This window comes from Palleronia aestuarii (assembly GCF_003253995.1).
GTDB classification, from domain to species: Bacteria; Pseudomonadota; Alphaproteobacteria; order Rhodobacterales; family Rhodobacteraceae; genus Palleronia; species Palleronia aestuarii.
Genome location: NZ_QKZL01000001.1, coordinates 388,050 through 435,885, shown reverse-complemented (window position 1 = coordinate 435,885; position 47,836 = coordinate 388,050). Strand labels below are relative to the sequence as shown.

General features: G+C 62.9%; 40 protein-coding genes, 1 tRNA gene and 2 pseudogenes (1 of these 43 running past the window's edge). 22 read left to right on the top strand and 21 right to left on the bottom strand.

Translation table 11 applies throughout. The annotated features are described in order from the left end of the window. The 8 genes and pseudogenes from LX81_RS02150 to LX81_RS02120 all read left to right on the top strand — a co-directional run. Positions 1 to 231 (top strand): annotated as a pseudogene (locus tag LX81_RS02150) (IS5/IS1182 family transposase); the annotation flags it as partial. 53 nt (positions 232 to 284) lie between these two features. Next, positions 285 to 875 (top strand): annotated as a pseudogene (locus LX81_RS02145) (GTA baseplate fiber-binding domain-containing protein); the annotation flags it as partial. 10 nt (positions 876 to 885) lie between these two features. After that, complete coding sequence (locus tag LX81_RS02140; RefSeq protein ID WP_111535622.1) at positions 886 to 1,962, top strand: DUF2793 domain-containing protein; 1,077 nt, start codon at positions 886 to 888, stop codon at positions 1,960 to 1,962. Between the two features lie 344 nt (positions 1,963 to 2,306). Further along, positions 2,307 to 5,135 carry a sigma factor-like helix-turn-helix DNA-binding protein gene (locus tag LX81_RS02135; protein ID WP_111535621.1) on the top strand — a complete coding sequence of 943 codons (2,829 nt, stop codon included), beginning with the start codon at positions 2,307 to 2,309 and terminating at the stop codon, positions 5,133 to 5,135. 2 nt (positions 5,136 to 5,137) lie between these two features. Then, positions 5,138 to 7,237 carry a DEAD/DEAH box helicase family protein gene (locus LX81_RS02130; RefSeq protein WP_111535620.1) on the top strand — a complete coding sequence of 700 codons (2,100 nt, stop codon included), beginning with the start codon at positions 5,138 to 5,140 and terminating at the stop codon, positions 7,235 to 7,237. A gap of 54 nt (positions 7,238 to 7,291) precedes the next feature. Then, a complete protein-coding gene (locus tag LX81_RS21815) occupies positions 7,292 to 7,483 on the top strand; it encodes a hypothetical protein (protein WP_146259379.1) in 192 nt (63 codons plus the stop codon). Further along, complete coding sequence (locus LX81_RS02125; RefSeq protein ID WP_111535619.1) at positions 7,480 to 9,531, top strand: AAA family ATPase; 2,052 nt, start codon at positions 7,480 to 7,482, stop codon at positions 9,529 to 9,531. Before LX81_RS21815 ends, LX81_RS02125 begins: the two co-directional genes overlap by 4 nt. Beyond that, entirely contained in the window at positions 9,521 to 9,952 is a 432-nt protein-coding gene (locus LX81_RS02120) for a DNA phosphorothioation-associated protein 4 (protein ID WP_111535618.1), read from the top strand. The genes LX81_RS02125 and LX81_RS02120 overlap by 11 nt, the downstream gene beginning before the upstream one ends. A 168-nt stretch (positions 9,953 to 10,120) precedes the next feature. Here LX81_RS02120 and LX81_RS02115 read toward each other — a convergent pair whose 3' ends face one another. From LX81_RS02115 to dndB, 5 genes are read right to left on the bottom strand one after another with little or no spacing between them, the layout of a single operon-like run. After that, positions 10,121 to 11,584, bottom strand: coding sequence for a DNA phosphorothioation-associated putative methyltransferase (locus LX81_RS02115; protein ID WP_111535617.1), 1,464 nt, complete (start codon positions 11,582 to 11,584; stop codon positions 10,121 to 10,123). 3 nt (positions 11,585 to 11,587) lie between these two features. After that, positions 11,588 to 11,974 (bottom strand): DNA sulfur modification protein DndE, encoded by a 387-nt coding sequence (gene dndE / locus LX81_RS02110; RefSeq protein WP_111535616.1) that lies wholly within the window; start codon positions 11,972 to 11,974, stop codon positions 11,588 to 11,590. Further along, positions 11,974 to 13,965 carry a DNA sulfur modification protein DndD gene (gene dndD, locus LX81_RS02105; RefSeq protein ID WP_111535615.1) on the bottom strand — a complete coding sequence of 664 codons (1,992 nt, stop codon included), beginning with the start codon at positions 13,963 to 13,965 and terminating at the stop codon, positions 11,974 to 11,976. Before dndD ends, dndE begins: the two co-directional genes overlap by 1 nt. Then, a complete protein-coding gene (gene dndC / locus LX81_RS02100; RefSeq protein ID WP_111535614.1) occupies positions 13,965 to 15,524 on the bottom strand; it encodes a DNA phosphorothioation system sulfurtransferase DndC in 1,560 nt (519 codons plus the stop codon). Before dndC ends, dndD begins: the two co-directional genes overlap by 1 nt. Beyond that, positions 15,511 to 16,611: a DNA sulfur modification protein DndB gene (gene dndB, locus LX81_RS02095; RefSeq protein ID WP_111535613.1), complete on the bottom strand. Its 1,101-nt coding sequence runs from the start codon at positions 16,609 to 16,611 to the stop codon at positions 15,511 to 15,513. Before dndB ends, dndC begins: the two co-directional genes overlap by 14 nt. Positions 16,612 to 16,735: 124 nt before the next feature. Here dndB and dndA point away from each other — a divergent pair, with 124 nt between their 5' ends. Further along, positions 16,736 to 17,866 carry a cysteine desulfurase DndA gene (dndA, locus tag LX81_RS02090; RefSeq protein ID WP_111535612.1) on the top strand — a complete coding sequence of 377 codons (1,131 nt, stop codon included), beginning with the start codon at positions 16,736 to 16,738 and terminating at the stop codon, positions 17,864 to 17,866. A gap of 288 nt (positions 17,867 to 18,154) precedes the next feature. Here dndA and LX81_RS02085 read toward each other — a convergent pair whose 3' ends face one another. The 3 genes from LX81_RS02085 to LX81_RS02075 form a co-directional block, all read right to left on the bottom strand. Further along, a complete protein-coding gene (locus LX81_RS02085; protein ID WP_211322687.1) occupies positions 18,155 to 19,420 on the bottom strand; it encodes a hypothetical protein in 1,266 nt (421 codons plus the stop codon). Next, complete coding sequence (locus LX81_RS02080; RefSeq protein ID WP_111535611.1) at positions 19,420 to 21,843, bottom strand: DEAD/DEAH box helicase; 2,424 nt, start codon at positions 21,841 to 21,843, stop codon at positions 19,420 to 19,422. The genes LX81_RS02085 and LX81_RS02080 overlap by 1 nt, the downstream gene beginning before the upstream one ends. A gap of 550 nt (positions 21,844 to 22,393) precedes the next feature. Beyond that, a complete protein-coding gene (locus LX81_RS02075) occupies positions 22,394 to 22,597 on the bottom strand; it encodes a helix-turn-helix transcriptional regulator (protein ID WP_111535610.1) in 204 nt (67 codons plus the stop codon). Positions 22,598 to 23,240: 643 nt separating this feature from the next. Here LX81_RS02075 and LX81_RS02070 point away from each other — a divergent pair. The 3 genes from LX81_RS02070 to LX81_RS02060 all read left to right on the top strand — a co-directional run bounded on the left by LX81_RS02070 (position 23,241) and on the right by LX81_RS02060 (position 26,311). Next, positions 23,241 to 24,311 carry a type III polyketide synthase gene (locus LX81_RS02070; RefSeq protein ID WP_111535609.1) on the top strand — a complete coding sequence of 357 codons (1,071 nt, stop codon included), beginning with the start codon at positions 23,241 to 23,243 and terminating at the stop codon, positions 24,309 to 24,311. Then, positions 24,308 to 25,009 (top strand): methyltransferase domain-containing protein, encoded by a 702-nt coding sequence (locus tag LX81_RS02065; RefSeq protein ID WP_111535608.1) that lies wholly within the window; start codon positions 24,308 to 24,310, stop codon positions 25,007 to 25,009. Before LX81_RS02070 ends, LX81_RS02065 begins: the two co-directional genes overlap by 4 nt. 204 nt (positions 25,010 to 25,213) lie before the next feature. Then, complete coding sequence (locus LX81_RS02060; protein ID WP_111535607.1) at positions 25,214 to 26,311, top strand: NAD(P)/FAD-dependent oxidoreductase; 1,098 nt, start codon at positions 25,214 to 25,216, stop codon at positions 26,309 to 26,311. Between the two features lie 205 nt (positions 26,312 to 26,516). On the opposite strand, the gene LX81_RS02055 is transcribed toward LX81_RS02060, so the two are convergent. Further along, complete coding sequence (locus LX81_RS02055; protein ID WP_111535606.1) at positions 26,517 to 27,704, bottom strand: AI-2E family transporter; 1,188 nt, start codon at positions 27,702 to 27,704, stop codon at positions 26,517 to 26,519. A gap of 425 nt (positions 27,705 to 28,129) precedes the next feature. On the opposite strand from LX81_RS02055, the gene LX81_RS02050 reads away from it, so the two are divergent. The 3 genes from LX81_RS02050 (at position 28,130) to LX81_RS02040 (ending at position 29,575) form a co-directional block, all read left to right on the top strand. Beyond that, a tRNA-Leu gene (locus tag LX81_RS02050) sits at positions 28,130 to 28,213 on the top strand. 280 nt (positions 28,214 to 28,493) lie between these two features. Further along, positions 28,494 to 29,072 carry a YqaA family protein gene (locus tag LX81_RS02045; RefSeq protein ID WP_111535605.1) on the top strand — a complete coding sequence of 193 codons (579 nt, stop codon included), beginning with the start codon at positions 28,494 to 28,496 and terminating at the stop codon, positions 29,070 to 29,072. Then, positions 29,069 to 29,575 (top strand): disulfide bond formation protein B, encoded by a 507-nt coding sequence (locus LX81_RS02040; RefSeq protein ID WP_111535604.1) that lies wholly within the window; start codon positions 29,069 to 29,071, stop codon positions 29,573 to 29,575. The genes LX81_RS02045 and LX81_RS02040 overlap by 4 nt, the downstream gene beginning before the upstream one ends. On the opposite strand, the gene hflX is transcribed toward LX81_RS02040, so the two are convergent. From hflX to dusB, 10 genes are all read right to left on the bottom strand, one after another. After that, entirely contained in the window at positions 29,572 to 30,828 is a 1,257-nt protein-coding gene (gene hflX / locus LX81_RS02035; RefSeq protein WP_111535603.1) for a GTPase HflX, read from the bottom strand. The two genes, LX81_RS02040 and hflX, sit on opposite strands and share 4 nt — an antisense overlap. 31 nt (positions 30,829 to 30,859) lie before the next feature. Next, entirely contained in the window at positions 30,860 to 31,099 is a 240-nt protein-coding gene (gene hfq, locus LX81_RS02030; protein ID WP_111535602.1) for an RNA chaperone Hfq, read from the bottom strand. A gap of 151 nt (positions 31,100 to 31,250) precedes the next feature. After that, a complete protein-coding gene (locus tag LX81_RS02025) occupies positions 31,251 to 32,756 on the bottom strand; it encodes a TrkH family potassium uptake protein (protein ID WP_111535601.1) in 1,506 nt (501 codons plus the stop codon). 3 nt (positions 32,757 to 32,759) lie between these two features. Further along, positions 32,760 to 34,136 carry a Trk system potassium transporter TrkA gene (trkA, locus tag LX81_RS02020; RefSeq protein ID WP_111535600.1) on the bottom strand — a complete coding sequence of 459 codons (1,377 nt, stop codon included), beginning with the start codon at positions 34,134 to 34,136 and terminating at the stop codon, positions 32,760 to 32,762. Between the two features lie 71 nt (positions 34,137 to 34,207). Next, complete coding sequence (locus LX81_RS02015) at positions 34,208 to 35,053, bottom strand: alpha/beta fold hydrolase (RefSeq protein WP_111535599.1); 846 nt, start codon at positions 35,051 to 35,053, stop codon at positions 34,208 to 34,210. Next, entirely contained in the window at positions 35,053 to 36,459 is a 1,407-nt protein-coding gene (ntrX, locus tag LX81_RS02010) for a nitrogen assimilation response regulator NtrX (protein WP_111535598.1), read from the bottom strand. The genes LX81_RS02015 and ntrX overlap by 1 nt, the downstream gene beginning before the upstream one ends. Then, the gene (locus LX81_RS02005) at positions 36,459 to 38,729 is read right to left on the bottom strand and encodes a sensor histidine kinase NtrY-like (protein ID WP_111535597.1); all 2,271 of its coding nucleotides are present in this window, start codon (positions 38,727 to 38,729) and stop codon (positions 36,459 to 36,461) included. Before LX81_RS02005 ends, ntrX begins: the two co-directional genes overlap by 1 nt. A 103-nt stretch (positions 38,730 to 38,832) precedes the next feature. Beyond that, positions 38,833 to 40,203, bottom strand: a complete 1,371-nt coding sequence (locus LX81_RS02000; RefSeq protein WP_111535596.1) for a response regulator — start codon at positions 40,201 to 40,203, stop codon at positions 38,833 to 38,835. Positions 40,204 to 40,206: 3 nt separating this feature from the next. Beyond that, positions 40,207 to 41,289: a two-component system sensor histidine kinase NtrB gene (locus LX81_RS01995; RefSeq protein ID WP_111535595.1), complete on the bottom strand. Its 1,083-nt coding sequence runs from the start codon at positions 41,287 to 41,289 to the stop codon at positions 40,207 to 40,209. Continuing rightward, a complete protein-coding gene (dusB, locus tag LX81_RS01990; RefSeq protein ID WP_111535594.1) occupies positions 41,286 to 42,257 on the bottom strand; it encodes a tRNA dihydrouridine synthase DusB in 972 nt (323 codons plus the stop codon). The genes LX81_RS01995 and dusB overlap by 4 nt, the downstream gene beginning before the upstream one ends. Positions 42,258 to 42,453: 196 nt before the next feature. On the opposite strand from dusB, the gene LX81_RS01985 reads away from it, so the two are divergent. Genes LX81_RS01985 through LX81_RS01975 form a run of 3 tightly spaced genes read left to right on the top strand, consistent with a single transcriptional unit; the run spans position 42,454 to position 44,587 of the window. Continuing rightward, positions 42,454 to 43,605, top strand: a complete 1,152-nt coding sequence (locus tag LX81_RS01985) for a bifunctional 2-C-methyl-D-erythritol 4-phosphate cytidylyltransferase/2-C-methyl-D-erythritol 2,4-cyclodiphosphate synthase (protein ID WP_111535593.1) — start codon at positions 42,454 to 42,456, stop codon at positions 43,603 to 43,605. Then, the gene (locus LX81_RS01980; protein WP_111535592.1) at positions 43,602 to 44,090 is read left to right on the top strand and encodes a phosphatidylglycerophosphatase A family protein; all 489 of its coding nucleotides are present in this window, start codon (positions 43,602 to 43,604) and stop codon (positions 44,088 to 44,090) included. The genes LX81_RS01985 and LX81_RS01980 overlap by 4 nt, the downstream gene beginning before the upstream one ends. Then, on the top strand, positions 44,087 to 44,587 hold the full coding sequence (locus tag LX81_RS01975) for a CinA family protein (RefSeq protein ID WP_111535591.1): 501 nt from the start codon (positions 44,087 to 44,089) through the stop codon (positions 44,585 to 44,587). The genes LX81_RS01980 and LX81_RS01975 overlap by 4 nt, the downstream gene beginning before the upstream one ends. Before the next feature lie 4 nt (positions 44,588 to 44,591). On the opposite strand, the gene LX81_RS01970 is transcribed toward LX81_RS01975, so the two are convergent. Next, positions 44,592 to 45,161 (bottom strand): hypothetical protein, encoded by a 570-nt coding sequence (locus tag LX81_RS01970; RefSeq protein ID WP_111535590.1) that lies wholly within the window; start codon positions 45,159 to 45,161, stop codon positions 44,592 to 44,594. Between the two features lie 90 nt (positions 45,162 to 45,251). Then, complete coding sequence (locus tag LX81_RS01965; RefSeq protein ID WP_111535589.1) at positions 45,252 to 45,698, bottom strand: type II toxin-antitoxin system RatA family toxin; 447 nt, start codon at positions 45,696 to 45,698, stop codon at positions 45,252 to 45,254. A 233-nt stretch (positions 45,699 to 45,931) separates the two neighbouring features. Here LX81_RS01965 and LX81_RS01960 point away from each other — a divergent pair, with 233 nt between their 5' ends. The 4 genes from LX81_RS01960 to LX81_RS01950 form a co-directional block, all read left to right on the top strand. Next, a complete protein-coding gene (locus tag LX81_RS01960) occupies positions 45,932 to 46,387 on the top strand; it encodes a c-type cytochrome (RefSeq protein WP_111535588.1) in 456 nt (151 codons plus the stop codon). Between the two features lie 4 nt (positions 46,388 to 46,391). Then, entirely contained in the window at positions 46,392 to 47,294 is a 903-nt protein-coding gene (locus LX81_RS01955; protein WP_111535587.1) for a cytochrome c, read from the top strand. After that, the gene (locus LX81_RS22080) at positions 47,291 to 47,467 is read left to right on the top strand and encodes a hypothetical protein (RefSeq protein ID WP_170133821.1); all 177 of its coding nucleotides are present in this window, start codon (positions 47,291 to 47,293) and stop codon (positions 47,465 to 47,467) included. Before LX81_RS01955 ends, LX81_RS22080 begins: the two co-directional genes overlap by 4 nt. A gap of 271 nt (positions 47,468 to 47,738) precedes the next feature. After that, positions 47,739 to 47,836: the 5' end (the start) of a type III PLP-dependent enzyme gene (locus tag LX81_RS01950; RefSeq protein ID WP_373280260.1), read on the top strand. The gene runs 1,018 nt beyond the window's last position; the window shows 98 of its 1,116 coding nt (coding positions 1–98); its start codon is at positions 47,739 to 47,741; its stop codon lies off the right edge, out of view.

The window sequence follows — 47,836 nt, the reverse complement described above, 5'->3', positions numbered from 1 at the left end:
AGAAACGAGGCCCTGCGCGCCATCAAACGCTTCGGTCGGACGCTCTGGAGAAGGTGGTCCGGCTACCACCGTCGAAGCCGCGTCGAGACCAAGATGAACTGCATGAAGCTCCTCGGTCAGAAGCTCATGTCCCGCGACTTCGACCGCCAGACCGCCGAACTCCAAGTTCGCATCGCCATCCTCAACCGCTTCACCGCCCTCGGCATCCCCGTCACGCAGCCCGTCGGCTGACCTCAAACGAAGAAAGGGGAAGTCCCTCCGTCAGGAGATTTGCGCAACAAGGCCCCCCGGGCCGGTATCGGCTCACCCGGCTGCTCCGCGGCCAGCGCGGCACGGAAGGCGTCATGGGCAATCCCGCGCCCGCCGGCGCGCGGGTGGTGGTGCTCGACGACAGCCTCGCCTCGCTGCCGATCGCCGAGGCGGACATCGGCATCCCGTGGAACTGGCGCATCGGCCCCGCGAGCCGCCCGGTCAGCGACGAGACCTATGTGGCGCAGGCCTTCACGCCCGCGGGCGCGGGGCTGCGGCCGTTCTCCGTGGCCCATGTCGAGCAGCCGTGGCGCAGGCATCGCGCGCCCGGCGATCTGACGATCCGCTGGACACGCCGGTCGCGCGCGCTCGCGGCCGACAGCTGGGGCGGGCTGGAGGTGCCGCTGGCCGAAGAACACGAAGTCTACGAAGTCGAGATTCTCGACGGCGCCAACGTGAAGCGGGTGCTGAGCACTGCCACCACCAGCGCGGTCTACACGGCCGCCCAGCAGACCGCCGATTGGGGCGGTCCGCTCGGCCCCGGCGACACGCTCGACATTCGCATCTACCAGCTCTCCGCCCTCGTCGGGCGGGGCGCGCCCAAGACCGTCACGCTGATACTCTGAAGGCCATCCCATGTCCGACGCCACGACCCATCTCCTGCTGCCCTACATCCTCGCGGCGCAGGCCCAGAAGCACGTCACCCACAACGAGGCGCTGCGCATCCTCGACGCGCTCGTTCAGCTCTCGGTCCTCGACCGCGATCTGGCAACACCCCCAACGAGCCCCGACGACGGTGACCGCTACATCGTCGCCTCGGGCGCGACGGGCGACTGGGCGGGCTGGGACCTGAACGTCGCGCTTTGGACCGACGGCGCCTGGCTGCGCCTGCCGCCGCGGACCGGCTGGCGGGCGTGGGTCGAGGACGAAGGGCTGCTGCTGGTCTACGACGGCGCGGGCTGGATCGGCACAACCCCGACGGCGTTGCAGAACCTCGCGCTCCTCGGGCTGGGCACGATGGCGGATGCGTCGAACCCGTTCTCGGCCAAGCTGAACGCCGCGCTCTGGACGGCGAAAACCATGGCCGAGGGCGGCACGGGGGATCTGTTCTACACCATGAACAAGGAGGCCGCAGGCGACGATCTCGGGCTGACCCTGCAGACCGACTTCGTCACAAAGGCGCTGGTGGGGCTGTTCGGCTCCGACCGCTTCCGCCTCGCGGTCTCGGCCGACGGCAGTACCTTCTTCGACGGGCTCAGCGTCGACAACGCCACCGGCATCGTCGACCAGCCCCGGCTGCCCCGGTTCAAGGCGTACACGAACTACGACAACTATGTCGGCATCGGCACCTGGACGAAGATCGGCCTCAACAATACCGACTACAACGACCAGGGCTCCTTCGACGCCGCGAACAACCGCTTCGTGGCGCCGGTGGACGGCACCTACCTCTTCGGCGCGACGCTGCTCTACAAGGTCAACGCCAGCACGTCGGCGCGGATGAGCGGGCGGCTCGTGCTGAACGGCGCCACCGAGATCCGCGGCTCTTTCGGAGAGATCAGCGGGGCACACGTCTCGGAGGCGACAGCGCTTTGGCTGCAGACAATGGTCGCGCTCACCGCCGGCGACACCGTTGAACTGCAGGGCAACTTTCGCGCCGCGGACGGCTACTTCGCCGCCGACCAGACGTCCTTCTGGGGCATGAAGATCGGCTGAGCAAGGCACGCCATGGCCTCACAACTGCTGGAGGACGGCTTCTTCCGCATGCCGGCGCACGACTTCGAGGCGATCCTGGCGTTCACTGCCTAGGAAGGTGCTAAGCGCGCGATAATCGATGCCGGACTCACGAGGGGCGAGGGCGAAGTTGACAACGGCCAAATGCGCTCAATGCTGGAGCTTCTGCGGCTCGTGCACCGCACAAGATGCGGTTTGCGTGTGAGACTCTTGCCCAACTGACGCCACGCTGAAGGTTTACGCACAAATCGACGTCAGATAACTTACCGAAGCACAACCCGCGCTGAGAAGGCACGAAGAAATTAAGAGGTAGCAAGTTAGTATCCATGCTGTCAGCCTTCGCCAAGAAATTATCAAGCTTGTTCCAGTTTCCGACATCGTTTTCGAGGCGGGACCCGAGTCCGGCAGCCGTACCAAGTGCAGATCAGCGCAGCGATGAGTCGACGGCTGCGGAGTCGATGCCGCGTTCAGAATCCGGGCTCGACGAGAGGCGCCCTCAGGAGCCAAGCGCTGACTCAAGCCATGTCGAAGAGCCAAGCCGGACAAAGCTGGTTGAAGATAACGACCCCCTCCTGCTGACAAGGCATGCGGAAGCCGTCGACGAGGTCGATCAGGTCACTGTGCAGAACCTGGAAAAGGCTTTGATGGAGGAGCGCCCTGGGAGCAGGGTCTCGGAGGGCAGCTCACGCCTGATGGTCTCGATGGCTCGGCAGGAGACGTTCGAACAACATAGTATCGAGGCGCGCGTAGAGCGCGCACCCGAGCAAGACAGAGTACCAGGCCCACTACCGGAGGTCGCCTCCGCGCTCGAGATCAAGATCAAGGACCTTGTCGCAGAGAGCGAATGCTCCGTGCGTCTTCGCAACGCGATTGGCGGCTCGAAGGAACTTCCTATTAACACTGTGGCCGACTACATGCGTGATCCAGAACAGGCGCGCGTCTATTTCCAAAAACACGTTCAGAACCTCGGCAGAAAGTCTGTCTCCGAGCTGCATAAGCTTGTTGTGGCAGCCTTCGCTTCTGGAGGAATTAGTTTCACGAATAGTGTCCCTTCGGATAGCTCTGCTGAGGAGCTTGACGACAGCGCTGAAAGACAGCGGGCGTATGAGGCCGCGCAGCGCCTCTTCCAGGGGTTACTTTTCCCCGACGAAATCCTGGACCGCTATCCTTCAGTTCGTCTGAAAAATCTACTTCTGAATACGTACTCGGAAGATCCCGTTCCGTTTTCGGAGTTCCTCAGCGCTTTTGGCGATACGCTCCACCATCTGGGAAGCCAAAAGAACTGTGGGCGCAAGTCGCTACAGGAGTTGGCGCGTATCACTGACGACATTGTGGCGGAACGCGTCAAAGCCCTCGGTATCAGAGAAGAGTGTATCCCGATTGTCAGGCAAGTGCTTGAGCAGCGCCCTTTAAGAAAAGAAGAGCTAGCCGCAGTCCTCGCTTTTGAGGCTGTCGACCTTTCCGCGCTGAGTAAGTCAGACCCTGCAGCAGTCTGGGGTGCTTCGATCAGCCAGATCATGCCACGTGTCTTGGCTGAACTCACTGCCCGTGAGCAGGAAGTAATAAAGCGACGTTACGCCCTAGACGGTGGCGAGCCTGAAACACTTGAGCGCATATCCGGTGACTACGGCGTTACACGCGAGCGCATCCGTCAGATCGAAGCAAAAGCTCTGCGCAAGATGCGCAACAAAAAAGTGATGAAGGCGCTTTCCGCAGCCTTAGAGTCGGAAGACACCATCGACCTCATATTTTCTAACCGCAAGATCATTACCGATGAGCAGATAGGTTCTGCTGCAAAAAGCCTTACGCCCGGACAGCGCTTGGCGATCGACATATCTTATGGTGGAGTCAAGCAGTTTCTGGAGAGTGAGAGTGTCCAGACTGAAGCAGGATGGATACTTGAACGCTATATGCTTGAGTTGCCGGAAGAGCCAGAAATCCTTGCGGGCTCGGTTAGGCAGCGTCTAGTCGATGCCGTGTTGAAACAATCCTTGCCAATTCGCGTCTCCAGTGTAGCGGAACACTTTCCCGATCTCACGCTTGACGGGATAAGAGCGGAGCTCGCAGATAGTTTTGATGCGACCATTGAAGATGATCTCATAGCCTCAGCGCCGCGGCTGCCCGCGTCGGCACGATATATTTTAATTCTGCGCAAAGCTGGACACGCACTTCACTGCAAGGAGATAAGGGCGGTCAATCACGAGATTTTCGGCAAAGATGATAGTATTCAGCAAATTGGATCAGTGCTCGGTGGCCTTGAGGAAGTACTTATTGTTGCACGTGGAACTTACGATCTATACGAAAATCTTAGTCTGAGCGAAGAGGATATCGAAGCCATCAGGAATACGGTTTATGACGCTTTGACAGTCCGCGGTGAATTTGTGAGCGTCAAGATCCTTTTCTCAGAGCACTTCCAGGGGACAACGGAGCAATACGGTACCCAGTTTGACTACTATATGCTGCTGGGAATTCTGCAGGACGATGAAAGGTTCGATGTCAGGCGAGGCTTGATGGTCGGCCTGACCAGCTTCTCGTCCGGCCAAGGTTTCTTGGGGCTGAATGAGGAAATCATCGCGGTGCTCTCCGAAGCGGGCCGGGCGCTCTCGCTGGAAGAGATTGCTGAAGCGCTGGAGGGACGGCGCGACACCTTCTTGACTTCGATTGCAACCAGTCTCGATAACTCTCCATTCGCCGTGTCCGTCGGACGCGGACACTATGATCTGACCGACCGAGTGTTCGGAGACGAACAGCGTCAGCAGCAGCTCCACACCAGCTGTTGTCTCGCACTGTCTCCCGGACCAAGGTCTGCACTTGCGCTTGCCGAGCTGATCTCCCCGATCTTCGGGGAGTATCACACGCGCCCGCTCAAGGGCTTTTTGTCAGGGTACAAGGACTTCGAGATCAAAGGAGACGTCCTCCACCTGCGCGAAGAGCCGCCAGAAGTTTCTGCATATCTTGAAGTTCGAGACGTAGCGCTTGATGAGGGGATAGGGACAGACGGTGGTCTAGGAAGGCTGAGGGATTTCCTCGCGCTCCACGGGGCGTCGGACTACACTGATCTGGATCCATACCTGAAACACCCCATTGCCGCAATCAACGATACAAGCAGTGAGGACGAAATCCTCGATAAGCTGCTAGGTGACTTCGGGGTCTGAGCATGAGCCTGAAGGATATTTCTCTACCCTTCTATGTGACGACCAGCGAGCACGATCCCATCGCTGAGTTTTTCGATCCTGTCCTTGAGCGGGCGTTCACCTACGACGTCGCAGTCGGCTATTTCAGTACCGCATGGCTACGGGATGCCGCGCATGGGATGGCAGAGTTTGCTTTGCGCGGCGGAAAGGCGCGCTGGATCATCTCGCCCGAACTCACGGAAGATGACTTCAGGGTGCTCGCCGACAATGGCGCCTGCCGGGAAGAGCGCATTCGAAAAGTTATCTCTCGCTCCTATCACGAACTATTTGCTGGCCTGACCCAGCGTACGCGGGAAGCCTTGGGATGGCTGATTATCGACGAAGTCCTTACCTTCAAGATCGGTATCCCGCGCAACCGGCTTTCGGGCATTATGCACGCGAAGCAGGGGCAGTTCAGCGATGATGAAGGAAACCGCGTTGGGTTTTTGGGCTCATACAATCTGACGGGCGGCGCGCGCACCAATTGGGAGGCTTTTAGCGTCTTTTGCGACTGGTATTCTGAAGAAAGTGAGCAGCGCAACGATGCCATCGAAGCGTCCTTTGGGCGCATGTGGCAGGGCCGAGACCCGAACCTCGCAGTTCACGACCCAAGAGCAGCTGATCTAAGTGCTTTCGTTGAGCAGGCGCGCCGATCGTCTCGGCACTACGATCTCTTTCCCGACGCATCTCCAGAAAAGGAGCCCCAGTCTCCACGTGTCCCGCCGCACTTCTTGAATAACGGCCGGCTTCGCGACTATCAGGAAGAGGGCATCAGGAACTGGTTCAAGAATAACGGCAAAGGGCTTCTTCACATGGCAACAGGCACCGGCAAGACGGTGACTGCACTCACGACCGTGACCCGCCTGAATGACTATGTTACGAAAAAGCAAGCAGAGCTTCTAACCATCATCGCTGTGCCATACCAACACCTCGCCGAGCAGTGGGCCAAGGAGGCCAGAGAGTTCGGGTACGAGCCTGTCCTGTGTTATGGCGGTGTAATGCGCTGGATGAATGAAGCGCAGGGCCTTCTCAACGATCTCCGTGCCAAGGTGAAGCAGCACGGCATGTTGATTGTTGTGAACGCATCTCTGCGTGACAAGCCCTTTCAAGGGCTAATCGAGCAGGCGCCAGGCCATCTGCTTTTCGTCGGTGACGAAATGCACAACCTCGGAGCCCGAAACGCTCTAGCCTCCTTACCTGCGAACGCCAATTTCCGACTTGGACTTTCTGCGACGCCAGATCGCGCCGGCGATGAGGAGGGATCGACCGAGCTCAAGAATTACTTCGGTGAGACCGTACTGGAGTTTGGGCTCGACAAAGCGATTAAGGGCGGATTTCTTTGCCGCTACTTCTACTACCCGGTTCTCGTTCATTTTGATGATGAGGAGCAGCTGGAATATGATGAGCTCTCCCTGCAAATCAGTAAGCTCTTTGCACAAGGAGAAAAGCCTGATGACAAGGACGGCAGCGAGGCTCTCAAGAAACTTCTGATTCGCCGTGCGCGGCTAATCGGCAAAGCGAAAAGCAAGCTCCCTGCGCTGCTCGGCCTGTTGAAGGAGCAGGGGGACGTTCGCCATACGCTGATATATTGCGGCGATAGCAAGGAAGAAGAGAAGAGATATATCGATACAGCTCTTGAGAGGATTGGTTCAGGGCTGGGGCTGCGTGCCAATAAATTCACATCGGAAGAAAGCAACGATGAGCGAAGCCGACTGTTAGATCAATTCGCAGCCGGCGACCTCCAGGTTCTATTGGCTATTCGATGCCTGGACGAGGGTGTAGATGTCCCCATGACGCAAACAGCCTACATCCTTGCCTCTTCAACCAACCCCAAAGAATTCATTCAGCGGCGTGGCCGCGTCTTACGGAGATTTCCAGGTAAGGAACGCGCGTTAATCTATGACTTCATCGTTACACCACGTCCCGAAATCTTGGAGGATAAGGGTGTCTCGAATGTGGAGCGATCCCTCATGCGGCGGGAGCTGGCGAGATTCAATGAGTTTGCGGAACTTGCGGAGAACCACGGAGAGGCGCTGTCGAAGATACGTCTTGTCAAGGAGAAACTCAGGCTTCTTGACTATTAGGCGCGAAAATTCTCTCTAATACTGACACTTACGCGAAGAAAGGACTGCGTGCAGATGAGCAGTGATAATCTCTCCCCTCGCGATATATTGAAAGCAGCGTCGCCACGTGTGAGAACGACGGTGAATGAGATACTCGAAATCGAGCACGAGTATCAGAGTTACCGCAATCTAAGCTCAGCGGGTAGTGTCGAGAAGGAGATCGCGCAGCGCATCAAGCAATTGATTGAGCGGGAGGTCAAAAAGTGAGAATCAAGCGCCTACTGCTACGGAATTTTCGACAGTTCTACGGCGACTGTGTTCTGGAATTCGAGGTTGATGACCAAACGCGTATTACCGTTATTCACGGGGAGAACGGTGCGGGAAAAACTTCACTACTGAATGCTTTCAAGTGGGTACTGTACGGCCACACTGACTTCGACACCGGCGAGCAGACGATCCTGAACGAGCTCGTACTTTCGCAGACGAAGCCCGGTGAAATTGCGGAACTGTTCCTTGAGCTCGAGTTCGAGCACGAGGGCGCGGTCTACACAGTCAGCAGGAAACAGGAGTATCGGCGAGTAGGAGAAGGACTGGAGGCTGAGGCTATCGGAAAGTCTGTGCCAAGCGTGACTTGGGTAGACGCCAGCGGGAAATTCCAGCGCTCGCAAAATCCTTCGAGTCAGATTAACCAGCTCATCCCCGAGAAGATGCACTCGTATTTCTTCTTCAATGGTGAGCGGATCGAGAAGCTGGCGAACGTTTCGGCCGCCGGTGAAATCCGTGATGCCATACGAACGTTGATGGGCTTGGAGATTGTGGAGCGGGCGAGTGACCATTTAGGCCGCCTCGTGATTAAGGACCTCCGGAAAGAGGCGAGCGAAACGGCTTCGTCTGATTACCGGGAACTGCTCTCCCGTCAGGAAAAAGCCGTTGATGAACGCAGGCGGCACGAGGAGGCCAGGGATACAGCCGAGGCGAACCGTGTCGGCTATCAGAACGAGATTGACGCGATCAATGCGGCCTATGAGGGAATCGCCGACGTCAAGGCCAAGGCGGAACAGCGCCGCTCACTGGAGAACGAGAACCAGAGCGTTAAGGACGATCTTGAGGAGCTTCGCCAGGCGCGGATGGAGGCTATCGCGCAGACCGGTGCCCTCGCGTTCCTGAAGGACAGTATCACCTCAGTATCGGAAAAGCTTGAGGATTGCCGCCGCCGCGGTGAGCTACCCTACAAGATTCGGCGTACCTTTGTCGATGACCTGCTGCACGAAGGGACCTGCATCTGTGGAAGTGAGCTCGCAGAGGGCACAGCACAAAGAAAAGCCGTAGAGGCCTATCGGGACCGGGCGACGGGTGAGGACCTCGAAGCCGCCTTTACGGAGACAGTGAGCAACCTGCGGGCGATGCCACGGGAGCGGGAACGTCTCTATAAACAGATCACGGCGTGGTCAGCGAAAGAGGCCGAGCTCAAACAGCGTCTGAAAGAAATTTCTCAGGCCCTCGACGAGATAAGTAGTACGCTCGGTTCTTCAGAGATCGAAGATGTGAAGCGTTTGGAAGAACGTCGTACCGAGCTCGGCCGGCTCCAGGCCGATGAGCAGCTCAAGATTGCGAAAGCCAGCGATGCGATTAAGCAGTATGATGAGGAGCTGGCCGGGATCCGGAAGGAGATCGAGAAGGTTAAATCCAAGTCCGAGAAGGAGGACGTAGCGCGCCGCAGGCTGGAATTTGCTGAGGACTGCAAGAGCCTTGTGGACGGCTTGCATGAAGCGCTAGCAGAAGAAACCCGCAAGCGTCTTTCCGAACGAGTGAATGAAACCTTTCAGTCGATTTTGCGTAAGGATTTTTATGCGGAAATCGATCCGGATTACACGCTCAAGATTTTCAAGGACTTGCCTGGAATAGGGAAGCAGCCCGTCTCCGAGAAATCCACCGGTGAAAACCAAGTCATCAGTCTCAGTTTCATTGCAAGCCTTGTGAGCCTTGCAAAAGAACGCAAGCAGGCGAAGGGATCATTTTTTAAGGGTGGCGTGTTTCCCATCATAATGGATTCACCTTTCGGCGCTCTTGATCGCGAGTATCGCGAAAAGATCGCAGAGCATATTCCGCAGCTTGCAGACCAAGTTGTGATTTTCGCATCAAACTCGCAGTGGAGTAAGGAAGTTGATGGGAAGTGCCGGCCCTATATCGGAAAAGAGTACAGCCTTGTTTACCACGCGCCAAAATCAACGGGTCGTGAGGAAAATAACAGCTACGTAAAACGTACCGACGGTCCGGAGTTCACAAAGATTGAGGAGGGCTACCTTGGCCGCTAGAGTTAGACGACCCGCCGAGTTTGATGACATGCTCAATGAGCTGAGGGACACAGGTGTCTTTCCAACTTTCAAGGATGCAATGGTATTCGCTGCTACCCTTGGATATCGGCGTGGAAACCGGAAAGAGTTCAAAAAGAGCTCTGAGCCGATCGATCTGGACGTGTTCCGGGGTGACTTTGATCGCACGATCATGAGCATCCTGGCAATTGAGGAAATGGATAATCCCAAGATGATTGCGCCGTCGAATGAGACCGCTCGGGTACTCTGTTTCGAAGAGTATGCGAACGGTGGGCTGGAAATTCTGAAGCGTGAGATTTGGGATGGAAAACAAGACTGGCGTGAAGGCCTGTTGTCACTTATTCAGCGAGAGGAGGAAGAGCACACGATGCTTGATGACATTACAGAATTGGCGAATTTTTAGTCGCAAAATTGGACTATAGTTCAGCCCTAGCAAGCTACTGAAAAAGTCACGGTGGGTAGCGTTAGGGTCTCTTCGTATCCCAATGACCGACGTTGTCGTTGAACAAGGCTTTCAGTAGCCTGTCGAAAATACAAGGATATTTTAATAGCCGCTCCATGTGTACGTGCTTTATTCCCTAGAGGCGTTCGACTTAACGAGTCGATGGCCGGCTAGGCGAAGGCCGCGGGCAGTGAGCGCGGCGTTCCAACCATCTCGTGTCCCGATGCGGCTGGAGTCCTCATACAGTCCCTTGGACTCCTCTATTCGCGTGAGCCGAGCAAACTTGGCATGAAGCGGATGGTCGGGCGCAACAAACGCCTCTTTTCGATGAAGGATAGGTGGATTCCGCTGCCCGCTGTAGCGCCGCGATTTGACACGGAAGGTTTGCAGATTAACCGTCAGGGCGTGCGCTAGGGACGGGTGAGGATCAGTCTCGAATTCCGGATAGGTCAGGTAAGAGACCTTAGGTTCGCCGCGGTGAAGCTTGATCACATTGGCCCCATCGACGCGGCCGATATAGCCGCGCGCGCAGCCTTCATAGAGCCGTAGGATCGGAGGCAGCGCCTCGATCGCGCTCTCATGCACGTAGATCGCCGAGGGTGTTAGCTTGCCCACTTCCGAACTCCTGCAGGCTGCGTCGATCACCTCTGGATCACCGAGCGAGAACAGGAGCTCATCTGCTAGCTGGCAAGCCTTGGTGTAGTTCGAGAAGAAGGCTTTCACGTCCTGCTTGAGCTCCTCTGGAAGCTCGGAGTAGCGTGGGCGGCCGTCAAATTGCGAGAGTGCGAGGTAGAGTTGGAGGTCTTGCGTTCGCTCAGCTGCGATTTCATCCCACTGCTCAGCGTCCGTCACCCGTTTGATAACTTGGAAGGCACGTTTTGGACTGCCGAAAACCTCGCGTATTGTCCGGATCTCGGACCCAAGCTCATCCTCAGCTGGCATCCGCCCGCGTTTCATCCAGAAATCTATCAGGGGCTGGAGAAGCGCCTCGTGCTCATTGAAAAGGGTCTCAGAGCGGGACAGGCGTGGAGCAACTGCACGCCGTCGATACCGCGAGGCTTGGAAGGCAACGCGTTCTTCGTCGTTGCGGAAAACGTAGAAGACGCCAGGCCCGGCCGGCAGAGCGGATACGTCGAGCGTCTGGTCGATCCAATTCTTCAGTTCTGTCTGCTCGAATAGCTTCTGAAAGGTTCCTCGAGATGTTAGATGCCCATCTGAATGGTCGGCGGTTTCTGCCCCATCACGAGCCTCGGCCGTTAGCCGAGCGCTGACGACCAGAACACTCTTGGCCAAAGAGTAGGCATCGCGAAGTGCATCGTCCCGCTCTCTCGGATCCTCGATCACATTGACTACATAACCAAGGTTCACAATCGAGGCTGGATTGCGCGGCGCGTCCGGGCGGAAGAACGGGTCCCAGCCATTGATCTTGAATCCCATGGAACTGAGGCGGGCGATGTCCTGCCCGCGTCCACATCCGTAGTCGAAAATCTCAGTATCGGGTAACGCCAAGCCGTCGGTCAGCGCCAGCTTGATCGGACGGGAAAGATCAGCCCGCCCGATCGCCGTCTTATGGCGCTCGACCGGCTGCTCCATGGCTCATGCGGCCTCATCGAACGGCATGGCAACTAGCTTGCCAATGTCGCGGAGTTTTCGGTTTCCGGCGAGGTAGGAAACCCCGCGATGCAGATGGAGCCTGAACTGATGTTGTAGTGTTTCCGGGTCCGTCTCAAAACCATCCCGAAGACACCGCTCCTTTAGTAGCGCGAGATATATTTCGTGGTGCCGCCCGCCGAATACCTTCCAAGTCATTTCGACATTGCTGTCGGCCGAGATTTTCGCATTCGGCGGGACGCTAGGCTCGGACAGAGACAGGCAGAAGGCCCACCGGCAGAGCACGTTCCAGTGTTCGATTCCCGTGTAGCGCTTCAGCTTGATCAGGTGATCTTTGCCTTGCTGAGAAAGACGGATGTAGTCGATAGCCATCAAGCAGCCTCCTTCTTCGGAAAATAGCCCTCCGAGATGCGCGTGGCGCCAGCCGCATCATCGAATTCCAAGGCGTATATCCGCCCGATCCAGGGGCTGAGCCGCTCCAGATAGTCGCCGGCAATCTCTTCATCCGTCGACAAAAGCAGCACCTGATGGCTTGCGAAAGGGAAGTAGCGCTCGACGAGATGGCCCCTATGGCCGCTGTCGAGCCGCCCGAGCGGGGTGTCGATCGCAGTTGGCAGTGGGCGGCCAGATGCCTTGGCCAGCCCCCAGAGCAGCGCCACGGCCAGTAGCTGACGCTCGCCGGCAGAAAGGCGTTCAGGAGGAAGCCGCTCACCGTCATTCGCGAAGAGCGTCAAAGAGAAATCATCTGGGTCAATCGAAAGCCCAGTGACGAGGCTCGTCTTACGAAGGAGCTGCTGATAGCTATCCAGGACCAGTTGCTCGATCTTGCGCAGATGTCGCTCGACCACAGCACGCCGGAAGGTCTCCAGCGTCCCTCGTACCTTGGGTGAGTGGTGCAGGATGCGCGCCCTGTCATTACGCTGAAGCTCGGCTTGAACGTCAGTCTCGAGGAGGCGTGTCAGAGTCTGCTGTTTCTGGTCGAGCTCCCGCTCGGTGCGCGCAATCTCTTCCTCAAGGCGGCCAAGCTCGGCCTCGAGCCGAGAGATCTCTGTTCTATGTTGCTCGCGCTCTTCTTGGATCGAAGAGAGACTGTCGGGCTGAGGCACACTGGCTGCCTCGAGCTGCGCCTGATCGAGCTCTTCTTCGAGGCGGCGCTGTTCGGTCAGCTGGCTTTGCGCCTCCTCCTGGGCTTCCTTTAGGTCGCGGTTGAGCAAAGCGCGAAGGTCACCTTGCGCTTCGGCCGGCAGATCAAGGTAGCTCTCCCGCGCGCTAATCTCTTGGCGGCGCGCGCGATCCTCTCCGCAAAAGGCCTCCAGACGCTTGAGTAGATCAGGGTCTGAACCCTGTTCCCTCGCGAGTTCGAGGAGCCTAACGTCGCGCTCTTGAAGGGTTTCTAGGACCTCGCGCTGATGTCGGCTTTCCTCTTCCTGGTCGGCGCGCTTGGAGACGGCCGTCAGGAGATCGGGGCACAGAGCCAAAGGCAGGCAGCCAGCAGCCAACTCCCGAAGGCTGTGCGCGCTGTCGCTCGCAGCCTTTTCGGCCCCGTCACGCCGCGCTTCGATCTCCGCTCGCTGATCGTAGAGCTCGCCCCCCAGCTTGCGATAACGCTCCTCGATCTTGGAGAGGTGGGCGCGCGCCTGTTCTAGGCGAAAGGCTTTCAGAGAAGCCCTATCCTGCTTAAGCTGATCTAGGCGTTGGCGGGCAGCTTTGATCTCCTGCTCGGCTTTTTCGATCGTCTGGCGGTCTACATCGCTTTTGGCTTCGACCTGCTTGCGCCGTTCGAAGGTCTGTAGATCCTTCTCCAGCTGGTCGACGATATCAAGACCAAGGAGGTTTTGAATGGCGGTGCCGATCAAATTGGCGGAGCTCTCAGGAGAAGCGTAGCCCTCGACTTTCTCCCCATCGAACAGGAAGAGATGGGCGATGTTGCTCGGAAAGAAGTCTTCGACCTGATTTGACCAGTTCTCCGTCATCGTCCGGTCGACCCGACCGTCGCGTTGAACCTCGAAGTGCTCCTTGCAGCCACTTTCGATCAATCGCCACGAACGATGGAGGCGGTACTCCGCCTCGTTCCCCTCGAGCGTATGCCGGAAGGAAAGCTCGATTGCAGCCTCTCGAACTCCAGGTGCTCTATGAATGCAGTTCGCCAAGAACTTCTGGTAGCTTAGCCCGTTGCGGTTTGAGCACTTTGCGAAAGGGCCGAACAACACCAACTGAAGAGCGTCCAATAGCGTAGTCTTGCCGCCACCGTTCAGACCGCCAAAGAGGATGACAGGCTGTTCAGGGCTCGGCGGTGTCAGCTGAATGGTCTGGCGGCCGCCATAGATGCCGAAGTCGTGGAGGGTAAGTTCATCAATTATCATTATTTGGCCTCATCTACCTGGCCCTCGATTAGCTCAAGCGGCTCTTGTATCCGCGTGAAGCCAGAGGCGTGGTTCTGCCCGCGGGCGCAGGCTTCCTCGCGGCCGTTTTGCTTGCGCCTAGCGCGCTCTACCGCATCGTTTTCGTCATCAAAGAAGTTTCGCTGGAAGGCGCCTTCGATGGCCTTGAAAAGGCCGGCGCGGCGCAGCATCGAGCGGTAGCGCTTTTCCGTGGCGAGAAGCTCGCGGGTTAGCTGGAAGTGCAGTTCGTCATTCCCGCACAGCTCCTTCAGAAGCTGCATCTCATCCGCACCCATCGCAGCGTTGTCGTCGAGCGCACGACCTGGATAAGGCGAACCGCTCGCTTCCTCGTAAATCCGAGGCAGGCTGTCCTCGATCTCATGCTTGTCCACGACCCAAATGCGTCGGATCTCCTCGAGCTCGGGCAGTGAGATCAACTCGATATCGTGAACGTAGTCCGGACCGGTCTCGCGGATGATCCGTTGAACGTCCAGGAGCTCTCGCAGCCAGTTCTCTCGGACTTCCTGCTTGTAGGGACCCGGAATGGGGCGATCATGGAAGAGCTGCACGGACCCGTTCATGCGCCTGAAGTCGCGCAAATGGCGGTCATCCCACTTGCCGTCGCTGTCCTTTGGGGCAAACCTGTTCCGGAGCTCGAGGAGCGGAAGCATCCACTCCTTCTCCTCGTCATTCTGGATCATTGCCTGCATCGATTTGTCCTTCTCGACCATCGTGCAGACCCAGCAACCGAAGCGGCTATCGCCGCAGCTCGGCGTGCTGGTATCGACGACCAGCGGGCACTCGTTATCCGGCGAGGCGCCCTGATACATCGTCAGCAAATCCTTGTTGTTGTAACCCCACGGGTTCTGGACCTGCATGAGGAACATCCAGATGTCGTCGTTCGTCCAGTCCTCGACCGGCGTGTAGACATAGGAGTTTGGCAGACCGCCATTCGGGCTCAGGCGATCCCGGACGCGCTTCTTTTCATAATGTTTCATGACCTTGGCGCGCGCCACGCTCTCGGCTTTGCGCGTGCCAAGCACCAAGATCGCCTCGCCGTGGCTCTGCACGACTGAGCTGATAAACTCGTGGGAGGGATTGATCTTAAGGCGTTCGGTGCACCAGCGGAACTTTGGTCGAGGAGCTGGGTAGCCGCGGCCCAAGAGGTTTACCCAGAAGGTGTTGCTTGGATCAGGGCTGAGCTGATGCGCGGAAATCGGCAGACCCTGCTCGCCAGCTGCCGCATCGATCTTTTCGAGGGAGCGGCGCACCCAAGAAGATACGATGGGGTTCTCGACCAAAGTATCGGTGCTTATGACGTAGACCGGCTTGGTCAGTTCATCAGGGCGTAGCCGCGCCAGAGCCATCCAGACAAGCTGGAGTGTGGCTGTTGAGTCCTTGCCCCCGCTATAGCCGATGACCCAAGGGACCTCGTCGGCTTTGTAGAGTTCCGCGACCTCGTCCATGATCAGGTCGAACGTCTTGCGGAAGCCGAGTTCCTCGAAGGCTGAGGCCGGCTTGCGAAAATTAGGCTGCTGCATGTTCTCCTCGATTGAATGCGTCCTCGACACGTTGCTCCTCTGGCGAAAGCTCGATGCCGAGCTTCTGCTTGATCGCGTTGGCGGTGAGGATAATGTTTTGTTGCGCCTTGGAGACCCGTCCGCCGAGCAGGGCGCGGCCCTCCCACAGCGCAGCATTTGACCGTTTCCAGTCGATGTCTGAGAGCTTCTTGAGCTTCTTCTGCCAATCGTTCGGGTGTTTACGAACCAGGGTATTGCCGACTCGCGCCAAGGCTTGGAGCACCACTCCGTGTGAGTTGATGAAATCTTGGCGGACCTCTCCGGCCGTGATTTGACCGTTGCGCACGAGCTCCCATTCCTTCATGTGCTGAGCAACTTCCTCCCAGAATTTTACAGCGAGCTCTGCCGCTTCTTGTGGCTCCTCAAGATCAACACCGGAGATTAGTTCATTTGTAGCATTGTAGATTGCGCTCAAGGTGAAGAGGCGCCTAGAGCGTGGCGAAAGCGTTGTTTTCTCGACCTCCACAACGTCTCGGAATATTTTTGATTTCAGAACGAGACCCTTAGCAAGCAGTGCAGTTTCATCTCTATGATCATACAGCACCCCTAGTGACTTGGACGGCCGAATTGCATACCTATTCAGGTCAGCAAACATCTGCTGGCAGCGCTCAAGCCCAATATCAAGGAAGAAAACAACAGATATCGTCTCATCAGATAACTCGGGGCGTTCTCGAAGCGCAATTTCGATTGCGGCTCGTCGATGCTGTCCATCATTTATTACAAAACGTGAATCCATTGGGATATGGAGCATGCCAATTCGGCCTGTTTCCTCATCTGACGAGAGCCTTTCAAACTCCACTTGACCATCAACCGATACTGTAATCGCCGAAAAAACATAGTCATTAGGATTCTCGGTGATATATCTCGCCATTTCAGGAATTCGAGAGCGATTCAGCTGTCGCTGAGCGCGCATCTCCGGAAGTATTTCTTCTTCATTGAAGACAAAGAGTCTTGGCAGCAGCCGTAGTGGGCACATTGATACATAGTACTCTCTGCCTGCCTGGATCCCGCGGATAGCGGGGAACACGATTTCGAAGCCTTCTGACATCACGAACTTGCACCTTGCGACGCTCTGTGGGATACAAACACCATGAGCCATAGGACGCTCTGTTTGTCAAATCAGAAACGTACACGCTGGGAGCGCAACCAAACTTTTCGCATGGAGGAGCGCCTTGGTAGTCTATCTGGACTGTAACGCGACGACACCATTGGAACCTGCCGTGCAGGATCTCATGGTTCGTCACTTCTGCGAGGAAGTGGGCAACGCGGGAAGCCGCACTCACGAGTTTGGATTGCAGGCTAAGAAGGTGGTGCAGGTCGCACGCGAGCAGGTGGCGTCACTAGTTGGTTCCGAGCCAAGCGAGGTTGTCTTCACCAGCGGTGCAACCGAAAGCAACAACATCGCTTTGCTGGGACTCGCAGAATATGGCCAGCAAACTGGACGGCTACACATCGTTTCGACTGCCATCGAACACAAAGCTGTTCTGGAGCCCTTGGAGGTGCTGGAGCGGCGTGGCTTCGAGGTGACGCTCGTCCCCCCCAACCTCGACGGATTTGTCCCGCCCGAGCGTGTGCTCGAGGCGGTTCGGTCAGACACGCTTGTGGTCTCGGTCATGCACGTCAACAACGAAACCGGCGTCATCCAACCGATCAATGAGATCGCAGCAGGGCTCGAGGGGTTAGCCGCGTATCTGCATGTCGATGCAGCCCAGAGCTTCGGCAAGGTGGTCGACGAACTGAGATTGCCTCGGATCGATCTTATTAGTGCGAGTTCGCATAAGATTTACGGGCCCGTTGGGGTGGGCGCTCTAATTGCACGTCGTCGCAGGTATCGAAGACCACCAGTTGAGCCTTTGGTCTATGGTGGTGGGCAAGAGCGCAGCTTGCGACCCGGCACTCTTCCAACCCCCTTGATCGTCGGCTTCGGTTTGGCTGCGGAGCTTGCTGAGAAAAACTTCAAGGCGCGACACGAGAGGTGCTTGGCAATTCGCTCCGAGGCGCTCGCAGCCCTTGGAAACCTAAAGATCTCTCTGCACGGGGATGAAGCTCGACTGGTTCCCCATGTGCTGAACATCAGCATCGACGGTCTCGATTCCGAGGCGGTTATGCTGTCGCTTAAGGGTTTGGTGGCCGTGTCGAACGGCTCTGCTTGCACTTCAGCGAGTTATGAGCCGAGCCATGTCTTGAAGGCAATGGGCTTGTCCGATGCTGAAATTCAGGGCGCAATTCGTCTTTCCTGGTGTCACTTAACACCCGACTTTGACTGGGGTGAATTGGTCCGACGGATTAAATCGCTACTCTAGTTTGAGCTCGATGAATGGCATACTTGAATTCAGGCACCGCATGCTTAGCCACTTTGGATATGCAAGAACGTTCCTTCGCACTGCCATCGCATAAACGTCATCAGGTATTTGAGAGAAGCGGTTGATGTCTTGGGCTTGAATGTTGGCAATAAAGACGCGGACGGATGGAACTTGGTCGAGACGCGCACAGCCAAAGCTGCACGCGCCTCCGACTGATATCTTCCGAGTCCGGTCGATTGCTAGGTCTCGCGGCGCGCCTGCAGTTTCTCGGCAAGATGGACATGCAACTTATGCGGCATCGGCCTCCATCATCTTTAGGTAGTGGGCGGTCAGATCTGCGATCTCCCGCAACGTAGGCTCCAAAAATTCCGCCTGAGAGACCATGGTCTCGCCCTTCAGGTCCTTAAGGGACTCCAGCAGCGACTGCAGGGTGTTCAGTGGTGTCTGACGCGCCTTGTGCATGCGGAACTCCGCCTCGACGATCCGCATGGTCTTCTTGGTGTTCTCCGGTTCGTCCGTATCGAACTGCGCCGCGAAGGAGGTACTGTTCTCACCGTCATAGCGGGCCATGTCACTGAGAAGCCGGATATTCTCCGCCTTGTAGAAAATGTTCTGGTTCTTGTCGTTGTTGGCGGGTCGCGGCTTGGAGAACGCCCATTCGAACAGCGCCTTTTCTCCTTCGGGCGGCAAATATAGCCGATCCTTGGTGAAGCCGAACAGGTTCTGTGTGAACTTGTGCTGCAGGATGTTCTCGAAGAAGTAGTGGTCGCTGTCCAAGAACTCCTCCCCATCCGGAAGCTGGTCCTCGAAATTCGCCTTGAAGTGGCCGAAGGCCGAGGCCGACTGGATGTTGCGCCGGGTCTTGGTAGGCCCGAGTGACACAAGGTCGGAGACCCGCACCACGAGGTCCTCTTCGAGGCGCAGCGCCTCGTCATCGCCGTGCCGGTCAGCGAAGAAGCGGTGGTAGAGCGAGGTTATGTAGAGGTTGGTGGCGTACGGCCCCCACTGCTTGGCGTGCGAAATATGGCGGACGCCAAGCAAGATCGGCAGCTTCTCTTCCAGCTCGTCAATAGTGGCGGCCTTGACCGGGTGAACCGAGAGCTTGTCGGTGTCGCTGATGATCTGCTCCAGCTTGGCCACAAGGCGCTCCTGGGCCTTCACCTCCTCGGCGGGCATCTTGCCGCCCTTCTTAAATCGTTTGAGCTTGGTGCGCTCTCGTTCAAGACGGGCCCCGCGGATATTGCGAAGAACCGAGGTCCGGGTGTTGCCTTCGACGACGATGTAGTGGCCGGGCTTGTCGGGGTGTTCCCATACGATAATCGGGTCAATGGGCACCCAGCCTTGCGCGACGATGGCCTCTTCAAGCTCACCGGCCTGATAGACGTTGTAGACCGTCTCGGTGAGGTTCTTCTGCAGGTCGGGCTCGAAGATCGCGTCGGCATCGCTGTAGCGCGAGATGTGGTCTGGTGCGATCCGCGGGTTGTTAGGATCAAGGAAGACCTTGTCGAAGTCCACCGTGATCGGCTGGCCGATGTCCTGGAAAGTCAGGGGCATTATCCGTCTCCTTCTGTGATGGCGGTTTGGTCGGGCGAAAGGGTGAAGGTGCGCGCCTCGCAGGCCTCGGCGGCCAAAAACGCTTCGGCGCGCATCAGAATCCGGGCCGGCAGCCCGCGGTAGTCAGCACCGGCGAGATAGCCGGCAAGGGCGGCGAACTGATCGGCAGGCGGCGTATCAGACAGCAGGCCACGCAGCGTTTCCAGGCAACCTTCGAAGGCGGCCACCTCCTCCTGCGTGAGCAGCCAGGCCTCGTAGCCGGCAAGCGGCAGGGGCAACTTGATGGCCATCGCGTACGAGCCCGGATGGTCGAGATAGGCCGCAATGACGGCCTCGCGGTTGTGGCAGTCGGCAAGGAAGGCCGTCAGCTCGGGGCCGATCTGGGGCCGGAAGGTGAAGGCCACATAGCGCAGCCAGGTGGTCGGGCCGTGCGGTGTCTTCGTCGGGCGTGCCTGCCGGGCCATATCTAGGGTTCCGAAGAGCTCCTCGCGCGCGAAGTAACAAGAGGTCAGAACCTGCATCATGGAGCGCCAGAGGCTCCCGGCGGAAAGGTCCTTCTTGATCCCGTGCCGTGCCCCCGCCCGCGCCAGAAATTCGGTCGGGTCGGACAGGTGGGCACCCAGGGCGCTGAAGGCGTTAAACACTCCGCGGAACGCCGCGCTGTTTTCCGAGGTTTCGAGGAGCGCCCCCCACTCGGCCTGCTCCTCGAACTTGTCGAGGGCGCCATAGTAGGGCAGCCCGTTGAGCAGGACACGGCAAGTCTGGCCGGGGCCGATGGTCTTGAGCTGCTCCAGGACTCTAGTGACTGTTGCGTCCTTCACACTGTGCTTGCCGAGCAGCGCTGCGACCTTGTCTGTGAGGTCGGCCTCGCTCCCATAGTCGATGTCGATTAATTCGGGCCGGAGGTAGTCGCTGATCTCTTGATACAGCCAGCGCTGGTCAAAGTGATAGGCGAGGTCGTCGTTGCGGGCCTGAACGACATAGGCTGAACCCTTGCCGGGAAAGTAACGCACGCAGCGCCCGGCGGCCTGCATCAGCCGGATCACGCTCTTCGACGGATAGGTCATGATGACGGTATTGATCGCCGGATCATCGAACCCTTCGAGCAGGATTTGCGCCGAAACGAGAATCGCCCGGGGCTTCTCGGCGAAGACGGCGAGGAAGTCGTCATTGTCGGTATGCAGCGAATTTCCCTTGCCGTGGACATAGCATAGATCGTCTTGGGAGAGCGGATGATCGGGCGCGCGCGAGAGCCGCTCGGCCAGCACATCATAGAACTCCTCGACCCGGTCGATCCGAGGCGCCAGCACCAGCACCTTGGTGAACTCGTCCTCGCAGCGGTCCACGACATAGTCGGCAAGGTCGCGAACCTGCTCGTCAGACCACTCGAAGTTCTCGACCGGGAAGTCGAGGAACTCGGGCATGATGATAACGCCGCGGTCTTCAAGCTCGCGGTAAGTTATCGTGAACGCGATCTCGTCGATTCCGATCGGCAAGTTGTCCATTCGGTTCGGGGTGGCGGTCAGGCACAGGGCCGGTACAGGCTGCTCGGCATCGAAGATGGCCTGATAGGACGGCGCAGCCGCATGGTGGGCCTCGTCAATAACGACGAGGGCCGGCGGCTCGGCCTTGTGATCGAAGATTTCACTGAGCGCGCTGACCATCACGAACTCGATCCGCTTGGCCAGCAGCGAGGCGGCGTTTTCGGGAACCTGGCCCTTGCCGGTCGTGAGAAGCTTCTGCAGTTCCTTGTGGGCCTGCGTACGCAGGTTGGTGCGGTGCGTAACCCAATACACCTTCGCGGTGTCCATCGGATTTTTAGCAAGCAGCTCCAGAACAATCCGCAGGGCCGTGCGGGTTTTTCCGGCCCCGGTCGGCAACACCAGCCCTACTTTGGAGGTCGGGCGCTGGCGGAACGCGTCAAGGGTATGAGCCACGGCAACATCCTGGAAGCTCCAGTCGGGTGCGGCGGACTTCTTAGAAACAGGCACAGCAGTGGCGGCAGGCAGGGCAGCGTGCGCCGACGAAAGCAGGTGACGCGCTACTGCTGGCGGCAAAGACAGTCGCTTCGTGATCGCCTTGTTGTCGAGCCCGCTATTATCCCGCAGGAACTCGGCTTCGGCTGACAGCTGGACGGCGTTCTTCTGCGCACGCTCCTGCCAGTCGGCTCCGTTCTTGTGAAGATCAGCGGCGGCCTGCTCGACAAGAGCGAGAGTCGCTTCGTTTACGCCCCGCGACACATCATCGGACAGCAACGCATGGATCCTGTTCGGGTGAATAGTGCCGTCAGCACCAAGTTCCGATAGGCGGTCGTTAAGTACCTTGCAGACGCGGGCCGTACTCCGCTCCGCGAGGAAGAGAGGCACCACCTTCTCGTCCACAAGCGTACGGACGCGTTCGGTGGAAAGGCTTAGTCGGGCCATGCGAGAAGGACCTCATTGTTGACGTAGTGGGCGGCGCAGTCGCGTTGCTTAAGCATCGTTCTATAATTTTGAATTATGAGCGTTAATGCCAAAATTTTGGAATATACGGATGAGTGGTGGGCTGGTTTGCACTCGACGTCATAGGAAATCGGTATGTCGCCAAACCACAGGAGGTGGACCGGAAGCCTCTCCCAGAAGATGAGTGGAAGGGCCTTATGTGCGGAAGGGATTTAAGCGGTGCATGAGTGACCAAGCGCCGTGCGTGGCGACCGCTTGGCGTCATTTGGGTTCTTGCCTAGGGTGAGCATTGCAGGCGCGTCCTGCCTTCAAAGACCGCGCACCGCTGATGCCAATCAATCGAGAGCTGCTCCCAAGCCTGCGCTAAGGAGATCGCTGGCCCGTCACTGCCAATAGTGGCACGACAGATTCTGGGACCGGCGTCGCGCCACACTGTTTCCGTCTGGCTCGAACCCGTAGGCGTTGACGACATCAAGTTGCTAACCCTACAACTGATGGGTGAGCCAAGTTCCGCCATCGGGGGAGCGCGTCGTCAGTAGGCCGGAACGCCCTGATCGGATGTGGTATTCATGACGTTGCGTTCGAAGGCCTCGATATCGGCCATACGATAAACGACGTGACCTCCGATCTTCATGTATGCAGGACCTTCGCCGGCCCACCGCCAGCGCTCCAAGGTTCGGTGTGAAATGGTCCAGCGTTTCGCCAGTTCTTTTTGGTTCAGACAGGTCGATTTCATTTTCATCTCCTTCGTTGCGACTCACAGCGGTTACAGGAAGACGAAGGCGTGAAAGAAAAAGAGAGGCAAGTCAGTGTCTTGAGGCGCCCTGCGCAAAGGCGCCGCAACCGCGAAAATCCGTCAAAGCGCCCGGCGAGGATGAGAGAAAGCAATCGTATCGCACGCTATCCTCGGAGAAACGTGGCAGCTGGTCGAGATTTGACTCTGCCCACTGAGCGGAGTTTTTGCGTATCTCTTTCCCTCCGCCACCACACAAAACTGTCAAAATTTTTCAGCGCGTTACGGTTTACAGCCACCGCTATTTACCTTGAAACGGCGGGGCTCGGAAAGATCCACGCTCCGAGAAGCGGATTGTCGGTCCGCCCTGCCTCAGTGGGCTCGACGATGCTCAGATGCGGGCCAAGCGCCAAGCCAATGCATGGGGGGTGGCGCTCCAAGGCAACGAATTTTGAGCGAACTTGCCAACTCGATGAACGCCAAGCCGATGAGCCAGAAACGTACTTGGCGAAGCCTCAACAGAGCCGATGCATCGACAGGGCATATTGTCTCATGGATCGGGCCGCGCGAAACGTTTCCCGTTGCTCGGCGTTTCTCCAGTACGTCTTACCAACTAACCGATGATCCTGAGCACGGAGCCGCCTCGATGCATGCCCACATCAACCGCATTGCAACGGCGGTGCCGGAATACGAAGTGCACGATTATTTTCTGCGTTTCGCGGCGGCCAGCCTCAGCAAGCAACCTCGGCAGCAGGCCCTGTTTCGCAAGATGGCCGACAGGGCGGGTATCGAGAAGCGGCATTCCTGTTTCGCGCCCGCGGACGATCCCGAAGGACCGACAGTCGACAGGGATGGCGTCTACCGCCGGGGGGCGTTTCCCGGAACGGCGAAGCGCATGGACCTCTACGAGGCAGCAGCCGCGGATCTCGCGATGCAGGCGATCGATCGCCTCGACATTTCGGATACACGGGCGTCGATCACCCACCTCATCGTTGCGAGCTGCACGGGACTTTCGGCGCCCGGGCTGGATCTCGAGATCGTTCATCGCGCCGGGCTTTCGCCGTCGGTGGAGCGTACCCTGATCGGCTTCATGGGGTGTTACGCCGCGATCAACGCCCTGAAGATCGCCCACCACATCGTTCGCTCCGAGCCCGACGCGCGGGTTCTCGTCGTCAATTGCGAACTTACGACCCTGCATCTCAAGGAGACCGACGATCTCGAACGGCTTCTTACCTTCTGTCTCTGGGGCGATGGCTGTTCGGCCGCGCTGGTGACTGCTGAGAAAACGGGTATTCGGCTCGACCGGTTCAAGGCATTGCTCGCACGCGATGCGCGCGACCTGATGACGTGGAGCGTTCGCGACGATGGGTTCGACATGGTCCTGTCGGGCCGGGTACCGGCAACGATCCAGACGGTGCTTGCCGAGGACGTCTCGGCGATCCTCCACGGCGATACGGTCGACGAAATCGATCTCTGGGCCGTCCATCCCGGCGGCCGGTCGGTACTCGACGCCGTACAGCGGACCCTGGGCCTCGCCCCCGATGCGCTCGCCCCCTCGCGGGAGGTGCTCCGCGCCAATGGCAACATGTCGTCCGCTACCGTGATGTTCGTGCTGGAGCGCATGCTCGCGGAGGGCGCGGCCGGTGCCAAGGGGTGCGGCATGGCCTTCGGGCCGGGCCTCACCGCGGAGACGATGACGTTCGGGATTGCCGCTTGAGCGGGTTCCTCGTGGAGCGTTGCCTCGTTCCCGAAATTCTCGACACGATGCCGCCTGACGCGCCGGAGGCGCGTGCCTCGCGCCGCGATCTTCGTCGCATCAATTCCCTGATGGCGCATCCTCGCATGCTGTCGGCGCTGGTGAAGCGGCATGCGACGCGACCGCCCCGGCGGATCGTTGAGCTCGGATGCGGCGACGCCCGTGCGACACTCGCCGTCCTGCGCAGGCTGGCGCCGATCCCGGATGAGACGGAGATCACCCTGGTGGACGCGCAACCGCTCGTCTCCCCCCAGGTGCTTTCCAATATCCGGGACCTGGGCGTGAAGGTCGATATCGTGACCTCCGATGTTTTCGACTGGCTCGAAGAGGCGACGCCCCACGACCTCACGATTGCAAATCTCTTCCTCCATCATTTCGATGCCGCCGGGCTTCCGCGGTTGTTCCAGGGTCTTGCACGACTTTCTCGTCTCCTTGTCGCGACCGAGCCGCGGCGATCGAAGTTCGCGCTGCTTGCCGCGAGATCCGTCCGTGCGATCGGCGCGAATGCCGTGACCAGACACGACGCCGCCGTCAGCGTCCGCGCGGGCTTTCGCGATGCCGAGCTGACGCCGTACTGGCCGGGACAGGTTCACCTGGATACGTCGCGCGGTCCGCTCACCCACGTCTTCGCCGCCGCCGGACGGGGTCTCGATGATTGACGCCGTGACGAGGATTGCGGGCAGGTCCATCCGGGCGCGCTCCCGACGGATTACGGTCGGAGGCCATGGAATTCCTTGGCCTCGGTCCTACGGACAGTTTGCGCCCGATGGTTTCGATCCGCAAAACTTCCTCGTGGCGAAGGCGCATCGCCGTCTCGGTAAGCGCTTCATGCCCAAATTGAAACGTCCCGCAGGATACGGTTCATGACCTCGCTCGGAACGGTCGTGATCGGAGGTGGCCTTGCAGGAAGCGCGACGGCCCTGGCGCTTGCGAAGCGTGGCCATCGCGTCACGGTGTTCGAACGTGACCCGGTGCCGCGCGACAAGGTGTGTGGCGAGTTCCTTTCCCACGAAGGCTGCCGAGAGCTCGAAGCCCTGGGTCTCGATCTGAACCGCCTCGGCGCCGAACCGGTGGATCGTATCAGGCTCTTGGCCGGAGGGCGGAATGTCCCGGGTCGGCTTCCGTTCGAGGCGATGACGATTTCGCGCCGCCGTCTCGATCACGAGTTGCGATGTCTCGCCTCCGAGGCCGGGGCCGAGATCCGCCTCGGCGCGCGCGTGACGGCCGCGAGCGAGGGGGAAATCCGGCTCGGCGGTGAGCGCATCGCGGCGGACACGATCGTGCTTGCGAGCGGCAAGCTGGATCTCCGCGGCTCGAGGCGCCGCCCCGTCGTCAGCGAGGACCACGACCGTATCGGCCTGAAGATGCATTACCGACCGGGCGACGACATCATGGCCACGCTCCGGCGCACCATCGTTCTGTGCTTCTTCGAGGGCGGGTATGCCGGTCTCGTGCCGATGGATGCGGACACCTGCAATTTCAGCATTGCACTCACGCGACTTGCCTGGACCGCGTCCGGTCACGACTACGCGCGGCTCTGCCAAACGATCTCTGCGGAATGTCCCGAACTGGCGGACGTTCTGAGAGATGGGAACGCGCTTTGGCCGCACCCCGCCGCGATCGGTCATGTCCCTTACGGCTACCGCGTCTGGGATGAGCCGGGCTCTCCGGACTGGTTATGGCGCGTGGGCGATCAGGCCGCCGTCACGCCCTCGCTGAGCGGAACCGGCATGACTATGGCGCTTCTCGGGGCACGCGTCCTCGCGGAATGCCTCACCGAGGGTCGCTCGCAACAAACCTATACGCGGCGGCTGCGACAATCCTTTGCCCGGCCGATGTGGCGCGCCGAACAGGTCGACGCGCTCTTCCGCAAGCGATGGCCGCGTCGGGCGGTTTCCCATCTCGTCGAACGGATCCCCGGCCTCCTGACACTTTCTGCCCGGGTGACCCGGATCGGGTAATGGACGCGGCCCGACGTGGCTTTTCGTACCGAATGCCGCCTCGGGTGGTCCCCATCGGATGGGACCAACGAAGTCTGTAGATCTCATCGGGACTGCAAGTGACGACGACTGCGTACAGCATGGCATGACCATGCCATGGATCGTCACGGCGCAATTTCTTGCGCCGGTCGCGTATTCACCGGCTGGCCTTTCTGCCGTTATGGGATCAAGGGCCGACCGACAGGGAGGTGGGTGGTTCGGGCTGATCGTCGGCTTCGGCGGACAGGAACCGGCCCAGGCCGTAGAGGGCCGGGACGTTCTCGCAGAGCACCTTCAAGAAGACGAGGATCGGGACCGCCATTAACGCACCCGGGATCGACCAGAGGAAGGACCAGAAGGCGACGGCGATGAAGACCGCGACCGTGTTGATGCGAAGCCGCCGTCCGACCACGGTCGGCGTGACGAACTGACCTTCGACCGCCGTGCAGGCGAAGTAGGCCAAGGGGGGCAGGAACGCCACACCGACGGTCGGGAAGGTGGCGAGGGACACGATGCCCACGATCGCGATGCCGATCAGCGAACCGATATAGGGCAGGAAGTTCAGCACCAACGCCAGGGCACCCCAGAGAAGCGGCGTCGGCATGCCGAGGATCCACATCGCGATCCCCACCGCCGTACCGAGGCCCGCGTTGATGAGCGTGATCGTGAGCAGGTAGCGAGAAATCTCCCCCTCGATGTCCCGAACGGTCTTGAGCGCCCGCTTTTTGTCGGTGAGCGTACCGAAGGATTTCACGATCTGCTCAGCGAAATGATCTCCGCTCGCCAGCAGGAACAGGGTCAGGATGATCACGATGACGGTGGTGGTCAGGATCGACAGTGCCGACCCGGCGACCTGCGACAGGATGCCCGGCTGCTGCACGGTGACCTGCTGAATGTTCGACCCCCCGCCCGTCGCGTTGTCGACCTGGTCGGCGACGTTCGTGACGGAAGAGATCGGATCGCGGATCTGTTCGTACTTCTCCCGCACCTCCGCCACCATCCGCGGCGCATCGTCGATGAGATCGAAGAACGGCGTTCCGAGCGCCGCGAAGGCTGCGGCGATGCCGACGGCGAAGAGCAGGACCACGAGGCCCGCGGCCATTCCCTCGCCCAAGCCCTTTCGATGCAGGCTGCGAACGAGGGGGGAGAGGGTCAACGCGATGAGCAGAGCCAGGACCACGGGCATGAAGAAGGCGGCCGCGGTGTAGAACGCGCCGCCCATGAGGATGATGAGGATGCCCCCCATAATCCGGTTCGACTGCCGTGTCGCCCGAAGCATCTCGGCTCCGTCGCGGTCGACGGACGCCACCACCTGCTCGCCCTCCCCCGTCTGCGTCGTGTGAGGCCCGTCCGGCCCGGGAGGAGAAGAAGGCATGGGCAATCCGATACGCACGGGTGAGGTCTGTAACCGAAGTGTGAAGCCGTGACGAATGTTCCGCGATCGGCGCTCATGGGGCAAATTTCATTGGGCTCAGGAAACGGTTGGTCATCGATCGATCGGATGACGTAGCCATCGTCGAGCGATCAAGGTCGATCGCCTTGCGGACTGTTGCTCTCGAATGATCGCGTGGGAGATCCGCAAGATCAAGTGTATCGGTCGTGTCATCGCAGCCTGCGCCGTCCGACGACCGCAACGGATCGTCCGTTCGACGATCCCGGAAACTTCCGTCTCCATGCGGCTCCGATCGCCGCAGGTTACCCCCGTGAATGGCAAAGCCGAGGGTTCATCGTACGATTGTGCCTCCCGGCGGGAGAGGGTAGACAAGCCCTGCCCCGAGGCTACCGCGGGGCGCCGATGGCGCGGGTGTGGCGGAATGGTAGACGCGAGGGTCTCAAACACCCTTTCCGCAAGGAGTGTCGGTTCGAGTCCGACCACCCGCACCAGCCCCATCACCCCGTAGGACGCATATCGTAAGCCGATCGCAGGTCTTTCCCGCCTCATCGACATCGTGCGCCCGGCGACGGCCTCGAACGAAGTGGATCAGCCCGGTCTACGCCATTTCGCCCCAGTGCGTGATTGGCAGCGTTGCGGGGGAAAATCATCCGCCTCGGTTCCGCCAACGGAAGGGCGATACAGGATGGCGCGGTTTCGTGACAGGCCGGGAGCCGCTGAAGCGTCCGTCGCGTCTTGACGGCCCGGGGCGCGCGTGCTGCATGACACCGCATGATACGCAGCCTTTACGATTGGACACTGAGCCTCGCCGCGAGCCGCCATGCGCTCTGGGCTCTGGCCATCGTCGCCTTCATCGAATCAAGCGTCTTCCCGATCCCCCCCGACGTTCTGATGGTCCCGATGATCCTCGCCCGGCCCCGCCGCGCCTTCCTCATCGCCGGAATCTGCACCGCCGCGTCCGTTCTCGGCGGCCTTGCGGGGTACTGGATCGGCGCCACGCTCTTCGAACAGGTCGGTCGGCCGGTCCTCGAATTCTACGGCAAGGACGCGCGTTTCGACGAGTTCTCGCTTCGCTACAACGAGTACGGGGCCTGGGCGGTCCTGATCGCGGGGATCACGCCCTTCCCGTTCAAGGTGATCACCATCCTGTCCGGATCGACCGGCCTGTCGCTGCCGGTCTTCGTCACGGCCTCGATCATCGCGCGCGGCCTGCGGTTCTTCCTGGTGGCCGCGCTCCTGTGGAAGTTCGGGGCCCCGATCCGCGACTTCATCGAGCGGCGCCTGAATCTCGTCTTCACCGTCTGCGTCGTGCTGCTGATCGGCGGGTTCGCCCTGGTGAGATACGTATGAGCGTCCGCGGTCTGATGGTCGCGGCCGCCTTCGGATCGGTCCTCCTTCTCGGCGGCGCCTTCCTGTTCCAGAGCCTCGGCTATGCGCCTTGCCAGATGTGTCTCTGGCAACGCTGGCCGCACATGGTCGCGATCGCACTCGGCGTCGTGGCGGTCTTCTGGTCGCGCTGGCCGGTGGCGCTGGGCGGAACCCTTGCCCTGCTGACGACCGCGGGCCTCGGTCTCTACCATACGGGTGTCGAGAAGGATTGGTGGCAGGGGCCGACCTCCTGCTCCGGCGGATCGAGTCTTGGCAATCTTTCCGGGGCCGATCTCTTGTCAGCCGACGTCGTCGACCGTGTCGTCATGTGCAACGAGGTCAGCTGGGCCTTCGCGGGCCTGTCGATGGCGTCGTGGAACGCGATCCTGTCGCTCTGCCTCGCGCTGGTTTGGGCCGTGGCGATGCTGCGCCTGCTTCGGGCGCCGTCGCTGCAGGGTTCAGCGCCGGAGGTGCGACGCGGCTAGAGGTCGTGGAACGCCCGCGCCTGCCGCGCGGTCCAGTTGACCTGCAGCGCGACGCCCTCCTCGCGGTTCTCCTCCTCCTCGACCACGCCCTGCTCGTAGAGCCAGGCGCGCCGGCGCCCGGCCTCGAAGGGAAGCACCAGCGTCTTGCGGCTCCGCGCCTCGTCGAGTTCGGCGGTGATGGCGGAGACGAGCGCCTCCATCCCGTCCCCGCGGAGCGCCGACAGCGTCAGGATCCCTTCTCGCCGGCCGGCAAGACGTTCCGCGACCTCCCGCGCCTCCGCGTCGAGAAGGTCGGACTTGTTCCAGATCTCCAGCATGGGCACGTCGTCGGACACGCCGAGCTCGGCGAGGATCGCGGCCACGTCCGCCGCCTGCTCCTCCGTCTCGGCGTGGGAGATGTCGCGGACATGCACGATGAGATCGGCGGCCAGAACCTCCTCGAGCGTGGCGCGGAACGCCGCGACGAGCTGGGTGGGAAGGTTCGAGATGAAGCCCACCGTGTCCGACAGGATCACCCGTGTCCCGGTATCGAGATCGACGGCCCGCATCGTTGGATCGAGCGTGGCGAAGAGCATGTCCTCCGCCATGACCTCGGCGCCGGTGAGCCGGTTGAAGAGCGTCGACTTGCCGGCATTGGTATAGCCCACGAGCGCCACGACCGGGAACGGCACCTTGGCACGGGCCGCGCGGTGGAGCGCACGGGTCTTGACCACCTTGTCGAGCTGCTTGCGGTGCCGCGTCACCTGCTCGTCGATGGCCCGCCTGTCGGCCTCGATCTGCGTCTCGCCCGGCCCGCCGACGAAGCCGAGGCCGCCGCGTTGCCGCTCGAGGTGGGTCCAGGCCCGTACGAGCCGCGTCCGCTGGTAGCTCAGCGCGGCCATCTCGACTTGTAGCACACCCTCCCGCGTCCGTGCCCGGTCGGAGAAGATCTCGAGGATCAGGCCGGTGCGGTCGAGCACCTTGAGCTTCCACGCGGTCTCGAGATTCCGCTGCTGTACCGGCGATACGGGGCCGTCGATCAGGACGAGCTCGATCTCGCTCTCGTGGAACCGGTCCTTGAGTTCCGCGAGCTTGCCGGTGCCGAAAAGATGGCCGGGATGGGCGCGGGGCAGGCGCACGACGTCGCCCCCCTCTACCGAAAGGCCGGGCAGCGCGGTGGCGAGCGCAATCGCTTCCGCCAGCGCGGGTTCGGCCTCGCGGCGGTCTCGTTCGGTCTGGATGTCGGGGTGCAGGACCCAGGCGCGCGTCGTCATGAACGCTCAACGCCGCACGGCACCTCGAAGTTCACGACGCGTCGTCGCCCTCGAAAAGCGTGATCGGCTGCGACGGCATGATCGTGGAAATCGCGCCCTTGAAGACGAGCTGCGATTGCCCGTCGCGCCGCAGAAGAACGCAGAAATTGTCGAACCACGTGATGACGCCCTGAAGCTTCACCCCGTTGATGAGGAAGATCGTCACCGGCACCTTCGTCTTGCGGACGTGGTTGAGGAAGGTCTCCTGCAGGTTCTGCTTGTCGCCGGCCATGCGCGTTCCTGACTTCTTGTTTTTGCTACCGCCGGGGAAGCGCCGTTCCCGGGGATCGATTTCGCGGCAGTATGAAGAGGCGGGACCGCAGGATCCAGCGCAAAAACCCGATCTCCGGCGGCTATGTCCCCGACACCACGCCCCCAAGGCCTCAGCTGTGCCAGAATCCGCGGTTGAAGAGCGCGATGAAAGCCAGCGTCTCGAGCCGTCCGAGGATCATCGCGAGCGCGGTGATGACCTGCGCGGAGGTCGAGAGATCGGCAAAGCGGATCGGAACCTCGCCCGCAACTTCCGCGACCGGCCCCGTGGTCGAGAGCGCCGAGATCGTGAGGATCAGGGATTCCTCGAAATCCTGCCCCGCCAAAGTAAGCGCCGCCATGATCACGGCGAGCGATATCGCGAAGAGCATGAAGAAGATCCAGGCCACGAAAGCGCCCTCGCGCCGCAACCGCCGTCCCACGGCGCCCGATCCGCCGATCGAGGACGGGTGGACGAGACGCTCCATCTCCCGCCGCCCGTGCTTGTAGAGCGCGTAGATCCGCAGGAGTTTCACGCCGCCCGCCGTGGTCGCGACGCCGCCCCCGACAAGTGCCAGCCCCATCAGGACGAGACCCGTCGTCTGCAGGCCCGACCAGTCGCGGGCATGCACGAAGGCCGCGCTCTCGAAGCCTGTCGTGGTCAGGAACGATATCGTAGTGAAGATGGTGCCCCAGAGCGCGCGGCCCGCGGCGGCCAGATCCTCCTGGTCCTCCTCCTCGAAAGCGCCAACCCAATGGCGCAGGAACAGGAACGCGGTGACGGCGAGGATGAGGAACAGCGACAGCCGGATCTCGGGGTCGCGGAACATGTATCCGGGCCGCCGGACGATACCGTCGGTCTGGAAGGTCAGACGGGAGAGCGCGAAGACCAGGAAAATGGCGATGACGAATTCGGCTGCGAATGGCCCCTCGGTCACCGTTCCCGCGGTAATCCCCGAGGTCGAGAGGGTGGACATCGCAAGGATCGCCCCGTCGAGCGGCTCGTGGCCCACGAGGACGAGCAAGGTCCAGAGCGTGAGCGTCAGACCCACGTAGATCGGCGTCAACCGGACGGTATAGCGGTGCAGGCGCTCGACCGCGTCGCCGCTGCCCCGCTCCCGGAGCACGCTGCGCCGGGCGGAGAGCTGGTCGATCGTGACCACCTCGAACCCGCCGAGATTGAGCGGCGCGAGGATCGCCACCGCCCCGATCCAGAACAGGAGCCCCCCGAGCCAGGCGACGAGACCTCGCCAAAGATGCAAGCTGTCGGGCAGACCGCCCGGGTCGGGAAACATCGTCGCGCCTGTCGTGGTCAACGCGCTCACCATCTCGAACCAGCATTCGATCCAGCTCACGTCCCCGAGCGCCTCGTAGAACGGCATCGCCAGGATCGGCGGCAGCACGATCAGCGTCGCGACGAGCGAGAGCAGTAGCCCCGCCGCCCGGCGCCGCCGCCGCCCCGAGGCGACCGCGATGCAGACAAGCGTCACGAACACCATCAGCAAGGCGCCGGAATAGAAGAAGCTGCGCGCCTCGTGCAGGTCGCGCACGTGGTAGGCATGGATCGCGGGGAGGAACATCGCGATCGCGCCGATCCCCATGAGGGTCAGGATGAAGGGCTGGCGCGCGAGACGGTCCATGGATCAGAAGAAGTCGATGGAGACCTGGAAGAGGCGTTCGACCTCCGGCACGTCGGCGGCAAGCGCGAAGATCACGATGACATCGCCCTCCTCGATCCGGGTGGCGCCCGTCGGACGTATGATCTTGCCGTCCTTCTCGACCGCCCCGACGAGCGCGCCCTCGGGGAAGTCGATGTCGCGGACGAGCTGTCCTGAGATCGGCGAGGTCGAAAGCACCTGCGCCTCGATCACCTCCGCCTCCGCATCGCCGATGGAATAGACCCCGCGCACGCGGCCGTGGCGGATATGGCGCAGGATGGAACTCACGGTCGTCGCGCGCGGATTGATGAAGGCGTCGATCCCGAGCGGGGCCATCAGGGGCTGGAGCGTCGGATCGTTGACGAGACAGATCGCCATCTCGCAGCCCGCCTGCTTGGCGCGGACGGCGGCGAGCAGGTTCACCTTGTCGTCGTGCGTGACGCAGAGAACGGCATCGGCCCGCGATATGTTGGCCTCGTTGAGAAGGTCGATCGACAGACCGTCGCCATTGAGCACGATCGTCCGCTCGAGTGCATCGGCAGCGCGCTCCGCAGCCCGGCGGTCGCGTTCGATCATCTTGGCGCGGATGCGCTTGGCGCGGGTTTCGAGCTCGCGCGCCACGGCGAGGCCGACATTGCCGCCGCCGATGATCACCACGCGCTCCTGCTTTGGCCGCGGCTTGCCGAAGATCTCCATCGTGCGATCGACATCGTCGCGATGCACGAGGATGTAGATCTGGTCGCCCGCGAAGAGCTGGTCGCCCGGCTCCGGCGCGAAGAGGACGCCGCCGCGCCGGTTGCCGACGACCATCACGCGGAGCGTGGAGAAGAGATCGGTAAGCTGGCGCAGCGGGGTGTTCAGGACCGGGCAATCCTCGTCGAGAACCAGCCCGAGAAGCTGCGCCCGCCCGCCCAGAAAGCTCTGCGTGTCGAAGGTCGCGGGAGAGGAGAGATGGCGCAGCGCGGCCTCCGCCACTTCCTTCTCGGGGCTGATCACCACGTCGATGGGCATGTGGTCGCGGCGGTAGAGATCGGAATAGATCGCATCGAGATAGCTCTGCGCGCGAAGCCGCGCGATCTTCCGCGGCACGGCGAAGATCGAATGGGCGACCTGACAGGTCACCATGTTGACCTCGTCGGAATGGGTGGCGGCGATGATCATGTCGGCGTCGCGCGCCCCGGCCCTCTCGAGGATGTCGGGATAGCTCGCATGGCCCGCAATCCCCTGGACATCGAGGATGTCCGTGGCCTGCCGCACCAGATCGGCGTCACTGTCGACGACGGTCACGTCGTTGCGCTCTCCGGCGAGGTGGCGTGCGATCTGCCAGCCGACCTGGCCAGCCCCGCAGATGATGATCTTCATGGATTGCCTCTCGCGCCCCCGGCCGACACGTTCTGGCATGCGCCCGCGCCCCGTTCAAGACGCACGCGGGATCAGCCCTCCACGAGGAACGCCGCGAAGGCCGGGTTGAAAAGGTCGGGCCGCTCCCGCATCGGCCAATGCCCGGTCGGCAGTTCGAGAAGCCGCGCCCGCGCGAAGAGCGGACAGGCCGCGCGGGCATGACGGATCGGGACGACCTTGTCGGAGGTTCCGTGGACGAGGAGGACCGGCGCCGTGACCCGGCCCAGCGCGGGGCGCAGATCGGTGGCGAGCGCGTCGGGGCCGAGTTCCGAGGTCAGGAAATCGAGGAAGCTCAGCCGCTTCGCCTGCTCGCGGGACACGGCCATCAATTCCTCCACGACCTCCGGATCGATGCGCCGCGCATCGTGGTAGCTGATCGCGAGCCCCGCCCGGGCGAGCAGGCGGCTCCGCCCCGCGAGGTGGTAGACGAGCGGTCCGGCCCGGGCGCGGAACGTCAGGCGCGCCAGCGCATGGAACGGCGCCCGCGCCATGATGCCGTAGGCCCCGACGGCCACCACGCGCCGGACCCGCGCCGGTCTCTCCGCCGCGAGCCAGAGCGCCATGCCCCCGCCCATCGAGACACCGGCAAGATCGACCCGGTCGAGCCCCTTCGCATCGAGGAAGGCCTCGAGCCAGTGCCCGAGCCGGGTCAGATCGTGCGGGCATCCGAACCCCGCAGTCTCGCCGTAGCCCGGAAGGTCGGGGACGATCAGGCGGAACCTGTCCTTGAGTTCCGCGATCGTCGCCTGCCAGGTGAGGCCCGCATGATCGAACCCGCCGCCATGCAGCAGCACGACCGGAGCCGCGTCCGGCGGACCCTCCTCCACATAGGCCGCCTCGCGCCCCTCGACGCGGAGGCGCCGCCGCGCGAGATGCATCAGCCGGCCGTGCTGTCGAGATAAGCGATCCGCCCGCCCTGCTTGTTGGAGGTCACGACACCGAGCGACTTCAACTTGCGATGCAATGCGCTGCGCTCCATTCCCACGAAGTTCGCGGTCCGCGAAATGTTGCCTCCGAAGCGGTTGATCTGCGTGAGCAGGTATTCCCGCTCGAAAAGTTCGCGGGCCTCGCGCAGCGGCAGGGTGGCGAGCGACCCGGACAGGACCACGCGCCCCTCCTCCTTCGGCGCGGGGCTCTCCGTGCCGGGCAGTTCCGAGGGACCGATCGTGCCTTTCGCCTCGCCGAGGATCAGCACGCGCTCCATCATGTTCTTGAGCTGCCGCACGTTGCCCGGCCAGACCATGGTCTGGAGCAGTGCCACCGCCTCGTCCGACAACATGCGCAGGGGCAGTCCCTGCGCCTTGTTGAACGTCTCGAGGAAGTATTCGGCGAGATCCGGAATGTCCTCGCGCCGCTCGTCGAGCGAGGGGACCTCCACCGGAACGACGGCGAGGCGGTGGAACAGTTCCTGGCGAAAGCGGCCTTCGCGGATCTCCACCGCCAGATCGCGGGTGGTGGAGCTGATTACGCGGATGTCGACGCGCACCTTCTCCGTCCCGCCCACGCGCTGGAAGGTCTGATCGACGAGGACACGCAGGATCTTCGATTGCGTGCCGGTGGGCATGTCGGCCACCTCGTCGAAGAAGAGCACGCCGCCATCGGCCTGTTCGAGAAGCCCCGGCTCGATGCCGCGCTCGGGGCTCTCGCGCCCGAAGAGCACTTCCTCCATCCGTTCGGGCTCCACGCTCGCGGAGCCCACGGACACGAAGGGGCAGTCCGACCGACCCGAATTCGCGTGGATGTAGCGCGCGGCGAGCTCCTTGCCGCAGCCCGGCGGCCCCGAAAGCATGACGCGCCCGTTGGATTTCGTCACCTTGTCGAGGCTGGCCTTCATCGCCTTGAAGGCGGGGCTCTGGCCGACGAGGATCGCGGGCTCGGCCTCCCGGCGCTTGAGCGCCACGTTCTCGCGCCTGAGCCGCGAGGTCTCCATCGCCCGGCCGATCACCACCATGAGCTGATCGATGTTGAAGGGCTTCTCGATGTAATCGTAGGCGCCCTGCTTGATGGCGGCGACCGCGATCTCGATATTGCCGTGGCCCGAGATGATGATGACGGGGACGCCCGGATAATCGCGCTTGGCGATCTTCAGGATGTCGATCCCGTCCATGTCGCTGTCCTTGAGCCAGATGTCGAGGATCATGAGCGAGGGCGGCTCGGCCTCCAGTTCGGCCATGCATTCGCCGGAATTGGCCGCGAGCCGCGTCGTGTAGCCCTCGTCCTTCAGGATGTCGGAGACCAGTTCGCGGATATCGCGCTCGTCGTCCACAATCAGGATGTCGCCCATTATGCCTGCTCCTCTCGTCTGGTTTCTTCTTGGTTGGTCGTCTCAAGCGGTGTGGGGTCGATGATCGGCAGCCGCAGTTCCGCGCAGGCTCCCGCAGGGGCGCCGGGCGCGAAGGGCTCGGCATCGACGAGCTGCAGCGTGCCGCCATGCTCCTCGGCGATCTTGCGCACGATCGGGAGGCCGAGGCCGGTCCCCGCCGCCCGCGTCGTCACATAGGGCTCGAAGAGGCGCGCGCGATCCTCCGGCAGGCCGATGCCGTTGTCCGACACCGTGACGAGCGCCGTGGTGCCATCACGGCGAAGCGCGACCCTGATCTCGGCGGGTGCGCCATCCGGCCCGTCCCGCTCAATCCGGCCCTCGATCGCCTCGCCCGCGTTCTTGATGAGATTGGTGAGCGCCTGTCCGATCATGGTCTCGTCGAGTTCCGCCATCACCGGACCTTCGGGCAGGTCGGCCACGATGGGCGTCGCATCGTCGCCCGCCTGCTGCAGGAGGACGGCGGAGCGCACGATTCCGGAAAGGTCGTGCGGCGCGCGGTCGGGCTCCGGCATCCGGGCGAAGCGGCTGAACTCGTCGACGATCCGGCGTAGCCCCTCGGTCTGGCGGATGATGACGTCCGTCATCGCCTCGAGCTTCTCGGGCTCGCCCACTTCGGGCCCGAACTTACGCCGGATCCGTCCGGCGGAAAGCTGGATCGGGGTGAGCGGGTTCTTGATCTCGTGCGCGATACGTCGCGCCACGTCCCCCCAGGCCGCCATCCGTTGCGCCGCCACGAGGTCGCTCACGTCGTCGAAGGCGATCACGTAGCCCTCGAGCCGTCCGCCCTCGGCGCGCCGGATCGCCATCCGCACGAGGAGGCTCTCGAGCGCGCCGGCGCGGCTCACCTTCACCTCGCCCTGCACGTTCTCCGTGTTGCCGCGCGCGATCCTGTCGAAGAGCGGCGCGAATTCCGGAACGATATCGGCGAGATGCGCGGTCTGGCCCTCGGGGATCGGGAGCTGCAGGAGCCGTTCGGCCGAGCGATTGACGAAAGTGACGCGCCCCTGCTCGTCGAGCCCCACAACCCCCGCCGTGACCGAGGAGAGAACGGAATCGAAGAGCCGCCGGCGCCGGTCGATCTGGTCGTTGGTGGCGAGGAGCGTGTCGCGCTGGCCCTTCAGCTGCCGGGTCATCTGGTTGAAGAGGCGGCCGAGCATTGCGATCTCGTCGTCGCCGTCCTCCTCGCGGACCTGCACGTCGAGATCGCCCGCCCCCACCCTCTGCGCCGCCCCCGCGAGCCGGCCCACGGGGCGTGAGAGCCGCTCGGCGAACCAGAGGCCGAGCCAGATCGCGGCAAGGATCAGGATTACCGCGAAGCCCAGATAGAGCAGTCCGAACTCGAAGAGCAGTCGACCGCGATCCGCCTCGAGCTGGGTGTAGAGGCTCACCGAATCCTTGGTGTCGTCGAGAAGCGCGAGGAGTTCCCCGTCCACCGCCCGGCTGACGTAGAGGAACCGGTCGCCGAGGCCCCTGAGCGGAACGAGCGCGCGGAACTCGTTGACGTCCCAATCCTCCACGATCACCGTGCCGCCCGCCCGCGCGTCGTCGAGCGCCGTCTGTGGCGGCGGGTCGTAGTCGAAGAGGTAGGAGCCCTCGCCGCGGGCCCGGATCCGCGCCTCGCCGTCTATCACGTAGGCTTCGCTGAGGCCGCGCTGAATCTGCGCCTGTCCCTGGCTCAGGACCTGCCTCAATTCCCCGTCCGAAAGCAGGAAGGAATTCGCCCGCGCGGCGCTGAGATACGCCGCCAGCGCCTCTGCATCCGCCGAAAGGTCGCGCCGATGCTCGTCCTCGTAGGCCTGCGCCGCCTCGAGCGAGGCGCCCACGACCTGCCGGACCCTGTCGGAGAACCAGCCCTCGAGCCCGAAATTCACCGTGAGGACGGCGAAGACCGCGACGGTGATCGTCGGCACCATGGCGACGAGCGCGAAGACGCCCGTGAGCCTCAGATGCAGCCGCGAGCCCGCCGATTGCGCCCGGCGCGCGGCCACCATCCGCATCAGGGCCGCCAGGACCAGCGTCGCGAGCACGATGACGTAGATGAGATCGGCCAGCAGCACGAGCCGGAGGCTGACGGCCGATTGGCCCTGATCGAGCGGACCGAGGACGAGGTAGGTGACGAAAGCGAGACACGGACCGAGGATCCCGAGGCCCAGCGTCGCCGTGTTCTGCACGCGCCGCTGCCGACGCAACCGCGCCAGAGTATCCCAGCTCATCCGCATCGGATGTGCCATGGGCGCCAGACCCCGCTTGACTTGGCGCGTTTGCCGCACCGACCGCTCGGACGTGGCATTCTTGACCCGGAAGAAATCCGGCGGCCACGTTTCTGTTGCGGTTTTACATCAACTTGCGGCGCCGTGTCACGTGAATATCGAGGTCGGTGATTTTCTTGCGCAGCGTATTGCGGTTGATGCCGAGCAGGTCGGCGCATTTCGCCTGGTTGCCACCGGTCGCGTCGAGCGCGATCTCAATGAGCGGCGTCTCCACCTCGCGCAGGATCCGCTGGTAAAGACCGGGCGGCGGCAGTACGCCCCCGTGCAGGTCGAAATAGCGCCGGAGATGCCGCGCGACCGACGATTGGAGCTTGTCTCCCTGGGCATTGCCCGTCAGCGGCTCCATCGCGGGCTGGTTTCCGAGCACCGCCTTGGCTTCCTCGTGGCTGATCTCCTCCTCGCTTCCCGTGACGACGAGCCGCCGCACGGTGTTCTCGAGCTGGCGCACGTTGCCGGGCCAGGAATAGCGGCGGACGAGCCCGAGCGCCTCGTCGCCGAAGACGCGCAGCGGCAATCCGTCGCGGGCTGCGCGGGCCAGGAAGTGGTCGGCGAGGAGCGGGATGTCCTCGACCCGTTCGCGGAGCGACGGCACGGTGATCGCGACGCCGCCCAGCCGGTAGAAGAGATCGGCGCGGAAGGCGCCTGCCTCCATCCGCCGCGACAGGTCGCTCTGCGAGGTGGCCATGACCCGCGGCGCGGCGTCTCCGAAACTGTCGAACATCCGGACGATGCGCGCCTGCGCCGTCTCGTCGAGATCGCCGACCTCGTCGAAGAGGATGGTGCCGTTGCGCGCCCTCGCGACGATGCCCACGGGTCCGTCCGGCGCGGCGAGCTCGGCCGCGCCCGCGATCACGAAAGGCAGGCTCCGCCGGTCGGAGAAGTCGTGGATCGCGCGGGCGATGAGCGATTTCCCAGTGCCCGATTCACCGGTGATCAGAACCGGCAGCTCGGTGTTCATCACCCGCGCCACGAGCCGGTAGAGCGATTGCATGGCCGGCGTGCGGCCCACGAGCGGCAGGTCGCCCTCTCCCTTCCCGATCTCGCGCGGCGGCGCGGCGGTCGCGGGCTTGCGCGGCGCGTCGAGGGCACGGGCCGCACGCTTCATGAGATCGGGCAGATCGAACGGCTTGGGAAGATAGTCGAACGCCTCCGCCTCCGCGGCCTGGATCGCGGTCATGATCGTGTTCTGCGCGGAGATCACGATCACCGGCAGGCCCGGCCGCTGCTCCCCAATCTTCGGCAGCGCCTCGAGCCCGTTGCCGTCGGGCATGATGACGTCGGAGATCACCAGGTCGCCCTTGCCCTCGTCGACCCACCGCATGAGCGTGACCATCGACGAGGTCGCGTGGACCTTGCAGCCGGCGCGGGTCAGCGCCTGCGTCAGAACGGTCCGGATCGTGCGGTCGTCATCGGCAACCAGAACGGTTCCATCCATGTCTCAGTCCTTCTCTTTCGCGATTTCGGCCGGCGCCAGCGGCAGCGAGATGCGGAACGCGGTATGGCCGGGATAGCTCTCGACATCGATCAGCCCCTCGTGCTCCGCGACGATCTTGGAGACGAGCGCGAGGCCGAGCCCGGTGCCGTTCTCCCGTCCCGACACGAAGGGGTCGAAGATGATCTCGGCGAGATCGGGCGGCAGGCCCGGCCCGTCATCGGAGATCTCGATCTGCAGGGGCAGCGGATGGCCACTCCCGTCCGCGCGCCGGAGCCTGAGCCCGTGGTCGTAGAAGGTCCGTGCACGGATCGTGCCGCCGGTCTTTCCGGCCGCCTCGGTCGCGTTGCGGATGAGGTTGAGGAAGACCTGCTGCATCTGGTCGCCGTCCACATGGGTCATCGGCAGCGACGGGTCGTATTCCTCCACGATCTTCATGTGCGCGGCAAAGCCCAGCGCCGCGGTCCGGAGCGCGCGGGTCAGGACGTCGTGGATGTTCATCACCTGCCGCTTCGGCAGCTGCAGGTTGCCGAACTGCTCCACCTGGTCGAGGAGGGCCACGATCCGCCGGCTCTCCGCCACGATCAGGTCGGTGAGCTCCCTGTCGCCGCCATCGAGCCCCATGGCGAGGAGCTGCGCCGCGCCGGTGATGCCTGCAAGCGGGTTCTTGATCTCGTGCGCGAGCATCTCCGCCATGCCGATCGCCGAGCGTGCGGAGGAGCGCGCGACCCCCGCCCGGCTCAGCCGTCCGGCAAGCTGGCGCGGCGTCATGAGAAGCAGCAGGAAGCCCGGCATCCCGATCATCGGCGCGATCTGCAGGTCGCAAGGTTCCGGCGGCTTCGATCCCGTGCCGACATCGACCGTGTTGATGAAGAGCGGCGCGCGGTTCTTGCGCGCCCGGGCGAAGGCCTCCTCGAGCGGCGCGTCGATCGCCAGCCGCTCGAAGAGCGGTGCGCCCCTGAGGCTCCGCGCTGAGGCGTTGAGAAACCCCTCCGCCTCCGCGTTGATCTCCGAGATCAGATCGCCGGGATCGAGCAGCAGCGCGGGCAGCGGCATCGAAATCCAGAGCCTTTCGCCGAAGGTGCTCATGCGGCCATCCGTTCCGCGCCGAGCGCGTCCGGCAGCAGGGCCGTCGCCGTTGCGGCGTCTTCCGCCGTCAGGACGGCACGGCGGAGCGTCGGGTGCGTCCCGGCCCGCTCCATGTACCAGCCCAGATGCTTGCGCACGACCCGCAGGCCCAGCGCCTCGCCGTAGAAGTCGCAGGACGCCGCGACATGCCCGGCCGCGAGCCGGGCGATCTCCACCGGGGCAGCCGGAACGGGCCGACCGGCGAGCGCGGCGGCGATCTGCGACAGAAGCCAGGGCCGGCCTTGCACGCCCCGCCCGATCATCACCCCGTCCGCCCCCGATGCCGCGAGGGCCGCGCGCGCGTCCTCGGCCGAGCGGATGTCGCCGTTGGCGATGACCGGCACGCTGACCTCCGCCTTGACGGCCGCGATCGCCGCCCAGTCGGCCCGGCCGCGATAGAACTGGCATCGCGTGCGGCCGTGGACCGTGATCATCCGGATGCCCGCCGCCTCCGCCCGGCGCGCGATCCCGGCTGCCGTCAGGCAATCCCCGTCCCAGCCGAGGCGCATCTTGACGCTGACCGGCACCGCGACCGCGCCCGCCACCGCCTCGATCAGGCGCAGGGCATGGTCGGGATCGCGCATCAGCGCCGATCCGGAGAGCCCGCCCACGACCTTCTTCGCCGGACAGCCCATGTTGATGTCGATGAGCCGCGCGCCCGCGCCCTCGAGACGGCGGGCCACCTCCGCCATCGGACCCGCCTCGCAGCCGGCGATCTGGACCGCCGTGCCCTCGGCGCCGATTCCCAGCGCGCGCCCCCGCATCTGCGGCGAATCCGTCAGCATCTCCCGGCTCGCCACCATTTCCGACACGACGAGTCCGGCCCCGAACGATGCCACGAGGCCCCGGAACGGCAGATCCGTGATGCCCGCCATGGGTGCGAGAAGCACCGGCGATGCAATCCCGAGACGGTCGAGATCGTTGGTCATATTTGTCTTGGCGCTCAAACAATGGGCATTTGCCCAATGGCATATCGGCGCTTTGGCGACGAAGCAATCAACCGGTCGACCAGATCCGCCAAAAACCGAAGCCGCCTGAAATATGGGCGTTAACTCGCACGGGATCGCGGGCATTGTCAGCGTAGGTCGCAGAATCTAGATACGACCGGGACGGATGGGGACAGACATGTCGAGATCGAGGATGACGGCCGCCGTGATCGTGGCGGCCGGACGCGGGACTCGCGCCGGGCCTGGGCTGCCGAAGCAGTGGCGCAGTCTCGGCGGACGCGCCCTCCTCGCCTGGCCGCTCGACACCTTCCGCGCCCATCCGCGCATCGACCGCGTCGTGCTTGTCCTGCATCCCGACGACATGGGCGTGGCCGCGGGCTATGCCGCCCATCCCGATGTCGACGTGGCCGAGGGCGGCGAAACGCGGCAGGCCTCCGTCCGCGCGGGCCTCGAGGCGCTCGATGCCGGGGGCGCGGACCGCGTCCTCATCCACGACGTGGCCCGCCCGCTCGTCGACGCCGCCCTGATCGACCGGGTGATCGACGCGCTCGACGACGCGCAAGGCGCGGCCCCCGCGCTCCCGGTCGTGGACGCGCTGTGGGAAGGGGACGGGGGCAAGGTCGGCGCGATCCGCGACCGCACCGGGCTCTACCGCGCCCAGACGCCGCAGGGCTTTCATCTCGGCGTCATCCTCGACGCCCATCGCGCGCATCCGGGCGGCGCCAGCGACGATGTCGCGGTCGCACAGAGCGCGGGGATCGGCATCGAGATCGTCCGCGGCAGCGAGACCAACTTCAAGATCACCGAGCCCGAGGATTTCGCGCGGGCCGAGGCCATTCTGGAGCACCGCATGGACATTCGCACGGGCACGGGCTTCGACGTCCACGCCTTCGGGCCCGGAGATTTCGTGACGCTCTGCGGCATTCCGATCCCGCACGACCGCGGTCTCCTCGGCCATTCCGACGCCGACGTGGCGCTCCACGCGCTCGCCGACGCGATCTACGGCGCGCTCGCCGAAGGCGATATCGGGCGACACTTTCCGCCCAGCGATCCGCAATGGCGCGGGACCGCCTCGCATGTCTTCCTCGAACACGCGGCCGGGCTTGCCGCGCAGGAGGGTCTCTCCATCTCGAACGTCGACCTCACCCTGATCTGCGAGGAGCCGAAGATCACCCCTCATGCGCGGGACATGATCGAGCGCGTGGCGCATATTCTGGACCTGTCCGAACGGCGGGTGAGCGTGAAGGCCACCACCTCCGAGGGCCTGGGCTTTACCGGCAGGCGGGAGGGGATCGCGGCCATGGCCAGCGTGACGCTGGTGTCGCGATGACGCGCCTTATCGCGACCTTCCTTTACGTTGGCCTCCTGCGGCCCGGCCCCGGCACATGGGGGTCGCTCGCGGCGCTGCCGGTGGGATGGCTGCTGCATCTCGCTGGCGGACCGTGGGTCCTTGTGGCGGGTATCGTCGCGGCCTTCGCGCTGGGCCTCTGGGCCACGCGGCAGGAAACCGCCCGGACAGGCGTCGAGGATCCGGGAGAGATCGTCATCGACGAGGTCGCGGGACAGTGGATCGCCCTCCTGCCACTGAGCTTCGGGGCGGCGCGCGTCGGCGTCGATATCCTCGCGCTCTGGCCCGGCTGGATCGCGGCCTTCGTCCTCTTCCGCCTCTTCGACATCTACAAGGTCGGTCCCGTGGGCTGGGCCGACCGACGCGGCGATCCGCTGGGCGTCATGCTCGACGACGTGATCGCGGGCGTTTTCGCCGCGCTGGGCGTCGTGGCGCTCGCGGCCCTCGCCCACGGCCTCCTCATATGAGCGCGGCGGAGAGATTGCTGGCGCTCGCCCGTGCACGCGGCGCGATCCTCGCCACCGCGGAAAGCTGCACCGCGGGCATGGTGGCGGGCGCGATCACCGATCCGCCCGGTGCCTCGGCGATCTTCGACCGCGGGTTCGTGACCTATTCCAACGCGGCCAAGGAGACGCTGCTGGGCGTGCCCCCCGACCTCCTCCGCCGCTTCGGCGCGGTGAGCGAGGAGGTCGCGCAGGCGATGGCCATGGGTGCGCTGGCGCGGAGCGACGCCACGCTCGCGGTCGCCGTGACCGGGATCGCCGGGCCCGGCGGATCGGAGACGAAGCCCGAGGGCCGGGTCTGCTTCGCGCTCGCCCCGAAGGACGGGGTCGCGCGGTCCGAGACAGTGGAGTTCGGCGCGGCCGGCCGCGGGGCGGTGCGCGCGGCGAGCGTCGCGCGGGCGATCGAACTCCTCCTCGACGCCCTCGAGGGTGACGGACCGGACAACCGCGCGAACCCGTGACGGCTCAGACGCGCGAATCGGCCTTCCGTTCGGCCCTGGGCTCGACCGCGTCGCCGGCCTCGGCATAGGCGCGCCGCACCGGGCCTGCCTCGGGCGCCGGTTCGACCTTCGCGACGAGGTCCGGCACCGCGATCTCGCTCGCCGCGGTCACGCCGGCAATCGCGGTGTCCCGGATCGCGGCACTCCGGGCGGCCTCGGCCGACGCGCGCGTGGCCTCTGTCCCGTCGCCTGCGGATTGCATGATGTCACCCGGTGCCGGGGCACCGATCGCCGCCCGGCGCGGTGCATCCGAGGCAGCCGACGCGATGGCGGCCTGCGCCTTGGTCGAGGATTCCGACGCCTGGCGGTCCTGCGACGCGGCGGCTGCGGTCTCTGCCTCGGATGGCTCCGACGTGACGGTGGTCAAGGATGTGGGCGTCGGTGTCGGTGTCGGAGACGCGACAGACGTGGATGCGGACCGGGCTGCTTCGGTGTCCAGCAGAGCCGTCGTCTGCTGTGGCGCCGTTCCGGCCGGATCACCGGTTTGCTTCGTCGTCTGCGAGACGATGGAGCCGGAAAGGATATTCGTAAGCATGGGGTCTTCCCTCGGGTTACGTGTGACCGAGAGAATGGACCGCATACGTGGCGAAATCTGGGCGGCGGATGGTGAACCCGCCATCAACCTTCAGGAACGGTAAAGAACCGCCGCCCGCCGCTCGAAGGCGCGCACGATGCGCTGCATGGCATCGTTGAAGAACATTCCCGCCGCCGAGCCGAGGATGCGGCTGCGGAACTCGAAATCGACGTCGAAGGTCACCTCGCAGCCCCCCTCCACGTCGCGGAACGCCCAGGTGGAGTTCATGTGCCGGAACGGCCCGTCGAGATATTCGGTGTCGATCTTCATGTCCGGCCGGCGCAGCGTCACACGGCTGTTGAAGCGTTCGCGGAAGACCTTGAAGCTGATGATGAGCTCGGCCTCCATGACCTCTCCCCGCGGCGTCTCGCGGCGGTCGCGCACGCGGGCGGCGGCGGTCCAGGGCAGAAACTCGGGATAGCTTTCGACATCGGCCACGAGATCGAACATCTGGTCGGCCGTGTAGGGAAGCGTCCTCTTCTCATGATGGGTCGGCATGGCACTCCGTCGCGAAAGCTCGGTCCTGGCGGCGATCGGAGACGTCGCCCGTTGTGGGTTTCGGCCAGCACGGACCGGATTTCAAGGGGACCGGGTGCCGCAAGAGGCGCGGCGGGCACTCGGGCGGGTCTCGCCACCCCACGGCGGCGTGATTTGGGGCGCGCGCCGTTTCATGCTTTCGTGAGGGCGACGATCCGGCGGACCCGCCGGAATGCAGGGAAAAGGAGCTTGCGATGCGGCTGATGATGGCGACAGGACTGCTCTTGGCGGGGCTCGGCGGGCCGCTGGCCGCGCAGGACGACAATCCGAATGTCGAGGCGCGACAGCACCACATGGACCTCTATTCCTACAATCTCTCGATCCTGGGCGCGATGGCGAAAGGCGAGCGCGACTACGATGCGGAGCTTGCCGGCGCCGCGGCGTCCCGCCTCCACGCGCTCGCGACGCTCGATCAGACCGGCTACTGGCCGGAGGGCACGTCGAGCGAGGAGATCGACGATTCCCGCGCGCTTCCCGCGCTCTTCGAGAACATGGACGACTACATGAACCTGACCGAGGAACTCGCCTCCGCCGCGATGGAGATGCAGAACGTTGCAGGCGACGGTGCGGAGGCGATCGGCGGGCAGATGCGCGCGCTCGGCGGCAGCTGTGGGTCCTGTCACGAGAAATACCGCCAATCCGACGATTGAGGCGATGCGGCGCGCGCTCATCGTCCTCGCCGCACTGATCGCGGTCGGGAGCGCCGCCTATTGGTGGCTGACCCGGCCCGATCCGCTGCCCGCGGACGCGCTGGCGGGGCTTTCGGGCGATGCCGGGCGCGGAGAGCGGGTCTTTCTCGCCGCGGGCTGCGCATCCTGTCATGTCGGCCCGGAAACGGAGGTGGAGGGCGACGGACCGCCGCTCCTGGCGGGCGGCCAGCGCTTCACGACCGGGTTCGGCACCTTCCTCGCGCCCAACATCTCCCCCGGCCCCGAAGGCGTGGGCGACTGGTCGGATGCGGAGATCGTCGATGCCATGATGCGCGGCGTCTCTCCCGACGGCGCGCATTACTATCCCGCCCTGCCCTATGCCGCCTACATCCACGCGGATCCCGCCGACATGCTCGATCTCGTGGCCTATCTGCGCACGCTGCCGGTCGCCGACACGCCGAGCCAGCCGCACGAGGTCGCGTTCCCCTTCAACATCCGCCGCAACGTCGGGCTCTGGAAACGGCTCTATCTCACCCCGGACTGGGTGATGGAGGAGCCCGGCACGGCGGAGATCGAACGCGGGCGGATGCTGGTCGAAGGGCTCGCCCATTGCGGCGAATGCCATACGCCGCGGGACGCACTGGGCGGGCTCGAGCGCGACGCCTGGCTCCACGGCGCGGCGAATCCCTCCGGCGACGGACGCATCCCCGGCATCGACCCAACCCATCTCGACTGGAGCCGGTCGGACATCGCCGCCTATCTCACCACCGGGCTCACGCCCGATTACGATAGTGCGGGCGGCGAGATGGTGGCGGTGATCGACAAGCTCGGACAGCTGCCAGACGAGGATATCGACGCGATCACCGCCTATCTCAAGGCGCTGCCGGGCGGCGCATCGGGCGAGTGACCCCGTTCTGGCTCCTTCGCGCCAAGCGCTGGGCGGCGCATCCGCCCTCGGCGGGTCGGGTGGCCTTGGTCCTCGCCGTGATCGCGGTCTGTCTCCTTCTCTATGCCGTCGACCGGTTCGTCGGCTGGCCCGAATGGCTCACGCCCGACAGGGCCCACCGCGTCCCGCGCTGAGCAATCCCGGCACCGCCTCGATTGCGAACAATTTTCCGTATTTCACCGCGACTTTTTCTTGCAGAAATGGCGGTTTGCCTCCATATGCACGCGCAAGACGCCAACGCACGCGCCTCTGTCCATCGGGCCAAGTCCGCTTCATGTAGCGACGGTAACGTCTCCCTTGTCACTCGAGGGCCTGCGAGGGCCCCGCGTCCCAGTGGAGATGCACCCGATGTACCTCAACGCAACCGACTTCGTCGGCCGCGCCGCTTTCGATCGCACCGCCCGCATGGACGGGTTCGTCGCGTCCACCGCGTTCGACCGGCCCACGCTCGTGATCGACAGCGATCTCGTGGCCGAGAACTTCCGCGCGCTCCGCGCCGGGCT

Bases quoted from the DNA above. Each gene is read 5' to 3' on its own strand.
- LX81_RS02045 (WP_111535605.1), top strand. From the start codon at position 28,494: ATGATACGCAGCCTTTACGATTGGACACTGAGCCTCGCCGCGAGCCGC.
- dusB (WP_111535594.1), bottom strand. From the start codon at position 42,257: ATGACCAACGATCTCGACCGTCTCGGGATTGCATCGCCGGTGCTTCTC.
- LX81_RS02080 (WP_111535611.1), bottom strand. From the start codon at position 21,843: ATGGCCCGACTAAGCCTTTCCACCGAACGCGTCCGTACGCTTGTGGAC.
- LX81_RS02025 (WP_111535601.1), bottom strand. From the start codon at position 32,756: ATGGACCGTCTCGCGCGCCAGCCCTTCATCCTGACCCTCATGGGGATC.
- dndD (WP_111535615.1), bottom strand. From the start codon at position 13,965: ATGATAATTGATGAACTTACCCTCCACGACTTCGGCATCTATGGCGGC.
- LX81_RS02005 (WP_111535597.1), bottom strand. From the start codon at position 38,729: ATGGCACATCCGATGCGGATGAGCTGGGATACTCTGGCGCGGTTGCGT.
- hflX (WP_111535603.1), bottom strand. From the start codon at position 30,828: ATGACGACGCGCGCCTGGGTCCTGCACCCCGACATCCAGACCGAACGA.
- LX81_RS21815 (WP_146259379.1), top strand. From the start codon at position 7,292: ATGAGCAGTGATAATCTCTCCCCTCGCGATATATTGAAAGCAGCGTCG.
- LX81_RS02075 (WP_111535610.1), bottom strand. From the start codon at position 22,597: ATGAAATCGACCTGTCTGAACCAAAAAGAACTGGCGAAACGCTGGACC.
- LX81_RS02115 (WP_111535617.1), bottom strand. From the start codon at position 11,584: ATGGAGCAGCCGGTCGAGCGCCATAAGACGGCGATCGGGCGGGCTGAT.
- LX81_RS02055 (WP_111535606.1), bottom strand. From the start codon at position 27,704: ATGCCTTCTTCTCCTCCCGGGCCGGACGGGCCTCACACGACGCAGACG.
- LX81_RS02135 (WP_111535621.1), top strand. From the start codon at position 2,307: ATGCTGTCAGCCTTCGCCAAGAAATTATCAAGCTTGTTCCAGTTTCCG.
- LX81_RS01960 (WP_111535588.1), top strand. From the start codon at position 45,932: ATGCGGCTGATGATGGCGACAGGACTGCTCTTGGCGGGGCTCGGCGGG.
- LX81_RS02000 (WP_111535596.1), bottom strand. From the start codon at position 40,203: ATGGATGGAACCGTTCTGGTTGCCGATGACGACCGCACGATCCGGACC.
- LX81_RS01985 (WP_111535593.1), top strand. From the start codon at position 42,454: ATGTCGAGATCGAGGATGACGGCCGCCGTGATCGTGGCGGCCGGACGC.
- dndB (WP_111535613.1), bottom strand. From the start codon at position 16,611: ATGTCAGAAGGCTTCGAAATCGTGTTCCCCGCTATCCGCGGGATCCAG.
- hfq (WP_111535602.1), bottom strand. From the start codon at position 31,099: ATGGCCGGCGACAAGCAGAACCTGCAGGAGACCTTCCTCAACCACGTC.
- LX81_RS02015 (WP_111535599.1), bottom strand. From the start codon at position 35,053: ATGCATCTCGCGCGGCGGCGCCTCCGCGTCGAGGGGCGCGAGGCGGCC.
- LX81_RS01955 (WP_111535587.1), top strand. From the start codon at position 46,392: ATGCGGCGCGCGCTCATCGTCCTCGCCGCACTGATCGCGGTCGGGAGC.
- LX81_RS02085 (WP_211322687.1), bottom strand. From the start codon at position 19,420: ATGCCCCTGACTTTCCAGGACATCGGCCAGCCGATCACGGTGGACTTC.
- LX81_RS02130 (WP_111535620.1), top strand. From the start codon at position 5,138: ATGAGCCTGAAGGATATTTCTCTACCCTTCTATGTGACGACCAGCGAG.
- LX81_RS01980 (WP_111535592.1), top strand. From the start codon at position 43,602: ATGACGCGCCTTATCGCGACCTTCCTTTACGTTGGCCTCCTGCGGCCC.
- trkA (WP_111535600.1), bottom strand. From the start codon at position 34,136: ATGAAGATCATCATCTGCGGGGCTGGCCAGGTCGGCTGGCAGATCGCA.
- LX81_RS01975 (WP_111535591.1), top strand. From the start codon at position 44,087: ATGAGCGCGGCGGAGAGATTGCTGGCGCTCGCCCGTGCACGCGGCGCG.
- LX81_RS01995 (WP_111535595.1), bottom strand. From the start codon at position 41,289: ATGAGCACCTTCGGCGAAAGGCTCTGGATTTCGATGCCGCTGCCCGCG.
- dndC (WP_111535614.1), bottom strand. From the start codon at position 15,524: ATGCAGCAGCCTAATTTTCGCAAGCCGGCCTCAGCCTTCGAGGAACTC.
- ntrX (WP_111535598.1), bottom strand. From the start codon at position 36,459: ATGGGCGACATCCTGATTGTGGACGACGAGCGCGATATCCGCGAACTG.
- LX81_RS02140 (WP_111535622.1), top strand. From the start codon at position 886: ATGTCCGACGCCACGACCCATCTCCTGCTGCCCTACATCCTCGCGGCG.
- LX81_RS02060 (WP_111535607.1), top strand. From the start codon at position 25,214: ATGACCTCGCTCGGAACGGTCGTGATCGGAGGTGGCCTTGCAGGAAGC.
- dndE (WP_111535616.1), bottom strand. From the start codon at position 11,974: ATGGCTATCGACTACATCCGTCTTTCTCAGCAAGGCAAAGATCACCTG.
- LX81_RS01970 (WP_111535590.1), bottom strand. From the start codon at position 45,161: ATGCTTACGAATATCCTTTCCGGCTCCATCGTCTCGCAGACGACGAAG.
- LX81_RS02040 (WP_111535604.1), top strand. From the start codon at position 29,069: ATGAGCGTCCGCGGTCTGATGGTCGCGGCCGCCTTCGGATCGGTCCTC.
- LX81_RS02070 (WP_111535609.1), top strand. From the start codon at position 23,241: ATGCATGCCCACATCAACCGCATTGCAACGGCGGTGCCGGAATACGAA.
- LX81_RS01965 (WP_111535589.1), bottom strand. From the start codon at position 45,698: ATGCCGACCCATCATGAGAAGAGGACGCTTCCCTACACGGCCGACCAG.